Annotated in this window: 54 protein-coding genes and 1 tRNA gene (2 of these 55 running past the window's edge); 19 read left to right on the top strand and 36 right to left on the bottom strand. The window is 61.8% G+C overall.

All coding sequences use genetic code 11. The annotated features are described in order from the left end of the window. The 13 genes from MU551_RS09200 to MU551_RS09140 form a co-directional block, all read right to left on the bottom strand. A protein-coding gene (locus MU551_RS09200; protein ID WP_247042893.1) for an alpha/beta hydrolase crosses the window boundary here: on the bottom strand, positions 1 to 670 show its 5' portion. Its footprint begins 629 nt before the window's first position; 670 of the gene's 1299 nt are visible here — the first part of the coding sequence; the start codon lies at positions 668 to 670; its stop codon lies off the left edge, out of view. A gap of 5 nt (positions 671 to 675) precedes the next feature. Further along, positions 676 to 1107: a DUF2550 domain-containing protein gene (locus tag MU551_RS09195; protein WP_247042891.1), complete on the bottom strand. Its 432-nt coding sequence runs from the start codon at positions 1105 to 1107 to the stop codon at positions 676 to 678. 10 nt (positions 1108 to 1117) lie between these two features. Continuing rightward, on the bottom strand, positions 1118 to 1402 hold the full coding sequence (locus tag MU551_RS09190) for a F0F1 ATP synthase subunit epsilon (protein ID WP_247042889.1): 285 nt from the start codon (positions 1400 to 1402) through the stop codon (positions 1118 to 1120). Between the two features lies 1 nt (position 1403). Continuing rightward, a complete protein-coding gene (gene atpD, locus MU551_RS09185; RefSeq protein ID WP_247042887.1) occupies positions 1404 to 2858 on the bottom strand; it encodes a F0F1 ATP synthase subunit beta in 1455 nt (484 codons plus the stop codon). Positions 2859 to 2936: 78 nt separating this feature from the next. Next, complete coding sequence (locus MU551_RS09180; RefSeq protein ID WP_247042885.1) at positions 2937 to 3830, bottom strand: F0F1 ATP synthase subunit gamma; 894 nt, start codon at positions 3828 to 3830, stop codon at positions 2937 to 2939. 76 nt (positions 3831 to 3906) lie between these two features. Further along, positions 3907 to 5544 (bottom strand): F0F1 ATP synthase subunit alpha, encoded by a 1638-nt coding sequence (gene atpA, locus MU551_RS09175; protein ID WP_247043166.1) that lies wholly within the window; start codon positions 5542 to 5544, stop codon positions 3907 to 3909. Between the two features lie 86 nt (positions 5545 to 5630). After that, on the bottom strand, positions 5631 to 6458 hold the full coding sequence (locus tag MU551_RS09170; protein ID WP_247042883.1) for a F0F1 ATP synthase subunit delta: 828 nt from the start codon (positions 6456 to 6458) through the stop codon (positions 5631 to 5633). Then, on the bottom strand, positions 6458 to 7015 hold the full coding sequence (locus MU551_RS09165) for a F0F1 ATP synthase subunit B (RefSeq protein ID WP_247042882.1): 558 nt from the start codon (positions 7013 to 7015) through the stop codon (positions 6458 to 6460). The genes MU551_RS09170 and MU551_RS09165 overlap by 1 nt, the downstream gene beginning before the upstream one ends. A 52-nt stretch (positions 7016 to 7067) precedes the next feature. Continuing rightward, the gene (atpE, locus tag MU551_RS09160; protein WP_011692451.1) at positions 7068 to 7286 is read right to left on the bottom strand and encodes an ATP synthase F0 subunit C; all 219 of its coding nucleotides are present in this window, start codon (positions 7284 to 7286) and stop codon (positions 7068 to 7070) included. A 79-nt stretch (positions 7287 to 7365) separates the two neighbouring features. Next, the gene (gene atpB / locus MU551_RS09155) at positions 7366 to 8166 is read right to left on the bottom strand and encodes a F0F1 ATP synthase subunit A (protein ID WP_247042874.1); all 801 of its coding nucleotides are present in this window, start codon (positions 8164 to 8166) and stop codon (positions 7366 to 7368) included. An 81-nt stretch (positions 8167 to 8247) separates the two neighbouring features. Further along, positions 8248 to 8586, bottom strand: coding sequence for a hypothetical protein (locus tag MU551_RS09150; protein ID WP_247042871.1), 339 nt, complete (start codon positions 8584 to 8586; stop codon positions 8248 to 8250). Further along, entirely contained in the window at positions 8579 to 9064 is a 486-nt protein-coding gene (locus tag MU551_RS09145; RefSeq protein ID WP_247042869.1) for a Cg1360 family ATP-synthase-associated protein, read from the bottom strand. The genes MU551_RS09150 and MU551_RS09145 overlap by 8 nt, the downstream gene beginning before the upstream one ends. A gap of 98 nt (positions 9065 to 9162) precedes the next feature. After that, positions 9163 to 10278: an MraY family glycosyltransferase gene (locus MU551_RS09140; RefSeq protein WP_247043164.1), complete on the bottom strand. Its 1116-nt coding sequence runs from the start codon at positions 10276 to 10278 to the stop codon at positions 9163 to 9165. 289 nt (positions 10279 to 10567) lie between these two features. On the opposite strand from MU551_RS09140, the gene MU551_RS09135 reads away from it, so the two are divergent. Continuing rightward, positions 10568 to 11464 (top strand): glycosyltransferase, encoded by an 897-nt coding sequence (locus tag MU551_RS09135; protein WP_247042863.1) that lies wholly within the window; start codon positions 10568 to 10570, stop codon positions 11462 to 11464. Here MU551_RS09135 and MU551_RS09130 read toward each other — a convergent pair. From MU551_RS09130 to argS, 10 genes are all read right to left on the bottom strand, one after another. Then, positions 11461 to 12231: a WecB/TagA/CpsF family glycosyltransferase gene (locus MU551_RS09130; protein ID WP_247042861.1), complete on the bottom strand. Its 771-nt coding sequence runs from the start codon at positions 12229 to 12231 to the stop codon at positions 11461 to 11463. The genes MU551_RS09135 and MU551_RS09130 overlap by 4 nt on opposite strands. Next, on the bottom strand, positions 12228 to 13157 hold the full coding sequence (locus tag MU551_RS09125) for an L-threonylcarbamoyladenylate synthase (protein ID WP_247042859.1): 930 nt from the start codon (positions 13155 to 13157) through the stop codon (positions 12228 to 12230). The genes MU551_RS09130 and MU551_RS09125 overlap by 4 nt, the downstream gene beginning before the upstream one ends. 4 nt (positions 13158 to 13161) lie before the next feature. Then, positions 13162 to 14058: a peptide chain release factor N(5)-glutamine methyltransferase gene (prmC, locus tag MU551_RS09120; RefSeq protein WP_247042845.1), complete on the bottom strand. Its 897-nt coding sequence runs from the start codon at positions 14056 to 14058 to the stop codon at positions 13162 to 13164. Between the two features lies 1 nt (position 14059). After that, complete coding sequence (prfA, locus tag MU551_RS09115; RefSeq protein ID WP_247042842.1) at positions 14060 to 15133, bottom strand: peptide chain release factor 1; 1074 nt, start codon at positions 15131 to 15133, stop codon at positions 14060 to 14062. Positions 15134 to 15382: 249 nt separating this feature from the next. After that, on the bottom strand, positions 15383 to 17590 hold the full coding sequence (gene rho, locus MU551_RS09110) for a transcription termination factor Rho (RefSeq protein ID WP_247042841.1): 2208 nt from the start codon (positions 17588 to 17590) through the stop codon (positions 15383 to 15385). A 337-nt stretch (positions 17591 to 17927) separates the two neighbouring features. Then, entirely contained in the window at positions 17928 to 18893 is a 966-nt protein-coding gene (thrB, locus tag MU551_RS09105; protein ID WP_247042839.1) for a homoserine kinase, read from the bottom strand. A gap of 11 nt (positions 18894 to 18904) precedes the next feature. Next, a complete protein-coding gene (thrC, locus tag MU551_RS09100; RefSeq protein WP_247042837.1) occupies positions 18905 to 20011 on the bottom strand; it encodes a threonine synthase in 1107 nt (368 codons plus the stop codon). Next, entirely contained in the window at positions 20012 to 21328 is a 1317-nt protein-coding gene (locus MU551_RS09095) for a homoserine dehydrogenase (RefSeq protein ID WP_247042835.1), read from the bottom strand. It lies immediately after the preceding gene. Beyond that, complete coding sequence (gene lysA, locus MU551_RS09090; RefSeq protein ID WP_247042833.1) at positions 21321 to 22820, bottom strand: diaminopimelate decarboxylase; 1500 nt, start codon at positions 22818 to 22820, stop codon at positions 21321 to 21323. Before lysA ends, MU551_RS09095 begins: the two co-directional genes overlap by 8 nt. Before the next feature lie 5 nt (positions 22821 to 22825). Next, positions 22826 to 24475 (bottom strand): arginine--tRNA ligase, encoded by a 1650-nt coding sequence (gene argS / locus MU551_RS09085; protein ID WP_247042831.1) that lies wholly within the window; start codon positions 24473 to 24475, stop codon positions 22826 to 22828. A gap of 220 nt (positions 24476 to 24695) precedes the next feature. On the opposite strand from argS, the gene MU551_RS09080 reads away from it, so the two are divergent. From MU551_RS09080 to MU551_RS09055, 6 genes are all read left to right on the top strand, one after another. After that, entirely contained in the window at positions 24696 to 25163 is a 468-nt protein-coding gene (locus tag MU551_RS09080; protein ID WP_247042828.1) for an FMN-binding protein, read from the top strand. A 43-nt stretch (positions 25164 to 25206) separates the two neighbouring features. Then, positions 25207 to 26079, top strand: a complete 873-nt coding sequence (locus tag MU551_RS09075) for an FAD:protein FMN transferase (protein WP_247042815.1) — start codon at positions 25207 to 25209, stop codon at positions 26077 to 26079. Continuing rightward, a complete protein-coding gene (locus tag MU551_RS09070) occupies positions 26076 to 27674 on the top strand; it encodes an FAD-dependent oxidoreductase (protein WP_247042813.1) in 1599 nt (532 codons plus the stop codon). The genes MU551_RS09075 and MU551_RS09070 overlap by 4 nt, the downstream gene beginning before the upstream one ends. Positions 27675 to 27769: 95 nt before the next feature. After that, positions 27770 to 27842: transfer RNA gene (locus tag MU551_RS09065), tRNA-Arg, on the top strand. Between the two features lie 135 nt (positions 27843 to 27977). Continuing rightward, the gene (locus MU551_RS09060; RefSeq protein WP_247042811.1) at positions 27978 to 29021 is read left to right on the top strand and encodes a M4 family metallopeptidase; all 1044 of its coding nucleotides are present in this window, start codon (positions 27978 to 27980) and stop codon (positions 29019 to 29021) included. 83 nt (positions 29022 to 29104) lie between these two features. Continuing rightward, a complete protein-coding gene (locus MU551_RS09055) occupies positions 29105 to 29410 on the top strand; it encodes a protealysin inhibitor emfourin (protein WP_247042809.1) in 306 nt (101 codons plus the stop codon). A gap of 6 nt (positions 29411 to 29416) precedes the next feature. Here MU551_RS09055 and MU551_RS09050 read toward each other — a convergent pair whose 3' ends face one another. Next, a complete protein-coding gene (locus MU551_RS09050) occupies positions 29417 to 30385 on the bottom strand; it encodes a GlxA family transcriptional regulator (RefSeq protein WP_247042800.1) in 969 nt (322 codons plus the stop codon). A 92-nt stretch (positions 30386 to 30477) separates the two neighbouring features. On the opposite strand from MU551_RS09050, the gene MU551_RS09045 reads away from it, so the two are divergent. The 3 genes from MU551_RS09045 (at position 30478) to hrpA (ending at position 35930) form a co-directional block, all read left to right on the top strand. Further along, positions 30478 to 30645: a hypothetical protein gene (locus MU551_RS09045; protein ID WP_247042798.1), complete on the top strand. Its 168-nt coding sequence runs from the start codon at positions 30478 to 30480 to the stop codon at positions 30643 to 30645. Between the two features lie 223 nt (positions 30646 to 30868). Next, positions 30869 to 31867 carry a helix-turn-helix transcriptional regulator gene (locus MU551_RS09040; protein WP_247042797.1) on the top strand — a complete coding sequence of 333 codons (999 nt, stop codon included), beginning with the start codon at positions 30869 to 30871 and terminating at the stop codon, positions 31865 to 31867. Positions 31868 to 31880: 13 nt separating this feature from the next. Continuing rightward, complete coding sequence (gene hrpA, locus MU551_RS09035; protein WP_247042795.1) at positions 31881 to 35930, top strand: ATP-dependent RNA helicase HrpA; 4050 nt, start codon at positions 31881 to 31883, stop codon at positions 35928 to 35930. On the opposite strand, the gene MU551_RS09030 is transcribed toward hrpA, so the two are convergent. Genes MU551_RS09030 through MU551_RS09020 form a run of 3 tightly spaced genes read right to left on the bottom strand, consistent with a single transcriptional unit; the run spans position 35927 to position 38429 of the window. Then, the gene (locus MU551_RS09030) at positions 35927 to 36355 is read right to left on the bottom strand and encodes an HIT family protein (protein WP_247042793.1); all 429 of its coding nucleotides are present in this window, start codon (positions 36353 to 36355) and stop codon (positions 35927 to 35929) included. The two genes, hrpA and MU551_RS09030, sit on opposite strands and share 4 nt — an antisense overlap. Further along, complete coding sequence (locus tag MU551_RS09025; RefSeq protein ID WP_247042792.1) at positions 36352 to 37506, bottom strand: NAD(P)-dependent alcohol dehydrogenase; 1155 nt, start codon at positions 37504 to 37506, stop codon at positions 36352 to 36354. Before MU551_RS09025 ends, MU551_RS09030 begins: the two co-directional genes overlap by 4 nt. A 59-nt stretch (positions 37507 to 37565) precedes the next feature. Further along, a complete protein-coding gene (locus tag MU551_RS09020) occupies positions 37566 to 38429 on the bottom strand; it encodes a sulfurtransferase (protein ID WP_247042790.1) in 864 nt (287 codons plus the stop codon). Between the two features lie 81 nt (positions 38430 to 38510). Between MU551_RS09020 and MU551_RS09015 the strand changes: the two genes are divergently transcribed. Next, a complete protein-coding gene (locus tag MU551_RS09015) occupies positions 38511 to 39593 on the top strand; it encodes a PLP-dependent cysteine synthase family protein (protein ID WP_247042787.1) in 1083 nt (360 codons plus the stop codon). Between the two features lie 36 nt (positions 39594 to 39629). Here MU551_RS09015 and MU551_RS09010 read toward each other — a convergent pair whose 3' ends face one another. After that, the gene (locus tag MU551_RS09010; protein ID WP_247042785.1) at positions 39630 to 40286 is read right to left on the bottom strand and encodes an MBL fold metallo-hydrolase; all 657 of its coding nucleotides are present in this window, start codon (positions 40284 to 40286) and stop codon (positions 39630 to 39632) included. Positions 40287 to 40383: 97 nt separating this feature from the next. Between MU551_RS09010 and MU551_RS09005 the strand changes: the two genes are divergently transcribed. Next, positions 40384 to 40833 carry a Fur family transcriptional regulator gene (locus tag MU551_RS09005; protein ID WP_247042782.1) on the top strand — a complete coding sequence of 150 codons (450 nt, stop codon included), beginning with the start codon at positions 40384 to 40386 and terminating at the stop codon, positions 40831 to 40833. On the opposite strand, the gene MU551_RS09000 is transcribed toward MU551_RS09005, so the two are convergent. From MU551_RS09000 to MU551_RS08975, 6 genes are all read right to left on the bottom strand, one after another. Next, positions 40830 to 41732, bottom strand: a complete 903-nt coding sequence (locus MU551_RS09000) for a metal ABC transporter permease (protein ID WP_247042780.1) — start codon at positions 41730 to 41732, stop codon at positions 40830 to 40832. The genes MU551_RS09005 and MU551_RS09000 overlap by 4 nt on opposite strands. Then, complete coding sequence (locus tag MU551_RS08995; protein ID WP_247042778.1) at positions 41733 to 42533, bottom strand: metal ABC transporter ATP-binding protein; 801 nt, start codon at positions 42531 to 42533, stop codon at positions 41733 to 41735. It abuts the gene before it with no gap. Between the two features lie 178 nt (positions 42534 to 42711). Further along, positions 42712 to 43701 (bottom strand): metal ABC transporter solute-binding protein, Zn/Mn family, encoded by a 990-nt coding sequence (locus MU551_RS08990; protein WP_247042776.1) that lies wholly within the window; start codon positions 43699 to 43701, stop codon positions 42712 to 42714. A gap of 111 nt (positions 43702 to 43812) precedes the next feature. After that, entirely contained in the window at positions 43813 to 44883 is a 1071-nt protein-coding gene (locus tag MU551_RS08985; RefSeq protein ID WP_247042774.1) for a hemolysin family protein, read from the bottom strand. Further along, a complete protein-coding gene (locus tag MU551_RS08980; protein WP_247042767.1) occupies positions 44880 to 46217 on the bottom strand; it encodes a hemolysin family protein in 1338 nt (445 codons plus the stop codon). Before MU551_RS08980 ends, MU551_RS08985 begins: the two co-directional genes overlap by 4 nt. 345 nt (positions 46218 to 46562) lie before the next feature. Then, positions 46563 to 48014, bottom strand: a complete 1452-nt coding sequence (locus tag MU551_RS08975; protein WP_247042759.1) for a GuaB1 family IMP dehydrogenase-related protein — start codon at positions 48012 to 48014, stop codon at positions 46563 to 46565. 269 nt (positions 48015 to 48283) lie between these two features. Here MU551_RS08975 and MU551_RS08970 point away from each other — a divergent pair, with 269 nt between their 5' ends. The 5 genes from MU551_RS08970 (at position 48284) to MU551_RS23605 (ending at position 54569) form a co-directional block, all read left to right on the top strand. Next, complete coding sequence (locus MU551_RS08970; protein WP_247042757.1) at positions 48284 to 52117, top strand: multifunctional oxoglutarate decarboxylase/oxoglutarate dehydrogenase thiamine pyrophosphate-binding subunit/dihydrolipoyllysine-residue succinyltransferase subunit; 3834 nt, start codon at positions 48284 to 48286, stop codon at positions 52115 to 52117. 167 nt (positions 52118 to 52284) lie between these two features. After that, positions 52285 to 52884, top strand: coding sequence for a GDSL-type esterase/lipase family protein (locus MU551_RS08965; RefSeq protein ID WP_247042754.1), 600 nt, complete (start codon positions 52285 to 52287; stop codon positions 52882 to 52884). A 76-nt stretch (positions 52885 to 52960) separates the two neighbouring features. Continuing rightward, complete coding sequence (locus MU551_RS08960) at positions 52961 to 53788, top strand: DUF4097 family beta strand repeat-containing protein (RefSeq protein ID WP_247042752.1); 828 nt, start codon at positions 52961 to 52963, stop codon at positions 53786 to 53788. Beyond that, positions 53788 to 54402 carry a PadR family transcriptional regulator gene (locus MU551_RS08955; RefSeq protein ID WP_247042750.1) on the top strand — a complete coding sequence of 205 codons (615 nt, stop codon included), beginning with the start codon at positions 53788 to 53790 and terminating at the stop codon, positions 54400 to 54402. Before MU551_RS08960 ends, MU551_RS08955 begins: the two co-directional genes overlap by 1 nt. Positions 54403 to 54494: 92 nt before the next feature. Further along, positions 54495 to 54569: a 50S ribosomal protein bL37 gene (locus MU551_RS23605; protein WP_369299106.1), complete on the top strand. Its 75-nt coding sequence runs from the start codon at positions 54495 to 54497 to the stop codon at positions 54567 to 54569. Between the two features lie 87 nt (positions 54570 to 54656). Here MU551_RS23605 and rsrA read toward each other — a convergent pair whose 3' ends face one another. Both rsrA and MU551_RS08945 read right to left on the bottom strand, forming a co-directional pair. Next, complete coding sequence (rsrA, locus tag MU551_RS08950) at positions 54657 to 54917, bottom strand: mycothiol system anti-sigma-R factor (RefSeq protein WP_247042748.1); 261 nt, start codon at positions 54915 to 54917, stop codon at positions 54657 to 54659. Next, on the bottom strand, positions 54914 to 55708 hold the full coding sequence (locus tag MU551_RS08945) for a sigma-70 family RNA polymerase sigma factor (RefSeq protein ID WP_247042746.1): 795 nt from the start codon (positions 55706 to 55708) through the stop codon (positions 54914 to 54916). The genes rsrA and MU551_RS08945 overlap by 4 nt, the downstream gene beginning before the upstream one ends. Positions 55709 to 56040: 332 nt before the next feature. Between MU551_RS08945 and MU551_RS08940 the strand changes: the two genes are divergently transcribed. Both MU551_RS08940 and aroA read left to right on the top strand, forming a co-directional pair. Further along, positions 56041 to 56589, top strand: coding sequence for a DoxX family protein (locus tag MU551_RS08940; RefSeq protein WP_247042744.1), 549 nt, complete (start codon positions 56041 to 56043; stop codon positions 56587 to 56589). A gap of 6 nt (positions 56590 to 56595) precedes the next feature. Beyond that, a protein-coding gene (gene aroA, locus MU551_RS08935) for a 3-phosphoshikimate 1-carboxyvinyltransferase (protein ID WP_247042742.1) crosses the window boundary here: on the top strand, positions 56596 to 57671 show its 5' portion. It continues 349 nt past the right edge of the window; 1076 of the gene's 1425 nt are visible here — the first part of the coding sequence; its start codon is at positions 56596 to 56598; the stop codon falls past the right edge of the window.

Genomic DNA, 57671 nt, shown 5'->3' with positions numbered 1-57671 from the left:
TAAGCCAATCAGCCGGACCTCCGGGCTGACCGGCGAACATGACCAGCACAGGTAAAGCAGGACGCCGGGGGTCAAGGTAGGCAGGGGGCAGATAGATGTAGGCATCACGGGCCGAAAATCCTGAAGCTGGAGCCGGAATGTGGGCACTCCTCAGCACCCCGCCGTCGGCAGGTTCTCCTTGGGGACTCCACGTGGCCAGATCCCGGAGTGGAGGATCGCCGTCGCGGGCCATCAGAGCCGGCTCCAAGGGAGCGATTCTGGCTACAGCCGTGCCCAAAAGGTCACTGACCGTACGGTTCAGCCCGAAATACGCGTTGATCTGCACCGTTGTCAGCAGGACCACAGCCAACATGGACAGAGTCGAGAGAGTCCGTACCCGCCAGGCGGAGCGCGGAAGCCGTGCCAGGCACAGGAAAAAGGCAGTAACCGCGGGCACCGACCACGCCAGCACCTCAGCGGGCAGGGATTCCGGAAAGACGGAAACAACGTACAGGAGCAACCAGTGAACAGACACAACAGCACCGGCTGCAGCGGCAATGCTGATCAGGACCTTCAGGGGCCAGCGGGGCTCCCGACGCCAGAGGAGGTAGCCCAGGCCTGCGATCCCGGCAAGCCAGGCCAGCCAGACGACGGGTCCGGACGTGATATGGACATCGGCGAGGAAGTCCACGGCGGCTAACGCCAGGTACCTACACCGATAACCGGTCCGGCTTCAAGCCAGGACGACAATCCGGTATAGGCATCAAACTTCATGGCCAGCAGGACTTCCTGGCCTTCATAGCGCAGTTCAACAATGACTGAATCGGGGAGCACCTTGATCAGCTCAGCCTCAGTGGGCTTGCGTCGGCCAAGCAGCTCAAGCGAACTGCGGCGGAAAGTGTGCTTGGGGCGGACGCTGAGGGACACGAGGCGGAACCACTCGAGATCATTGTCCTGATAACGGCAAACCCCCATCTGCCAGCTGTTTCCAGCCGTGCAAATGGAGGCGTCCACGGTGCCCAGGGCGCGCCGCAGATTATGGCGGCGCACCCCGAAAAGGCACAGTGTGAAAATCAGCAACAAAAAGACAGTTGCCAAGGCGATGAACGGATAACCAAGAGCGTCCATCAAGGTATTGCTAGCGGATCCCCGCAGTAGCCGCGTCACCCAGTTGGGCGTTGTCAGCAACAATAACCACTCTGTTGTTGTCGACCGAGAAGAATCCTCCGTCAACAACTACAGCGATGCGGTCACCGGAAACAGGCTGGATCGCCAGTTCACCTTCGGCCAGAATCGCCAGCAGGGGCGAGTGGCCGGGCAGGATTCCGATTTCACCATCGCTGGTGCGGGCCTTGACCATCTTGGCCGCTCCGGACCACACGAAGTGGTCCGCTGCGACAATCTCAACCTCAAGCTCAGCCATATTACTTGGTCTGTTCCTGGATCTTGGCCCACTGGCGCTCGACGTCATCCAGGCCGCCGACGTTGAAGAACGCCTGCTCTGCGATGTGGTCCAGCTCGCCGTCGCAGATAGCGGTGAAGCCCTCAATGGTGTCCTTGATGGAAACCGTTGAGCCTTCGACGCCGGTGAACTGCTTGGCAGTGTAGGTGTTCTGGGAGAGGAACTGCTGGATGCGGCGTGCACGCGACACAACGATCTTGTCCTCTTCAGACAGTTCGTCAACGCCGAGGATGGCGATGATGTCCTGGAGTTCCTTGTTCTTCTGCAGGATCTGCTTCACACGGACAGCCGTGTTGTAGTGATCCTTGCCGATGTACTGGGCGTCCAGGATTCGCGACGTCGACGTCAGCGGGTCCACGGCGGGGTACAGACCACGGGAAGCAATTTCACGGGAAAGTTCCGTGGTTGCGTCGAGGTGTGCGAACGTCGTGGCCGGTGCCGGGTCGGTGTAGTCATCTGCGGGAACGTAGATGGCCTGCATCGAGGTGATGGAGTGGCCCTTGGTGGACGTGATGCGCTCCTGGAGGAGGCCCATCTCGTCTGCCAGGTTGGGCTGGTAGCCCACAGCCGACGGCATGCGGCCGAGAAGGGTGGAAACCTCGGAGCCTGCCTGGGTGAAGCGGAAGATGTTGTCAATGAAGAGCAGCACGTCCTGCTTCTGGACATCGCGGAAGTACTCCGCCATGGTCAGGGCAGACAGGGCAACGCGCAGGCGCGTTCCCGGCGGCTCGTCCATCTGGCCGAATACAAGGGCGGTGTCCTTCAGGACGCCTGCCTCTTCCATTTCAACCCAGAGGTCGTTTCCTTCACGCGTACGCTCGCCGACGCCGGCGAAAACGGAAGTACCGCCGAAGTTACGGGCAACACGGGTGATCATTTCCTGGATCAGCACGGTCTTGCCGACACCGGCGCCACCGAACAGGCCGATCTTTCCACCCTTGATGTAAGGGGTGAGAAGGTCGATGACCTTGATGCCGGTTTCCAGCATTTCGGTCTGGCCTTCAAGCGAGGCGAAAGAAGGAGCCTTGCGGTGGATCGGCCAGCGTTCCGTGGTCTCCAATTCGGACTCAGCAATGTCCAGGGGCTGGCCCAGGACGTTGAAGATGTGTCCCTTGACGCCGTCGCCGACGGGAACTGAAATCGGAGCGCCGCTGTCAATCACAGACGTACCGCGGACGAGTCCGTCGGTCGCCTGCAGGGCGATGGCGCGAACGAGGTTATCGCCAAGGTGCTGGGAGGTCTCGAACGTGATGGGGCGGGTCTCACCGTTGAGGGTAATCTCGGCGGTGAGGGCGTTGTAAATCGAGGGGATTGCGTCAGCCGGGAATTCGACGTCGACAACCGGGCCAATAACACGTGCAATACGGCCGGTGGCACCGGACGTTGCGGCTACGTGTTCGGTAGCAGTGGCAGTCATCTCTCTCACTTCACTCAGTAGATGGCGTGGTTAAGTTTATTTGTTGTGCAGGTACAGCTGGAACAGAGGGTGTGGCGGCTAGGACGCGTTGAGCGCGTCGGCACCGGCCACAATCTCTGAAAGCTCCTGCGTAATCTCAGCCTGGCGGGCAGTGTTGCGCAGACGCGTGTACTTCTTGATGAGGTCTGTAGCGTTGTCGCCGGCAGACTTCATTGCCCGCTGGCGGGCAGCAAGCTCCGAGGCAGCAGCCTGCAACATCGCCGCGAAGAGACGCGATTCGATGTAGCGCGGCAGCAGAGCGTCAAGTACCCGCTCGGTTTCCGGCTCAAACTCGTAGAGCGGCAGGAGCTCCGATTCGGACGCGGCCTGCTCTTCTACAACTTCGAGCGGAAGCAGACGTACGACGGTGGGTTCCTGCGTCACCATGGACTTGAAGCGGGTGTAGACAACGTGGATTTCGTCCACGCCTCCCTCTTCGTAGTCCGTGGCGAAGTCCGCAAGCAGTGCCACGCCAACTTCTTGTGCTGTTTCGAACTCAGGCGCATCAGTGCCGCCGGTCCAAACGCGGGCATATTCGCGGTTCCGGAACTCGAAGTACGCCTGTGCCTTACGGCCTACGAGGTACGTCTTGACTTCCTTGCCTTCGGCGTGAAGCAGTTCGTTAAGCCCCTCCGCCTGCTTGAGCACACTCGCCGAGTATGAACCTGCCAGGCCGCGGTCCGAGGTAATTACCAGGACTGCTGCGCGGCGGATCTGCTCCGGCTCGGTGGTCAACGGGTGGTCGATTTCGCTCTGGCTTGCGACAGCAGAAACAGCGCGGGTGATCGCGTTCGCGTAAGGCAGTGAAGCTGCTACGCGTGCGCGGGCCTTGCCGATGCGCGAGGTAGCGATCAGTTCCATCGCCTTGAAGATCTTGCGCATCGACGTCGTCGAGCTGATCTTCTGGCGGTAGACCCGGATCTGGGCTCCCATACTTATCCTTTCCTAAGATCCCGATGGCCGGGACTGCCGGAACCCCGAGGGGTCCCGGCAGTCCCTGCCAGCGAAACTAGCGCTTCTGCCTGACGATTTTTTCCTGGTCGACCTGAGCCTCATCGATTGCCGAGTGCTCCTCGTGGCCGGCGCCGACCAAGTGGTTGTCGCCCTCCCCGAAGAAGCCCTGCTTGAAGTCCACGATTGCGGTCTTCAGTGCGGCAGCGGTGTCGTCGTCAAGGACGTTGGTCTGTGCAAGCGTGGTCAGGATGGAGGACCGGTGCTTGAGGTGCTCCAGGAAGCCTGACTCAAAGCGGCTGATGTCTTCCACGGGAACGTCGTCGAGGTAGCCGTTGGTGCCTGCCCAAATGGAGACAACCTGGTCCTCTACCGGGAACGGCGCGTACTGGCCCTGCTTGAGCAGCTCCATGAGGCGTGCACCACGGGTCAACTGCTGGCGAGAGGCAGCGTCGAGGTCCGAGGCGAACATGGCGAAGGCCTGCATGTCGCGGTACTGGGCCAGGTCCAGCTTCAAGGTACCGGAGACCTTCTTCATGGACTTGACCTGCGCGGCACCGCCAACGCGGGACACAGAAACACCCACGTCAACAGCAGGACGCTGGTTGGCGTTGAAGAGATCCGACTGGAGGAAGATCTGACCGTCAGTAATGGAAATTACGTTGGTCGGAATGTAAGCCGAGACGTCGTTTGCCTTCGTCTCGATCAGGGGCAGCCCGGTCATGGAGCCTGCACCGAGCTCATCAGAGAGCTTGGCACAACGCTCCAGAAGGCGGGAGTGCAAGTAGAAAACGTCGCCCGGGTAAGCTTCGCGTCCCGGCGGACGGCGGAGCAGCAGCGAAACTGCACGGTAAGCCTCAGCCTGCTTGGACAGGTCATCAAACACGATGAGGACGTGCTTGCCGCCGTACATCCAGTGCTGGCCAATAGCAGAACCTGCATACGGTGCCAGGTACTTGAAGCCTGCGGGGTCCGAAGCCGGGGAAGCCACGATGGTGGTGTATTCCAGCGCGCCATTGTCCTCGAGGGTCTGGCGGATGGCGGCAATCGTCGATGCCTTCTGGCCGATGGCGACGTAGATGCAGCGAACCTGCTTGGTCACATCTCCGGAAGCCCAGTTGGCCTTCTGGTTGATGATCGTGTCAATGGCGATTGCCGACTTACCAGTCTGGCGGTCACCAATGATCAGCTGGCGCTGGCCACGGCCGATCGGAATCATGGCGTCGATTGCCTTCAGGCCGGTCTGCATGGGTTCGTGCACAGACTTGCGCTGCGTAACGCCCGGAGCCTGGAGTTCCAGGGCACGGGTGGTCTCGGCCTTGATTTCGCCGAGGTCGTCGATGGGCACGCCCAGCGGGTCAACAACACGGCCGAGGAAGGCGTCGCCAACGGGGACAGACAGAACCTGACCCGTACGGTGAACTTCCTGGCCTTCTTCAATCCCGGTGAAGTCACCGAGGACAATGACACCGATCTCGCGGACGTCGAGGTTCTGGGCGAGGCCCAGAGTGCCGTCTTCGAAGCGAAGCAGCTCGTTCGCCATGACCGAGGGAAGGCCCTCAACACGGGCGATGCCGTCACTTGCGGTGGTCACGCGGCCGACCTCTACGCGCTCTGCGTTTCCGGGTTCGTAGGACGCCGCGAACTCGTTCAGCGCATTACGGACGTCGTCGGCGTTGATGGTCAATTCGGCCATCTGCAGTCCCTGCTCTCCTGTTTTCGTGATCATCGTTGCTCACGATGACCGGGGTTTCTATCAGTAAGGTTTGTGCTTTGTCCGGTTTAGCCGGCGAGCTGACGGTGCAACTGGCCCAAACGGGTGACAACAGAAGCGTCAACAACTTCGTCGCCCACCTGGATCCGGATACCGCCAATGAGGGTCGGGTCAACACTGATGTTGACCTTGAGCTCGCGCCCGTAGAGGGCGTTGAGCCCCGCCTGCAGCCTGCCGGCCTGCGTCTCCGTCAGCGGACGGGTAACGCTCACCGTTGCGATCCAACGCTGCTGGCGCTTGGCTGCCAACTCCGCAAACCGTGCCACAAGCCGGGTGGGCTTGATGCCGCGAGGCTGGGATACAGCCTGGCCGATCAGGACCTTTGCTTCTTCGCCTGCTCCAGGAACAAGCTTTTCGGCCAAAGTTACCTTCGCTGCAGCGCTTGCTTGCGGCTCGGACAGAGCACGCTGTACCTCGTGGTTGGAGGCAACGGCCTGGTTGAAGGAGAAAAGATCATTCTCCAGCTCTTCCAGCCCGGTGATCCCTGAGGCAGAGACGGCCGACTTGTTTTCAGCGACGGCGATAACCACCGAAGCGGCAAGGGTCTCGAGTGCATCGCCAATATCGCGTGCCGACGCCCAGCGTGAGCTGACCAGTCCGCTCACGATTTCGACAGCATCAGCGGATACTTTTCCGCTGAAAAGCTGCCGGACCAGCGCCGCCTTTTCTTCGCCGTTGCGGGAGGGGTCAGTAAGCGCACGCCGCAAGCCAGCCGACGTGTCTACCGTTCCCAAAATGCCGAAGAGTTCTTTAGCCAACTGCAGCGAAGCCGTAGGAAGCTTGGCTTCCAACGCCGCCAGCGCCTTGGTCAGCGATTCGCTCGATACACCTGCCATTACTTAGCTGCACCTGCGTTCTGGCTCTCCAGTTCTGCCAGGAAGCGGTCAACCACGCGGGCGGCCCGCTGGTCGTCATCGAGGGCTTCGCCCACAATGCGTCCGGCGAGAGTTGTGGCCAGCGTGCCAACCTCCGAACGCAGGGCGACAACAGCCGCCTGGCGTTCTGATTCGATCTGCGTGTGAGCCTGAGCGGTGATGCGCGCAGACTCGGCAGCGGCCTTTTCCTTCAGATCCGCAAGGATCTGGGCACCTTCTGCGCGGGCTTCTTCGCGGATGCGGTTAGCTTCGGCACGGGCGTCGGTGAGCTGCTGCTTGTACTCTTCGAGTGCGGCAGAGGCTTCAGCCTGGGCCTTTTCAGCCTTGGCAATGCCGCCTTCGATCGCCTCGGCGCGCTCTGCAAACGTCTTCTCGAACATCGGGACAACAAACTTGACCACGATGAACATGAGGAGTGCAAAGCCAACGAGAACGACGAACATTTCCCACAGGTTGGGCACCAGCGGGTTGGCTGCCTCGCCGCCTTCAGTGGCGGCTGAGATGATCAGCTGATTCATATTTCACCCGTCCTTATCTTCTCGGTTCTGAATTGTCGCTTCGTTCTGAGGACTAGCTCAGGACGAAGGCGAAGACCAGGCCGAGGATGGCGAGGGCTTCAGTCAGCGCGAGGCCGAGGAATGCGATCGGCTGGAGAACGCGCTGGGCTTCCGGCTGACGTGCCACACCGTTGATGTAAGCGGCGAACACGAGACCAACACCGATACCACCGCCGATTGCGGAGAGACCGTAGCCGATGAGGTTGAGGGAGCCGTTGATGGAGCCTTCCATTTTTCTTCCTTTCAAGATGCCACCCGTGTGGCAGGTTGTTTGGGTTGCTTCATCCCCGCGAGGGGAAGTTTGTGGGTGCCTAGTGGCTGTCGGCGTGCAGTGCGCCTTCGATGTAAATCGCGGTCAGCAGCGTAAAGACGTAAGCCTGCAGCACCATGATCAAGGCCTCGAGCATGTACATGGCGATCGCACCTGCCAGCACAAGCACCGACGTGCCCTGGAGCAGGATGTTTTCCTGCGACACGAGGAATTCGATGCCATAGCCGGCAATCATCACGATGAGGTGGCCGGCGAGCATGGTGGCAAAAAGACGGAGGCTGTGCGTCACCGGTCGAACCACGAAGTTGGAGATGATCTCGATCGGGACGACGATGGGCAGGATGTAGAACGGAACACCTGACGGAACGGTTGCCAGCTTGAAGTACTTGACACCGTTCTTCTTGATGCCGATGGCAATCCAGGTGATGTAAACAATGCCTGCGAGGACGTAAGCGCCGCCGACGTGGGAGAACGTGGGCAACTGGAACAGCGGGATTGCGCCGTAGATGTTGTTCACGAGGATGAAGAAGAAGAGGCTGAACAACAGCGGCACGTACTTCATGAAGTCTTTGCCGCCAATGATGTCCTTGGCGATACTGTTGCGGACGAAGCCGTAGGCCATTTCGCCAGCGAACTGAAGCTTGCCTGGAACCAACTGCTGCTTGCGGGCCGCAAGCACAAAGAAGGTGGCAATGATGACTACAGACAACAGAACCAGCAGCATCTGCTTGGAGAATCCGTCTGCCGCACCCCACGGCAGGATTGCCGGCAGATGCATTTCGTTAATTCCAGGAGGAGTGAACTCTCCTGAATCTTGGGCCGGGAGCGCAAGCGCGATCAACGCGTTTCCTCTCTGCAGTGTCCGTCATTGGGCGTTGGTAGGGGTCCGGCGAAGTTCGTATCCGCGTCCCCCGTTGTGAAATTATTTGGCATTACTGTTCCCATCATCGGACGGGCCGCTGGAAGCATTGCTCTCACCAGTAGTTTTTCGTGAACTGGTAAGGCCATGCATATGGGAAAGATAGAACCCTCCCGCGGCTCCAAGCAGAGCGCCAGCGAGCACAATCCAGCGGGTTCCCCACAGATTATCCAGACCCCACCCTATCAAACTCCAGACGATGATTCCGCCAATTATGTAGCTGAAGACGGCAATTCCAGCGTTGTATCCGCCGTCGCGACCGTCGGCTGATACACCGGGAGCACCGGTGCCTCTGCGGGGCGTTGCGGGACGAAGTTTGCGTCCTGATTTGCGACTAGTCATCACTGCCGCCTTTGATGGATGAGGGGTCATTATAGATTTGCAGGCGCGCTTTACTGAAGCCACGGATTTCTGCGGCTTGCCAGATCACCACAGCCACGACAGCACCGATCAGGAACCAGCGTTCGTGCAGCCATTCGGGCTCGCCGACTACAAAAAGGACGACCGCGAAGCCGACCACTTTGACGAAATATGTGGCTACGAAAAGGCCGACAGCTCCCGAAGGATTTGACTGGCCAACAAAATGGCCAATCAGAAGGCTGATTGCAAAAAAGACCATGACCAGCGCTCCACCGAAACTGCTCGAGAGCAGTGCGTTGGAGCCGTTGAAAGCGAGTGCGATCAGACTTGTGATGAGGACGGCCGCAGCAGCTGCGGCAGAACTCAGCACTAACAAGCGAAGCCACAAAGACCTTGCGGGGCCGGAGACGCCAACGGCGGCTTTGCCGGACGAACGTCCGTGCTCGGCGTTGGAGGTCATCAGATCCCAATCGTCGGTGCCTGCTGATGGCGTGATGGAGTGGCAGCTTTGGCTGCCCTCAAATTCTACACGAGATAGAAATTATTACTGAACCGCTGTCACACAGACGCCCCGTTGCCGCGCCGGCTCAAATATGGCCATGCCGTGACGAGAGCCATTCCCAGCGTGAGGAACAGGTCAACCGCAAGGACAATCTGCCACGGGAACACTGCGAAGGCCAGTCCCCCAAAGGCAAGAATGCAGGTCCATACGTACATCAGCAGGACTGTCGTGCGGTGAGCGTAGCCAATGTCCATCAGCCTGTGGTGCAGATGGCCACGGTCCGCAGACCACGGAGAACGGCCGTTCGCCGTGCGTCTCACCACCGCCAGGCCGAGGTCCAGCAGCGGCAGGAAGAGCACCGCGAACGGAAGCAGGATGGGAATGATGGTGGGGATACCGTTGGCCCGGTCATACAGCCCGGAGGTGATCTGGCCTGTTGCCACGATGCCCGCCGATGCCATCAGGAGTCCGATCAACATCGCCCCGGAGTCTCCCATGAAGATTTTGGACGGGAACCAGTTGTGGGGCAGGAACCCGATGCAGCTTCCTACAAGCACCGCAGTGAGAAGCGTAGCCAGGTCGGAGTTGTCAGTCTGCGGATTGTTTCTGTGAACCCAATAGGCCGTCAGGAAGAAGGCTGCCCCGCCGATGATAGCCACTCCGGCAGCCAGGCCGTCCAACCCGTCGATGAAGTTGAAGGCATTCATGGTGGTCACGATCAATCCGGCCGTCAGGATAATGCTGACAAGTTCGGAGCCGATGTGGATGGGCTGTTCGGAGATAAACGGAATGACCGTCATGCGGACACCCCACACTGCCACGACCAGTGCCGCGGCGCTTTGGCCAATGAGCTTGATCCACCAGCGCAGGTCCAGGAGGTCATCGGCCACTCCCACGAAGACGATGACTATTGCTCCGGCGATGACTCCCCAAGGGGCGTCATTGTTCCGGAAGATGTCCTTGACGAAGGTGGACTGACTGGCCACGATCAGGGCAACCAGGCAGCCAGCAAAGATGCCCACACCGCCAAGCCTGGAAACCTGATGCGAGTGCATGTCCCGGCTCCTGATGGGCATGAACAGCTCAAGGCGATTGCCTACGAACCGCGCCCCCCACGTGGCCGAGTACGAAACTATGGCAGCGGTAAGCCCCATAAGCAGGTACATGATCACGAGGCGGCTCCAGGCTGCAGTGCCAATGCGGCCGCAGGCGATGACGAATCCACGGCCCGAGGGCGCGCCACAGCGGGGCATCCTGGGATTCGCGGGCTCAATGGATGTATGTCTGATTCTTGATTAATGGAAGTTCTCCGTTGCCATGCCTGCGCAGGCGGTGCGTCATGCCACTTAGGGCTGTAATACAGTGGACTCTATTCAAGATACTAATGCCAACGGCTGCATGGCTCGCGTCACACGGCCGAGTGACGCCCTAAGCGCCACGCCGTGACGAAAGGAAACCGCGATGCCCTCGTCGGTTGCAGTAGCCGCAGTAACGTTTGACCGGCCCGGGGAACTCGCAGTACTTCTGAACGCAATCAACAGCCAGACAGCACCGGTCGAGAGCATCTGCCTAGTAGACAGCGGCACCATACCGGCCAGGGATGTGGCTGAGTCCCATAAGAACGTTGACTACATCCGATCAGAGGCTAACCTCGGCGGCGCCGGCGGATTTTCTCTCGCCGTGCTCAAGGCGATGGCCAGCGGTGCCCGCTGGATCTGGATGATGGACGACGACGCCGAGCCGGGGGACCCTGAATGCCTCGCAACCCTGATTCAGGAGGCGGAGTCGCGTGACCTCGAAGCGGTGGTCCCGTTGGTGCTGGCTCCGGGAGAGCCTGATTGGCTCTCCTTTTTCTTCCGTCTCGACGGCAAGGTAACCCACAGCCGCGCTGAAGTTGAAAAGATCGGCTTTCTCCCGAATAACGGACACTTTTTCAACGGTGCCTTGATCCGGTCGGATGTGTTCTTCAAGGTCGGGCTGCCCGATATAAGACTGTTCATCCGGGGCGACGAGGTGGATTTCACCATCAGGCTGCGCAAGGCCGGGATCCGTTTCGGCACCGTGACCACAGCAAGCATCACCCACCCGCATGCCCTCTCCGAGACACAACATGTCTTTGGCCCTCGCTGGCACGTCATCGTTCCCGAGGGCGCCTTCAAGCGCTACTACTACTACCGGAACCGCGGCTACCTCATCAGGCGATACTTCAGGGTGAAATCCCTCGTGGCCGACGTCGGAGGCTATCTGGGCTATTTCCTGAGCAGGGGTGACCTTCGGGGTCTGAGGGACTGGTTCCGTGCCTTCTCCCTTGGCCTCCGGGGCAAAGGCTTCGCCCGCCTGGAGGATCAGAACTTCTAGCGGCGGAGGCTCAGCCGCCTGCGGACAAGAAGCGCCAGCAGTACCCAGGGTTCGCCGAACACCCGGTAAGCCACGCGGCGCGGGTGGAGCATGAGCCGCCACGCCCACTCCAGGCCCATCCGGCCAAGCCATCGCGGCGCGAGCTTCTGGATACCGGCCAATTGTTCAATGGCTCCGCCCACGGTGCAGTACACCGCCGGAGGCAAGGACTCCAAAGTGCGTTGCAGTACCGCCTCCTGCAGCGGCATCCCCAATCCGACCAGAACCAGTTGCGGCCGGAACGTCTGGAGCCAGGCGACGGCGTCGTCCTCCTTCGCAGGGTTCCACGCCTCCCCCGGCATGCCGGCTACATCTGCACCGGGAACCAGTGCCTTGAGCCGCGCTACTGCACCATCGTTGGCCTGCTGCCCTGCCCCCAGGACCGCAATCCGTTCAAGCCCGGGAACAGTCCCCAGTGCAGGTATCCAGTCAGTGGACCCCAGACGGTAGGACATGAGGGACGCTTCGGATTCCGGACGCTCTTTCCGGCCCTTGCCCCACAGCCAAAGGAGCGGAGCACCGTCCAGAAGCACCACGTCGCTGCGCTCGTAGAGCTCTCGGAACCAGGAGTCAGAAAGCGTCAGAGTGACGCTGTGCAGATTGTGCCCGACGACGGTCCGGGTTGTTCCGTCGTCGATGAAGGCGGCCAGGACGTCAATCAGTTCGCCGACGGTCAGCGGCGTAGCGTCAACGCCAAGCACCGGGATCTGTTCGCGGACAAGGTTCATCGCTCGTCGCGTCCACTTGTGGGCGCGCTCCCCTGCTTCTCTGCCGGGTCAGTCTCTCTTTGCTGCGCCTCAACGTCAGGGGTATCTGCTGCTCCAGGCTCGGTCTCAGGGGCGGCTTCCTCCGGACTCACAGGCTCGGGAGCCTCCGCTGCTACAACGTCGGCTTCAGGGGAGGCTTCCTCCGGGCTCGCAGCCTCGGGAGCCTCTGCTGCAGGCAACTCCGCCTCAGGTGCCTCTGCCTCAGGAACATTCTGTTCCGGCGCTTCCTCCCCCAGCCCCAGGACTCCGGGCACAACCTCGCGCAACCGCTCCAAACTGACTGCCCCATCCCGGACGACCCGCAATGGAAGGGAGGTTGCATCAACAATGGTGGATGGCACCGCGTCGGATGCGCCCTCGGGACGAAGGCCGTCCTCGAGGTAGACCTCTACGGACTCTGCCAACTGCTCCCGGGCCTCTCCCGCTGTGCGGGCCGCTGGCTGGCCAGTCCTGTTCGCCGAAGAAACCGCTAACGGCCCGGTGAGGTTCAGCAGATCCCTGGCAAGTTCGTCCGCCGGTATCCTCAGCGCCACGGTGCCTTGGGTTTCGCCGAGATCCCAGTCAAGTGAGGGCTGGGCGTGGAGGATCAAAGTCAGTCCTCCGGGCCAGAACGCCTCGGCAAGCTTCCGCGCCTCGGCTGGAACATCAGTTGCCAGGCCGTCCAGGGCATTGAGCCGTGGAATAAGGACAGGCGGAGGCATCTGCCGGCCGCGGCCCTTGGATACGAGGAGCATGGTCACAGCCTGCGGAGAAAAGGCATCGGCCGCGATCCCGTAGACGGTGTCGGTGGGCAGCACCACGCATTTGTTTTCCCGGATCGCACGCTGGGCATGCTGCAGTCCTTCGTAGCGCTCAGTGGAAGCGGTGCAGTTGTAGGTTGTGGTCACGGCCCTATTCTTTCATCAGCGGCGGAGTGGATTCCGCCAGGACGGCGCTTGTGGCCCTTTCCTTACCGTTGAGGTCACGGTGGGACGTGATTTCTGACCACAGTCCCGTCCTTTTAAGCATGGTGGCGATCCAGCCGGATTGGACTTCCGCATGCTCCATGACAAAGTAGCCGCCGGGAACCAGAAGCCTCGCGGCAGAGGCGGCGGCCGCCGTCGGAAGTTCCATGCCGTCGACTCCCCCGCCGTACAGAGCCTCCGGCGGATCATGAAGGGCCACTTCGGGTTCGTTCGGGATGGCTTCCGACGGGATGTACGGCGGGTTGGAGACGACGACGTCGAATGTCCCGCTGCGCTCCGGCAGCGCATCCCGCAGGTCTCCCCTGACGAGTTCAACGCCAAGTGGGGCAAGATTCTTCTGGGCCCAGGCGTGCGCGAACTCGCTGAACTCGACGGCTACAACTTCAGCACCCGGAACTTCGTGGGCAATTGATCCGGCAATTGCACCGGAACCTGTTCCCAGATCGACGACCCTGGGCCGGGCCATCCCCTCAAGGCGGTCGATCACCAGCTGAACCACAGATTCCGTTTCAGGTCGGGGGACAAAGACGCCCGGCCCGACGGCGAGCTGCAGGTAGCGGAAATGTGCAACGCCGGTGATGTGCTGGAGCGGAACACGCTGCGCGCGCTCGGCTACCAGCTCGGCGTATCCTTCCGGGGCCCGGGAATCGCTGAGGAGCAGGGCACGAAGCCGTCCCAACCCCACATTAAGCAGGTGCTCAGCCAGCAATTCGGCGTCAACCCGGGGGCTGGGTACACCGGCGGCGGCAAGAATGGCCGTGGCCTTACGAACGGCTTCCGCGAGGGACAACTCCGGGCCGATCGGCCCCGGGACCTCACTCAAGTTATTCCCCGATAGCGTCGAGGCGTGCCTGTTCGTCCATCTCAATGGCCGACTGGATGACCGGCTCCAAATCGCCGTTCATCACCTGATCCAGGTTGTACGCCTTGTACCCGGTGCGGTGATCTGCAATGCGGTTCTCGGGATAGTTATAGGTACGGATGCGCTCGGAGCGGTCCATGGTGCGGATCTGGGACTTACGCTGGGCAGAGTTTTCCGCATCGATCTGTTCCTGCTGATGGGCCAGGATCCGGGCACGGAGTACCCGCATGCCTGCTTCACGGTTCTGCAGCTGCGATTTCTCATTCTGCATGGCCACCACGATCCCTGTTGGCAGGTGGGTGAGGCGAACGGCGGAGTCGGTGGTGTTAACAGACTGTCCGCCCGGACCTGAGGACCGGTAGACGTCGATCTTGAGGTCGTTGGGGCTGATCTCAAGCTCTTCGGGCTCGTCAACTTCAGGCAACACCAACACCCCTGCGGCGGAGGTGTGGATACGGCCTTGGGATTCGGTCACGGGAACACGCTGGACCCGGTGGACGCCGCCTTCGAACTTGAGCCTGGCGTACACCCCTTCGGCAGGATCATTGGAGTTGCCCTTGACCGCCATCTGGACGTCCTTGTAACCGCCCAAATCGGATTCAGTTGCCGAGATAAGCTCTGTCTTCCAGCCACGGGATTCGGCGTAGCGCACGTACATACGGAGCAGGTCACCGGCGAACAGGGCAGCCTCGTCGCCACCTTCACCGCCCTTGACCTCCAGGATGACGTTGCGGGCATCGTCCGGATCCCTGGGTATGAGCAGCCGCCGCAGGTTTGCGGCCGCTGACTCCAGGGCTTCCTCAAGCTGCGGTACTTCTGCCGCGAACTCGGGGTCCTCCGCAGCCATTTCCTTCGCAGCGGCCAGATCATCCTGGATGGAATGCCAACGCTGATAAGCCTCAACAATGCCGTTCAACTGGGCAGACCGCCGCCCCAGCTTCCGTGCCAGCCGCGGGTCAGCATAAACAGCAGGATCCCCCAGCTGCGCCTGAATAGCATCATGCTCATCCAACAGGCCCTGTACGGACTCAAACATTCTCAAAACCTCTTTCGACGCCGTGTGTACAAGTCTAGTGATGCTCACAGCGGTAAGTGACGGGTGGGACCGCCGTCGGGTATTTTTGCCGGCCAGGGAGTGGCATCGGGCCTGTCGGAGCGTTGTGGCTGACGTACGCAGTACTTCAGCCACAACGCGAAGGGGCGGGGCCGGTAAAATATCCGGCGGCCCCCGAACGACAAAGGGGCGGGGCCGGCAAAATATGCGACGGCCCCACCCCCAGCTCAACTACTTGTCGTTATCCGACTTTGCGCCAAGCGTCGTCTTCTGAACCTGCATGAGGAACTCGACGTTGCTTTGAGTTTCCCGGATCTTGTTGGTCAGCAGTTCAAGGCTCTGCTGGGTCTCGAGTCCGGAGAGGACGCGGCGCAGCTTCCACATGATCTTGACTTCCTCGGGGGAAAGCAGGTTCTCTTCACGACGGGTACCGGACGCATTGACGTCCACCGCCGGGAAGATGCGCTTGTCAGCCAGCTGGCGGGACAGGCGGAGCTCCATGTTGCCGGTGCCCTTGAACTCTTCGAAGATGACCTCGTCCATCTTGGATCCGGTCTCCACGAGGGCCGTTGCCAGGATAGTCAACGAGCCGCCGTTTTCGATGTTGCGGGCGGCGCCAAAGAAGCGCTTCGGCGGGTAGAGCGCGGCGGAATCCACGCCACCGGACAGGATGCGGCCGGAGGCCGGTGCTGCCAGGTTGTAAGCGCGGCCGAGGCGTGTCATGGAATCGAGGAGCACCACAACGTCCATGCCCATTTCAACCAGGCGCTTGGCTCGCTCGATGGACAGCTCGGCCACAGTGGTGTGGTCGTCGGCGGGTCGGTCGAAGGTGGAGGCAATAACCTCACCCTTGACGGTGCGCTGCATGTCGGTGACTTCTTCAGGACGTTCGTCAACAAGCACCATCATGAGGTGAACCTCAGGATTGTTGGTGGTGATGGCGTTGGCGATCGACTGGAGGATGAGCGTCTTACCGGCCTTGGGCGGCGAGACAATGAGACCGCGCTGGCCCTTGCCGATGGGAGCGACCAAGTCGATGACACGGGGGCCGATCTTCTTGGGGTCCGTCTCCAGGCGCAGACGCTCGGACGGGTAGAGCGGAACCAGCTTGGCGAACTCGACGCGATCCCTGAGCTCTTCCGGGGTCTTGCCGTTGACGGACGTGACGCGCACCAGTGCGTTGAACTTCTGACGGGCAGTCTGCTGGCTGCGATCCTCGCCGTCACGCGGGGCGCGGATGGCTCCGACCACTGCGTCGCCTTTGCGCAGGCTGTACTTCTTGACCTGGGCGAGAGACACGTAGACGTCGTTGGGGCCCGGGAGGTAGCCCGAGGTGCGGATGAACGCGTAGTTCTCCAGTACGTCCAGGATGCCGGCTACGGGCAGCAGGACATCGTCCTCGGTGACCTCGACGTCGTCGACGTCCGGTCCCTGGCTGCGACCGCGACGGCGTTCGTTACGGTCGCGGAAGCGGTCGTTGCGGGAGTTGTTGTCCCGGCTGTCCCTGCTGTCGCGGCTGTCCCTGTTGTCGGATCGGTCGTTTCGGTCGCGACGGTTGCGGCGGTTCCTGCGGCTGCCGCCGTCGGAATCATCGTTGTCGCGGTTGTCATCGCGGCGGGTGTCAGGACGTGTGTCCTGACGGTTGTTTTCGCGGGTGCCTGCAGAATCGCCTGTGTCGCGGGCGCCACGGCCACGGGTGTTTTCGCGACGGTCGTTGCGCTGGGCGCCTTCGCCGGATTCGCCCTGCTCAGCAGTGCGCTGTTCAGTTCCGCGCTGCTCAGGTGCACGCTGTTCAGTTCCGCGCTGCTCAGGTGCACGCTGTTCAGTTGCACGATCCTCGACCGCAGGCTGCTCAGACGGAGCTTCCAGGCTTTCAGAAGGTTGAGCCGTAGCCGCTGCTTCTCCGCGGCGGCGATTGCGGGTGCGCGGCTGACGACGTTCGCTGGCACCATCCACGGAGGGCGCTTCTACGGTTGCGGCCTGCCTGGCTGCAGCCGGAACCTCAACAGGTGCCGCCTCCGGTGCCGGGGCTTCCGCACCCGGTGCGCTGACCACACCGTCGCTTCCGGCGCGACGGCTGCGGCCGCGTCCACGTGCTTTCGTGGTGTCCGCGGCAGGGCTTTCCTGAGCTGGTGCTGCGGGTGCTTCGGTTGCGGCAACGGGGGCCGGGGCAGAGGAAGCTACGGAGTTGTCCCGCGCTTTCTCGGCCGAACGGGCCGGAGCCTTGCTCGCCGAAGAACCTGCACGGTGGGCGGAAATGGCCGTAACCAGATCCCCCTTGCGCATGCGGGATCCGCCGGAGATGCCCAATTGACTGGCGAGAGCCTGCAATTGGGCGAGCTTGAGGCCTGCAAGGCCACTGCTCTTGGGTGCGGCCGTTGATGCAGCAGCAGAAGATGATGTATCCACAGCTGGCGACAGCTCAGTGGTTTCGGTCACGAAGGATCCTTCCCCCTCGACGGCGTCCAGACTGGGAGCTGGACGCGATGATTGATCTGGGCTGCAGTTCAGATCTGCAGCCGGGATTTCGGCCTTGCCGGATGGATTTCGGCCAGCAGGGCCGGATACTGATTCACCTGGAGTGTTCCGGATATGCGGAACGAAGGACTGGTCAGGGGTGCAGAGATGTTCTGCAGATTCCTGCTACAGACCAAAGCAGGTGGCACCGGAAAATATAGCGCAGTAGAAGATCGGAGCAGCAGATGCGAGACAGGCAACATGGCCAACATCGGGTGTCCCTGACTGCCTGCTTACCGCCTGCTTACTGCCTGCGGAATTACCGCCGGTGCAAGTCCACTTTAGCACCTTCGACGTCCACAGCCAGCTTCATCACGCGCCAGGCGACATCCGGCGTGTTCTCTGACGTGTAGCGTCTGATGAATTCCAGGCTGGCTTCGGCTTCGGCTTCGCCGTTGGCCAGGACCAGAACCGTGGGGCCCGCGCCGGAAACAACCGCGGCATGGCCTGCTGCCCGGAGGGCACCAAGCAATCCCGCACTGGGACGCATTGCCTCCGCCCGATAGCTCTGGTGCAGGTAGTCTTCAGTCCCTGCCAGCAGGAACTCCGGCTTCTGTGTTAATGCGTGGATCAACAACGCTGCCCGCCCCGAGTTCATAGCTGCCGCGTGGTGACCGATCGAGGCAGGAAGCAAAGCCCGCGCCGCCTCGGTTGAGAGTTCATAGTCGGGCACGGCGACGATCGGTACAACCTGCGGTGACACCTCGGCGCAGGTGCTGCTGTACTGGTCACTGTCCTGCCATGACAACGCCAGTCCGCCGAACAAGGCGGGAGCGACGTTGTCGGGATGGCCTTCCATCTCGCTGGTGACCTGAAGAATCCACGCGCGGTCGCGTTGGGAAGGAGCAGGTACGAGCGCGTTGGCCGCAACAACAGCTGCAACCACGGCGCAGGCCGATGAGCCAAGCCCGCGGCCGTGGGGATTGACGTTATTGGCAATGATCCTCAGGCCCGCATGACGGAACCCCAGGCGCGCGAGCGCTGCAGTGATGGCCTTGACCACGAGGTGGCTCGCATCGCGGGGAAGGGTTTCAGCACCCTCACCCGCGAGTTCGAAGAGAAGTTCTCCGGTGTCCAGAGTCTCCACCGTGAGAGTGTCGTACAAGGACAGAGCCAAACCCAGGCTGTCGTAGCCGGGTCCCAGGTTAGCGCTGGTGGCAGGAACCCGGACAGTGACCTGCTGTCCCGCAGCGATGGCGGGCGATTCCGCGTCAGCCCTAAGCATCGTTTCCAACGCTACTTTTCTTCCAGTCCCAGTTCAGAAGCAACAGTCACGACGTCGTTGGAAACCTTGACGGGCTGCACTTCGCTGCCGTCCTCGGTCCTGAGCGCCCACTGGGGATCCTTCAGGCCATGACCGGTAACGGTGATGACTATGGTCTTGCCGGTGGGAACCTGGCCCGCGGCGTGCTTCTTGATCAGACCTGCAACTCCGGCTGCTGAGCCCGGTTCCACAAAGACGCCTTCACGGGCCGACAGCCAGCGGTGCGCGTCCAGGATTTCCTCATCGGTAACAGCCTCAATCACGCCGCCGGACTCATCACGGGCAGCAACGGCAGTATCCCAGGAGGCCGGGTTGCCGATCCGGATGGCAGTGGCAATGGTGTCCGGTTCGGTAATCGGATGGCCGGCCACAAACGGTGCAGCACCAGCGGCCTGGAAACCCCACATCACGGGTGTTTTTGTCGAGACAGCCGGAAGCGTGCCTGCGGTCAAGGATTCGAACGGTGCCGAGTACTCCTTGTAACCCTTCCAGTACGCGCTGATGTTGCCGGCATTCCCCACAGGAAGTACATGGAAGTCCGGGGCATCCCCGAGGGCGTCAACGATTTCAAAAGCACCGGTCTTTTGGCCTTCGATCCTGGCAGGGTTGACCGAGTTCACCAGGAAAACCGGGTAAGAGTCACCCAGCTTGCGGGCGATGTCCAGGCAGTCATCGAAGTTCCCGTCCACCTGCAGCAGCGTCGCGCCATGGGCGATGGCCTGGCTCAACTTACCCATCGAGATCTTGCCTTCAGGCACCAGCACCGCGCACTTCAATCCTGCCGCCGTTGCGTACGCCGCCGCGGAAGCAGAGGTGTTGCCAGTGGAAGCACAAACCACTGCCTTGGCCCCTGCCGCAACAGCTGCCGTCATAGCCATGGTCATGCCGCGGTCCTTGAAGGAACCGGTCGGGTTCATGCCCTCCACCTTCAGATAGACGGTGGAACCAGTGAGCTCGGACAGCTGCCGTGCGTGGACCAGCGGAGTGCCGCCCTCACCAAGGGAGATCACCTTCGTGGCTTCCGTAACAGGCAAACGATCAGCGTATTCGCGGACTACTCCACGCCATTGGTGAGCCACTTAGACTCCTTCTACCCGCAGTACGGATGTAACGGAATTGATGACGTCAAGGCCCTTCACGGCCTCAACGGTTGCTGCCAGTGCAGCTTCGCTTGCGCGGTGCGTGACTATCCTCAGTTCAGCCGTTTCCACATTGGATTCGGCGTCGCGGTGGATGGTCTGTCGCATGATCTCGATGGAAACGCCATGGTCTGCGAAGAGACGGGCGATTTTTGCCAGGACGCCCGGCTGGTCTGCAACGTCCAGGCCGATGTAGTAGCTGGTTAGCGCGGCGTCGATGGGCAGCGCGGGCACGTGGCCGGTAGTGGTCTCCGTGCGTCCTGGCCCGCCTAGCACCAGGCGGCGGGCTGCCGAAATAAGGTCTCCCAGAATTGCCGACGCTGTGGGGGTTCCGCCTGCTCCCTGGCCGTAGAACATCAGCTCGCCGGCATTTTCGGCTTCGATGAACACTGCGTTGAAGGCACCACGGACGGCTGCCAGCGGGTGCTCACGCGGGAGGAGCGTGGGGTGAACCCTGACGGAGACACCTTCTCCGCCATCGGCGTCGGTCAGTTTCTCCGCAATGGCCAGAAGTTTGATGACGAATCCCGCGTCCTTCGCAGCGGCGATGTCCGCGGCGCTGACGTTGCTGATTCCTTCACAGTGCACGTTCTCGAGGGCAAACCGCGTGTGGAAGGCCAATGAGGCAAGGATTGCGGCCTTCGCGGCGGCGTCATGTCCTTCAACGTCTGCAGTGGGATCAGCTTCGGCATAGCCGAGCCTCTGGGCCTCTGCCAGGGCATCGGCGAACTGGGCACCCGTGGAGTCCATCTGGTCAAGGATGAAGTTGGTGGTGCCGTTGACAATGCCGAGCACGCGCGTGATCCGGTCTCCGGAGAGGCTGTCCCGGATAGGGCGGAGAATGGGGATTGCCCCAGCCACAGCTGCTTCGTAAGACAGCTGCACGCCGGCCTTGTCCGCCTCTTCATAAAGCGTGGGACCATCCTGGGCCAGAAGGGCCTTGTTTCCCGTCACCACACAGGCGCCGTTCTGGATGGCTGTGAGGATCAGAGACCTGGCAGGTTCGATGCCGCCCATGAGCTCGATGACCAGATCTGCATCTTTGACGAGAGTATCGGCATCCGTAGTGAAGAGCTCCTGCGGAAGCTCGACGTCGCGCTTTGCATTGACGTTGCGCACCGCGATGCCGGAGAGTTCCAGACGCGCGCCGGTACGGGCGGCAAGGGCGTCGGCGTCCTCAATGAGAATCCGCGCTACCTGGGCCCCAACGTTGCCACAGCCCAGCAGGGCTACCTTCAGGGTTCGCACTTCAGTCATTCGCCACTCCCATGTCACGGTTTAACAGGTCTTCTTCGGTTTCCCCGCGGACAATGAGCCGGGTGGATCCGTCGCGCACAGCGACAACGCCCGGCCGGGCCAGATAGTTGTAGTTGCTTGACAGGGCCCAGCAGTAGGCGCCGGTACCCGGTACAGCGAGAAGATCACCGGCTGCCACGTCCTCGGGCAGATATACATCTCTAACAACTATGTCGCCGCTCTCGCAATGTTTGCCCACCACTCGGGACAACTGCGGAGCCGCTGCGGAAGCCCGGGAGGCGAGGATTGCCGAATAATCAGCGTCGTAGAGCACAGGACGGGCGTTGTCGCTCATGCCGCCGTCCACTGACACATAGCGGCGGGGGTGCGTAACGTTTGCGGTTCCTGAATCGGCAGAATCACCGGAAACAGTGGGGCTGTCTACGCGGACTGTCTTCAATGTCCCCACCTCATAGAGGGTGAACGTGGACGGGCCGACGATCGCGCGGCCCGGCTCGATAGAGATTCGCGGAGCCTGGATGTTCAGTTCGGCACATTTTGACCGCACGACGGCGGCCATTGCCTGCGCGATCTCAGCGGGCGGGCGGGGACTGTCCACAGGAGTGTAGGCAATGCCATAGCCTCCGCCCAGATCCAGTTCCGGCAAGACAATCGAATACTTGGCCTGCATTGCAGCAAGGAAGTCCAGAAGCTTAGCCGCCGCCAGGGCGAACCCGTCGGCTTCGAAGATCTGCGAGCCGATGTGGCAGTGGACACCGAGAAGCTCAATGCTGGCGTAGCTGGTGGCAGCGGCCACGGCTTCCTCCGCAGCAGACAAACCTGCCTCGTCAGTGGAATCGCCCGCCATTGAAAGGCCGAACTTCTGATCCTCATGGGCGGTGGCGATGAACTCATGGGTGTGGGCGTGCACTCCAGGAGTCAGCCTAAGCATTACCTTGGCCACCCCGGAGCGGTCGGAGGCGATCTTGGCTACGCGCTCCAGCTCGGCGAGACTGTCCACCACAATGCGGCCAACCTTCATGTCCAGTGCGCGGTTGATTTCGGCATCGGACTTGTTGTTGCCATGGAGTCCAAGATGCGGGCCTTCAATCCCGGCTTTGGCAGCGACCGCAAGTTCTCCGCCTGAACACGTGTCCAGCCGCAGGCCCTCGTCAGCAACCCAGCTGGCCACTGCGCTGCAGAGGAAAGACTTGCCGGCATAGTAGACGTCCACTCCCCCGCAGATATCAGCGAAGGCGTCGTCGAAGGCGTCCTTGAATGCACGGGCGCGTGAGCGGAAATCAGTTTCACTCATCACAAAAAGGGGCGTACCGAACTCTTCCCGCAGGCGGCTGACGGGGATGCCGTTAATTGCCAACTCGCCGTCGTCGTTCCGTTCCACATCCCCGGCCCACATCGGCGAGTGCAACACGTTCAGGTCAGCAGGCAACTGCAGCCACTCAGGCGCCAGTGGCGAGGCCTGATGCGTATTCACTGTTTTGGTGGTGTTCATCTGTCTCACATCCGTTCCGGCGCCGAAACGCCCAGCAGATCAAGTCCGTTGGCCAGCACCTGGCTTGTGGCGTCGTTGAGCCACAGCCTGGTGCGGTTGAGGTCGGTGATGGGTTCATCCCCCAGTGGCGCCACCCTGCAGGCGTCATACCAGCGGTGGTACGCGCCGGCGATCACTTCGAGGTGGCGCGCAATCCGGTGCGGCTCACGAAGTTCCGCAGCCTTGGCAACAATCGAGGGATAGCTGCCGAGATAGGACAGGAGCTCGTTCTCAGTGGCATGCTCCAGCAGCGAAGCGTCAAAGGCGCTGCGGTCAACCCCGGCCGCGACGGCGTTACGGGCGGTACCGCGTGAACGGGCGTGAGCGTACTGGACGTAGAAGACGGGGTTCTCGTTGCTGTGCTTCTTCAGCAGCTCAGGATCGAGCGTCAGCGGGGAATCTGCCGGGAACCGGGCCAGGGAGTACCTGACGGCGTCTTTGCCCAGCCAATCGATGAGGTCCTTGAGCTCGATGATGTTGCCTGCACGCTTGGAGAGCTTCGCTCCATTGACGGAGACAAGCTGGCCGATCAGGACCTCGATGTTGACCTCAGGATCATCACCGGCACACGCCGCAATGGCCTTGAGGCGGTTGATGTAGCCATGGTGATCGGCGCCGAGGAGATAAATTTTCTGGTCGTAGCCACGGTCCTTCTTGGACAAGTAGTACGCGGCGTCCGCGGCAAAATAGGTGGGCTCTCCGTTGGCGCGGATCATGACCCGGTCCTTGTCGTCGCCGAAGTCGGTGGTGCGCAGCCAGACTGCCCCGCCGTCGTCGAACACATGGCCCTGTTCGCGAAGGCGGGCAACGGCACTTTCAATCGCACCGCCGTCGTGCAGGTCCTTTTCCGAGAAATAGGTATCGAACACCACACCGAAATCCGCCAACGTGTGCTTAATGTCCTCAAGCTGCGCCTCATAGGCAGCGGCCCGGATGACGGGCAGCGCGGCAACATCAGTAAGTTCACGGATTCCCGGATGGCGGGTCAACACATGGCGGCCGAGGTCGGCAATGTACTGTCCGGGGTAGCCGCCTTCCGGTACGTCCCTGCCATGCAGACGGGCCAGCACCGACTCTGCGAAGACGTTCATCTGGGAACCGGCGTCATTGATGTAGTACTCGGCCGTGACTTTTGCGCCGGAGGCACGGAGGACCCTGGCGATCGCGTCACCAAGGGCAGCCCACCGCGTGTGCCCAATATGCAAGGGACCAGTGGGATTGGCGGAGACAAACTCCATGTTCACCACGTGGCCCGCGAGCGCGGAATTGGTTCCGTAGCCGGGACCGGCCTCCACAATAGCCTTCGCCAGTGCGCCTGCAGTCGCAGCGTCCACCGTGATATTCAGGAACCCCGGTCCGGCAATGTCCACCGAAGAGACACCGTCAATGGTCTTAAGCCTGGTGCTCAGCACAGCGGCAAACTCACGGGGATTCATGCCTGCCTGCTTGGACAGTTGCAAGGCGATATTGGTGGCCCAATCGCCGTGGTCACGGTTCTTTGGACGCTCCACACGGACCTCGTCAGGCACAGCCGAAGCCTCGAGGGCGACATCGCCGGCCGCGACGGCGTCTTTCAGGCAGGCGGATATGGCGAGGGAGAGTTCTTCGGGAGTCACGCATCTAGCCTACCGGTGCCCTGCAATCCAGCGGAATTTGCGTTGCGGCAGCAGTCGTCGTGAGCCGCAGTGCCGGATGCTGTTGGGGCTGCTCTTCGGGTTTCTTTTTGAAAGGATTAGCGTTCACAGGAAATTCACAGCGTAAGAAAATGGTGAACCATTACGCTGATTCTGACGTTGTCACATCCGTAACAGTCCCCGAACGAGAATCGAGCCCTGTATGAAAACCGCCCGCAAAAGTCTGTTCGTTGGTGTCGCCGGCCTCTCCCTGGTAGGAACCGTGGCCGGATGTGCGCCGTCAGCCACCTCCCCGACAACCAGCACCCCCGCAGCCACAAGCGCCACCACCTCCGCAGCCCCCTCGAGCTCGCTGGCAACCTCCGGGACAGCCGCCGGTTACAAAGACGGTACCTACAGCGCCGACGGTAACTATGTGTCCCCCAACGGCACCGAGACGGTGGGCGTCGAGCTGACGTTGGCGGGCGGGACGGTATCCGATGTAAAAATCACCGAGCATCCGACCAACCCCAACACCAAGAAATTCCAGGGTGAGTTCGCCGGCGGAATCCAGGCGCAGGTCGTGGGAAAGAAGCTCGATGAACTCAGCGTCTCCAAGGTGGCCGGTTCATCCCTGACCAGCGGCGGGTTCAACGAGGCCGTGGAAAAGATCAAGTCCCAGGCCAAGTAGGCATTATCACCTGCAGTACTTCCGCATTTATTAAGGAGAGCACGTGCCCCATCCGGGTTGGGCGGCATTCACTTTTGACGGGATAGGCACCCGCTGGGAGATCTGCACCCCCGTTCAGCTGACGGACGTGCAGCAAAACAGGTTGCTGGCCGTCGTGGAGGACTACGACTCCGCCTGGTCCCGTTTCCGCCCGGACTCCCTGGTGGCTTCTGCCGCCAGGGAGTCCGGCAGGTTCGAGATGCCTGAGAACGCTGCTGAGCTGGGCCGGCTCTACCAGGACCTCTACCGGATCAGCGGTGGCGCGATGACACCACTGATCGGGGGGAGCCTGGAGCACCTTGGTTACGACGCCGGATACTCCTTGCGTCCAAAGGGGTCACCAGTAGCGCCGCCACGCTGGGAGGACGTTCTGCAATGGGACGGTTCCATCCTGTCCACGTCGGCTCCTGTCGTGCTGGACGTTGGCGCGGCCGGCAAGGGACAACTCGTAGACCTGCTGTCCACGGAGCTCTTGGCTCAGGGGTTCACCGAATACTTCCTCGATGCCAGCGGTGATCTGTTCAACTCTGGTCCCAACCCTGTGTCCATAGGACTCGAACACCCCTACGATCCGGAACGTGCCATCGGGACGATCAATCTGGGCGCGGGCGCACTGTGCGCGTCGGCCTCCAACAGACGGACCTGGGGCGACGGGCTGCACCACGTCCTGGACGGCCTGACGGGAGTTCCGGTGCAGACCACAGTGGCCACCTGGACGGTGGCTTCCAGCGCCATGGTGGCTGATGCGCTGGCCACCGCGTTGTTCCTGGTTCCCGGGGACCGTCTCGAGGAGAACTTCGATTTCTCCTGGCTTACGGTCTTCTCCGACGGAAGCGCAGAATACTCAGCAGACTTCGAAGGAGTACTTTTCTCATGAGTTCCATCAGTTTGCTGAACCCAATCGGTATGCGCCTGGACACTGCCCTCAACCGCCTCACGATGTACCGCCTTGTGCTGTGGGTTCTGGGGATTCTTGTGGCCTACAGCCTTTTGTTGAATGTCCTGGGATGGCTGACCTTCGGCATACCTGAAATGTTGGCGCACTTGGCGCTGTGCCTCGGGCTGACCTATGGATCCAACCGCGGCCTGGCCGCCCTCTTCCGGGTACAGCCGCACTCCGAATCGTCCCTGATCACCGGGCTCCTGCTGTACTTCCTGTTCTGGCCCTCGTTCAAAACGCTCGACATGGCGGGCGTGGCACTTGCCTGTGTCCTGGCGTCCGCCTCCAAATATGCACTTGCCTGGCGAGGCCGCCATATCTTCAACCCTGCCGCGGCAGGCGCCTTCATCACAGGACTGACCGGCCTCAATATCGCCACCTGGTGGGCGGCCACCCCGTCGATGCTCCTGCTCCTGGTTCCGGGCATCCTGCTGGTGCTATACCGGACCAGGAAGATGCTTATGGGCGTTGTGTTTGTTGTCGTCTCCACCTCCATCGTGGCAGTTGAACTATTGCGTGCAGCGATGTCCGCCGGAGCGGCCTTGTGGCAGCCTCTTGCCCAGCGGCCCATATTGTTTTTTGTCGGTTTTATGCTCACCGAACCACTCACGTTGCCGCCGCGGCGGTGGCAGCAGTTGGGGCTTGCCGCCGTCGTGGGCGTCGTCTTTGCCTTGCCCTACAACCTGGGGTTTGTGGCGAATTCCCCGGAGCTGGCACTGCTGTTGGGCAACCTGGTCGCCTTCTTCGCGGGTCAGCGCGGCGGCATCCGGCTCCACTTCCAGGGCTCGCGCCCTCTCACGCCCACGACGACGGAATTCACCTTCCGTCCGGAACGCTCCGTGAAGTTCACCCCCGGTCAATACATGGAACTGAATCTCCCGCACACCGGCTCCGACGGGAAGGGCCGGCGTCGCGTCTTCAGCGTCACAAGCTCCCCTGACGATCAGGATGTTTCCTTCGGCGTCGGTACCGCTGAACCCCTCTCCGCTGCCAAGCGCGCGCTCCAGTCGTTGGAGCCCGGGGACACTGTGACCGCCACGGCTGTGGGTGGGGACTTTGTCATGCCCCGTGAGCCCTCCGTTCCCGTACTGCTGATCGCCGCAGGGATCGGTATCACTCCGTTCCTGGCACACCTTAATGCCGGTGCCGCCCGCGAACGTGATGTGGTGCTGCTGTACCTCGCCAAGAACGGCGCCGAACTCGCCTACGCGGATGAGCTTGAAAAGTCAGGGGCGCGCGTCATCGTGCGGCTCTCAGACGGATCCGCTCCGCCACGGTCGTTCCACAATGCCCTGGCTGGGCAGGTGCCGGACGGTGGCTCACGGTTGGAGGGTTCCGTGCAGGCAGTAGCAGGCGCCGGCCCCGGCCGTTCCGCGCGGCTTGACGGCCCCGCCCTGGAAGAGCTTGTGCCGGACATTTCAGAGCGTGAGGTTTACATCTCCGGCTCGCCGGCCAGCGTCCGATCCCTGCGTTCCGCGGCACGGCGGGCAGGGGCTAAAAGGGTACATACCGATTCCTTTGCCGGCTATTGAGGGACGCCGGCTGTTGGAGCGGCCGGTTTTCCCTTCAGGGCTACGTTCCTGCTAAGCTCTAGGACGTCCCGCCGGTAAGGCTGGATCCCTGAAATGCCCTCGTAGCTCAGGGGATAGAGCGTCTGCCTCCGGAGCAGAAGGTCGTAGGTTCGAATCCTATCGAGGGCACACCCGAAAGCCCGTCAGTTCAACGAATTGGCGGGCTTTTGCTGTGCCACCGCAAAAAAGTCGCTGCCCCCTCGTAGGCTGATTTCAAAGAGACAGCGGGTCAAGAGGCGCGGGTCTAGAGGCAAGGGGTATTCCATGTACTGTTCGATCATTCCGCCGTACATCCTCAAGCGGGTGGCGGCCCAGGACGCGCCACAATTTTCGGCGGCGGCCAGGGCGGCCAAGGAAGCGCTGCTTCACGTCAAAAGCGTCCAGGCTGCGCGGGCACAGCCCTCCCCCGCCGTTCCTCCCAGTGTTCGGCAAGTGAAACCCGGCCCACCGCAAAGGACCGTTTGCGATGCCCAGGAAGCGGAAATACTGCCCGGCAAAGTAGTGCGGAAGGAAGGCGAACCGGCCACCGGTGATCCGGCCGCGGACGAGGCCTACGACGGACTCGGCCATACCCACCGGCTCTACGCGGACGTGTTCGGGCGCAATTCCATAGACGCGCAGGGCCTCCCGCTTGACGCGACGGTGCACTTCGGAAAGCTGTACGACAACGCCTTCTGGGACGGATCTCAAATGGTTTTCGGCGACGGGGACGGGGAGATCTTTCAGCGGTTCACTCTTTCCCTCAGTGTTATCGGCCACGAGTTGACCCACGGAGTCACACAGCATTCAGCCGGCCTTGCCTACCGCAACCAGGCCGGGGCAATCAATGAATCCCTCTCTGACGTTTTTGGCGCCCTTGTGGAGCAGTTTGTCCGGCAGCAAACCGTCACGGAAGCCAGCTGGCTCATCGGAGAAGGCCTTTTTACGCCCCAGGTTGAAGGTTCTGCCCTGCGCTCAATGAAAGCTCCTGGAACGGCATACGACGATGACGTGCTGGGCAAAGATCCGCAGCCGGACTCGATGGATTCCTATGTGCGGACCAGCGCCGACAACGGCGGAGTACATATCAACTCCGGCATACCCAACCGGGCTTTCTACCTTGTGGCTTCAAGATTGGGCGGTTATGCATGGGACTCGCCTGGCCGCATCTGGTACGACACCCTCACGAGCGGCTCGCTTAAGGCCGACACCACTTTCAGGGCCTTCGCCAAGGTAACTCTGGCCTCGGCAGAGGAACTGTTCGGAGCAGCTTCTCCGGAGCATGACGCCGTGAAGTTGGCATGGGAAACTGTCAAAGTAAAGCTATAAGATACGCCGCCTGCATGAGTGAATTCCTCTGAAGGAAGCCCACAAAAGCGGTCCGGCAGTACCGGGAGCACAGGAACCAGGCCATGAAAATCACTGTCCAGCGCAGCGGCGGCATTGCTGCGCTGACCCGTGAGTGGAGCGTGAAAGCTGTGACCCCTGCGGACAAAAGCCGCTGGGAGCCCCTTATTGAGGCGTGTCCTTGGGATGCAGTACCTGGACGCGACGCCAACGGCGGCGGCAACCAGCCTGACCGCTTCATGTACTCCATACGCGCCGGTCAGCATCGCGCGACGCTTCCGGAGCGGGCTGTCACCGGGCCATGGCGCATTCTCGTAGACAATACCCGGGCTGCCGCTGAGGCTTCCCGCAACAAGGACGGGCGGCGCTGAAGCGGACTATACGGCGGAGGCCAGCTGTCCCCTGAAGGTCCGCCTGTACAGCTGGGGGCTCGTGTCGAGAACCTTGGCGAAATGGTGACGGAGCAGCACGGAATGGCCGAACCCTGCTTCACGGGCAATCTCGTCGATGTTCAAGTCAGTGGATTCGAGCAATTCCTGTGCTCTCAGCACGCGCTGCGAGTTCAGCCATGCCGCTGGAGTGGTTCCCGTTTCAGAGCGGAAGCGGCGGGCGAACGTCCGGGGCGACATGTGCAGGCGGTTCGCCAACTCATTGACAGTATGTTCCTCGTCCAGATGCATCACCATCCACCGCAGCAGCTCCTCCATTGGGGCCGATCCGCAGGTGGGCATAGGACGCTCAATGAACTGGGCCTGGCCGCCGTCACGATGTGGGGGAACCACCATGTCCCGGGCGATCGAGGCAGCCACGCCTGCTCCAAGCTCTACCCGGACCAGGTGCAGGCTCGCATCGATTCCGGCGGCAGTACCGGCACTTGTCACGAGGTTCCCGTCCTGGACGTACAGCACATTTTCATCGACGATCACCTGCGGGAACTTTGCGGCAAGCTCATTGGAATAGTGCCAGTGGGTGGTACAGCGGCGCCCGTCCAGCAGCCCCGCCCTGGCCAGCGCGAAGGCCCCTGAACAGATGGACATCACCCAAGCTCCACGGGCATGGGCCGCGCGCAAGGCATCCAGGACGTCTTCGTGCACGTCTTCATCCCGGCCATAGGGAGTCATAATCACCAGATCGGCGTCGGCTGTGGCCTCCAGCCCCAGCGTGACGTTCATTGACAGGCCGCCCTTGAGCGGTATGTCTCCGGGCTCGGGGGCGCAGACACGGAAATCAAAGGCCGGCACTCCCCCTTCACGCGCCGATCTGTCAATGCCGAAGACCTCGTAGGCCGTACCGAACTCGAAGAGCGAGAAGTGCGGGACAACGATTACCGCCACTGATTTAAGCATGAATTCAGTATGGCAGAAGGTTGGCAGGAATTATAGCTTTTTGGGCATTTCTGCCACTGTTCCGGGATGCATGGCAGGAGAAGGATTGAGTCATGGAAATCATCGCTGTTGTACTCATCGTCCTTCTCCTCGTCGTACTCCCCGCCACCCTGACAAGCATCCTGGGTGACGGTCGGGGCCATACTCCCCGCGAGCAGTCCCACCCTGACTGGAAAGCAATGGACCTGCCCAGCACCAACTACACACTCCGCAATTTCTGATCGAAAGGGCTGCCGCTGTCCTGTGCCAGAGGCCCCCGGCCAAAAGAATCCAGCCAAGTGATTCCGGCCAGGAAACCATGGCCAGGCACGGCGACAGCCCTCAATCTGCAGTTTCCTACTGATCACGCGTCATTCTGATCACGCGTCCGTACACCCGAGCCTACGGCCGCTTGAGGACGGATTCAGTCCTCATCTCTTTTACAGATGCAGTACATTTGGGCTCATGATCCAGACCTCCGCCCGCCTCCTGCAGTTGCTGTCGCTGCTTCAGATCCGCAGGGAATGGACCGGGCCCGCCTTGGCCGAGCGGATGCAGGTGACGGAGAGGACCATCCGGCGCGATATCGGAAAACTCCGGACCCTCGGTTATCCGATCCACGCATCCCCGGGAATCGCAGGCGGATATCAACTCGGTGCCGGAGCCGAGCTGCCTCCCCTTCTGCTTGACGACGACGAGGCCCTGGCTGTCGCTTTGGGGCTCGGTGCCGTCGCAGCCGGCCCGGTGGCCGGGATAGGCGAGTCATCGGTCCGTGCATTGGCCAAGCTCGAGCAGGTTCTTCCCTCGCGGTTGCGACGCCGGTTCGCTGCCCTGAAAAACACCGTCACCACCCTTCCCAGCGATGCGGCCCCTGTCGATCCGCTGCAACTGACTGCGATTTCTGCAGCGATCACGGACCACCGGGAATTGAGTTTTGACTACACAAAGGCCGACGGCGGCACAGGCCGCCGTCTTGTGGAGCCCTATCGGCTGGTGGATACAGGGCGGCGCTGGTACTTCGTGGCATGGGATACGGACAGGGAGGACTGGCGCACATTCCGCGCCGACCGTATATCGTCCATGCCCACCGAGCGCAAGCGGTTTGTTCCACGGCAACTGCCCGCCAAGGACATCGCCGCCTATGTCCAGGAATCCATCACCCGATCCCCGTATAAATACGACGTCGTGGTCCGGCTCCACGCCCCGCTCCACGAGGTAGCCGCCATCGTAGGACCGCAAACGGCAAGCCTGCGCGCAGAAGGGGAAAGGACCATTCTCCGCGCAGGCTGGGACAGGCTGGACACTCCTGCTGCCCATCTCGCCACCTTAGGCATGGACTTCGAAATCCTGGCCCCACCGGAGTTCCGGGACCATGCACGCACAGTAGCGCAGCGGCTGATCCAGGCAGCAGGCGGCGGACCGCCGGCGGCAGGGGAAGACGAACGGCTCCCGGCTCAGCAGTAGACTGTTTCCAGCCATGACTTTTCATATCTCCTACCCCGCCGAGCTGCCGGTATCCGAGCGCCGCGAGGACCTGATGGCGGCCATCGCCGCAAATCAGGTAACCATCATCGCCGGCGAGACGGGCTCCGGAAAAACCACCCAGATTCCGAAGATGTGCCTGGAGTTGGGACTCGGCGAGGATGGGCTGATCGGCCATACCCAGCCGCGGCGATTGGCTGCCCGAACCGTTGCTGAGCGCATCGCCGAGGAGCTCGGCGTCGACATCGGCCAGGAGGTAGGCTTCCAGGTCCGCTTCACGGGTGAGGTGAGCAGGTCCACGAAGGTCAAGCTTATGACCGATGGCATCCTGCTGGCTGAAATCCAGCGTGACAAGCTGTTGCGCAAGTACAACGCCATCATCATCGACGAGGCCCACGAGCGCAGTCTCAACATCGACTTCATCCTGGGCTACCTCAAGAGGATCCTCCCGCAGCGGCCGGATCTGAAGATCATCATCACTTCTGCCACGATTGATCCTGAGCGCTTCGCGAAGCACTTTGGCACAGATGAGGCGCCCTCCCCCATCATCGAGGTATCCGGACGGACCTTTCCGGTCGAAATCCGCTACCGGCCGTTGTCCCAACCTCCGGGGCGGGAAGCGGAAGAAAACGCCTCGGATGACGCACTCGAGGAAGACCGTGATCCGTTGGACGCCGTCTGCGATGCCGTTGATGAACTGGCTACAGAAGCGCCCGGCGACATTCTGATCTTCTTCTCCGGCGAACGCGAGATCCGTGATGCGGCCGAGGCCCTCAACGCCAGGATCCAAACGAACAGGCGGCTGCCTGGAACTGAGGTTCTCCCGCTGTTCGCACGGCTGAGCCTGCAGGAGCAGCACAAGGTCTTCCATCCCGGCAGTAAGCGGCGAATAGTCCTCGCCACCAACGTGGCAGAAACTTCCCTGACGGTGCCCGGTATCAAATACGTCATAGACACCGGAACGGCCCGTATTTCCCGATACTCGCACCGGACCAAAGTCCAGCGCCTGCCAATCGAGCGCGTCTCCCAGGCGTCCGCGAACCAGCGTTCCGGCCGCTGCGGCCGTGTCTCCGACGGCATCGCCATACGGCTGTACTCCGAGGAAGACTTCGAATCCAGGCCGCTGTTCACTGACCCGGAAATCCTGCGCACCAACCTCGCCGCGGTTATCCTCCAGATGACCGCCATGGGGGTGGCCCGCGGACCCAAGGATGTCGAGAGCTTCCCGTTCGTGGAACCGCCTGACTCGCGTGCCATCAACGACGGCGTCACCCTCCTCCGCGAGCTCGGCGCCCTCAACCCTGTCGTGAACACCGGCCCTGCCGTCAACAACGGAAAAGGCCGTGATGGGGACGGCGATGCCGGCCGTGGCGGCCGTGCTCGGACGGGTGGCGGGCTGACCGCCGTCGGGCAGAAACTGGCGCAACTTCCAGTGGATCCGCGGCTGGGACGCATGATCGTCGAGGCAGGCAAGCGGGGTTGCGTCCGTGAGGTCATGATCCTCGCTGCGGCCCTCACCATCCAGGATCCCCGCGAGCGCCCCACCGACAAGCAGCAGCTGGCGGCGGAGAAGCATGCCCGCTTCCGGGACGAAAACTCCGATTTCACGGGCTTCCTGAACTTGTGGAACTACCTTCAGGAAAAGCAGCAGGAACTTTCTTCCACCCAGTTCCGCCGGCTCTGCCGGACGGAGTTCATCAACTATCTCCGCGTCCGGGAATGGCAGGATCTGTTTGCCCAGCTCCGCCAGCTCGCAAGGCCGTTGGGAATCAGCCTCGACAACAAGCGGCTGGCCGATCCCGTCGGCAACCATGAGGGCATCCACATCAGCCTGCTGTCCGGGTTGCTCAGCCACATCGGTATCCTGGACGAACGCAAGCGCGAATACGCGGGCGCCCGCGGCAGCCGCTTCGCTATCTTCCCCGGATCGGCCCTGTTCAAGAAGTCACCTACCTTCGTGATGGCCGCCGAACTGGTTGAGACAAGCCGCCTTTGGGCAAGGGTCGCTGCCAAATTCGATCCGCTGTGGGCCGAACAGGTGGCCCCGGATCTGGTTAAGCGAAGCTACAGCGAGCCGCACTGGTCCAAGAAGATGGGCGCAGTGATGGCCCATGAAAAGGTGACCCTGTACGGCGTTCCCATCATTCCCAGCCGGCGGATCAACTACGGCAGGGTGGATCCCGAGCTGTCGAGGGAGCTGTTTATCCGCCATGCCCTGGTCGAGGGAGACTGGCAGACCCACCACAAGTTCTTCCACCGCAACAGGGCGCTGCTCCAGGAAGTCGAGGAACTGGAGGCGCGGATGCGTCGCCGGGACATCCTGGTCGACGACGAGACACTGTTTGAGTTCTACGACGCCCGGATCGGCAAGGAGGTGGTGTCTGAGCGCCACTTCGATAAATGGTGGAAGGACGCCAGGCAGCAGGACCCCCATCTGTTGGACTTCGACCAATCGCTGCTCATCAGCGAGGACGCCGATGCGCTGGATGAATCCGCATACCCGAAGACATTGCAGCACAAAGGCTTTGAGCTTCCGCTCAGTTACGAATTCCACCCCGTGGCACCGGGTTCCCCACCCAATCCCTCAGACGGCGTTACGGCCGAAGTTCCGGTCCTTTTCCTCAACCAGCTCGACGACGGCCCCTTCCGCTGGCTCATTCCCGGCCAGCGTGTTGAACTCGTGACGGCGCTGATCAAGTCCCTGCCAAAAAACATCCGTAAGAATTTCGTTCCTGCACCAGATGTCGCCCGGCAGGCCGTCGCCGCACTGGAGCGCGACTTCGACCCCGCCACGGATGAGCTTGAGCCCTCGCTGGAGCTGGCTCTGCGGCGGGTCAGGGGCCAGGTCATTCCGCCGGGTTCGTGGAATTGGGACGTCGTTCCATCCCATCTTCGGGTGAGCTTCCGGGTGGTGGATTCGCAGGGCAAGGTGCTTGACGAGGGAAAGGACCTCAAGGTCCTGCAGGAGCGTCTCGCCCCCGCAACACGGCGGGCCATTGCCGAATCCCTGGGCGCGACGCCCCGTACTACGGCTCCCCGCTCCACTAATGCGGCGTCGAGTGGCCCCGCGCCCGGTGGATCTCCCAACGGCAAGAATGCGTCCAGCCAAGGCCTCACAGGTCAGGGTGTCTCAGGCCACGATGCCGGCCGCAGGGATGGAAGCGCGCAGGGCATTGCCGAGCAGTCTGGCCTCACTGACTGGACTATCGGGACCCTGCCGCGGGAGGTGAAGGGCACCGTCAACGGTCACACTGTTACCGGCTACCCTGCACTGGTTGACGAGGGAACATCCGTCGCGCTGAAGGTGTTCCAGACTGAATCCGAGCAAAGGGAAGCCATGCGCGGCGGCGTTATTCGTCTCCTCGCCTTGAAAGTCCCCTCCCCCGACCGCTACGTCCTGGAGCACTTGAGCAACACGGAAAAACTGACGTTCAGCCAAAATCCGCACGGTTCGGTGTCAGCACTCATCGCGGACTGCGCGCTCGCTGCCATTGACAAGCTGACGTCGGCGGAGTTGCCGTGGGACGAAGCAACCTTCAAGGCCCTTTACGAGCAGGTGCGGGCCGAGCTGATCGACACTGTCTTCAGCGTCACCGCCATTGTGGAGCGTATCCTGTCCAGCACCGCTCGTATCAGGAAGCAGCTGAAAGGCACCACCAGCCTGGCGTTAATCAGTTCGCTCAACGATGTCAGGAGCCAGCTTGAGCAACTGGTTTACCCGGGTTTTGTGGCAAAAACGGGCTACGCCCAGCTCAGCCAGCTGCCGCGGTACCTGGCCGCCATTGAGAAGCGCCTGGAGAAGCTTCCGGGTAACGTCCAGCGCGATGCGTTGAATATGGGCGCGATCCAAGGACTCGAAGATGACTACGACGACGCCGTCTCGGCTTTGCTGCCGGGCCGACGCGCCGGGGAGGAACTCACCCATGTGCGCTGGATGATCGAAGAGCTGCGCGTCAGCCTCTTCGCCGTCGAACTGGGAACGGCCTATTCAGTCTCTGAGAAAAGGATCCGCGCCGTGCTGAACAAGGCACTGGCTCCGGCCTAGGATTCGGGAACATTCCCGGAGTGGCCGGCGGCCCGCAGACCCTCACGAAGTTTTTCGGCGTTCGCGTCCAATTGGGCAGGATCAGGGTTCTGGTCCACCGACCCGAAATCATAGTCCGCCATCGAGTTCGAAGGCCACACGTGCACATGCATGTGGTGGACTTCGTAGCCTGCGATCAGCAGCCCCGCCCGGGCCGATCCGAAGACATCCACTTGGGCGGCGCCGATTTTCCGTGCCACCTCCATGGTGCGGGAAAGAACTTCCGGCCGCGCATCGGTCCAACGGTCCACCTCCTCCACGGGGACCACCAGGGTGTGGCCGTCGGCGAGCGGGCCCATAGTCAGGAAGGCAACCACGTCCTCGTCACGCCAGACAAACCGCCCGGGAATCTCGCCGTTGATAATTTTGGTGAAGATGCTGCTCATGCTTCTGCCTTTGCTGCGGGAGCCGGAAGGGTCTTGTTATCCAGGACGAAGCGGTACTTGACGTCGCCGGCCACCATCCGGTCATATGCTTCGTTGAGTTGTTCGGCTGAAACGATTTCGACATCGGACACAACGCCGTGCTCTGAACAAAAGTCCAGCATTTCCTGGGTCTCGGCAATGCCGCCGATGTAGGAACCGGAGTAGGCGATGCGGCGGCGGATCAGGTGCCAGGGATTGACCGGCGGCATGGGATCAGAGGGAAGGCCCAGCTGGAACAGTGCGCCTTCAAGACGCAGGGTCCGGAAGTACGGTCCCAGGTCGTGAGGTGCGGCAACCGTATCGATGATGACGTCAATGCTGCCGGCGGCCTCTTTCATCGCCACGGCGTCCCGGGACAGAATGACCTCGTCTGCCCCCAACTCCTTGGCCGGCGCAACCTTGGCGTCGGAAGTGGTGAAGACCTTTACTTGGGCACCCATGGCTTTGGCGAGCTTGACGGCCATGTGCCCGAGTCCGCCGAGGCCCACTACGCCCACGACGTCGCCCTCCTCGACATCGAAATGCCGGAGCGGTGAGTAGGTGGTTATGCCAGCGCAGAGAAGAGGCGCGACGGCGGCAGGGTCAAGATTCTCCGGCACTCTCAGCACATAGCGTCGGTCTACCACCACCGAGGATGAGTATCCGCCCTGGGTGATTCCGTCTGGGTTCCGTGGATCGATGGCGCCGTAGGTACCAACCGGACCCTTCTCACAGTATTGCTCGAATCCGTCGAGGCAGCTCTCACACTCGCGGCAGGAATCCACTATGCACCCGACGCCCACCAGGTCCCCGACGGAGAAGTCGTCGACGGCGGGCCCCACCCCGCTGACACGTCCCACGATCTCGTGGCCTGGAACCAGCGGATATTTCGGTGCACTCCACTCTCCCCTTGTGGCATGCACATCCGAATGGCACAGCCCGCAGAACTCGATGGCAATTTCAACGTCGTCTTCCTTGGGTGCGCGCCGGGAGAGCGTCAGCGGGACAAGTCCTCCGTCGCTAGAGCGGGCACCATAGCCGGCGGCTAGCCTGGACCCTGCCGGGGAAGCGGAAAGATCAATGGATGGCAACGGCTTGGCAAGAGGCGGCGGGGAGGGGCGTCCTGGGGTCATAGTGTGACGCTACTCCCGCCACCGGCACAATTTCCAATCACCGGGCGACAGTAAGGTCATCAAACAGCCGGGCTTTCATCCGTTTCACCGGGCTCGGGGCCGGTCGCCACCTTGTTGTCGGGATTGTTGGACCATTCAGAAAAAGACCCGGGAAACAATGCGGCGGTGATCCCGGCAATCTCCAGCGCCGCTACCTCATGTGCAGCCGTAACTCCTGAACCGCAGTAGACCGCAACAGGTGACCCTGGGCCCACGCCAAGGCCGGCAAAGCGGTCCTTTAGCCGGGCAGCGGACAGGAAGCGCCCGTCGCCGTCCAGATTCCCCATGGCTGGTGCGCTCACCGCACCGGGAATGTGCCCTGCCCGTGGATCAACCGGTTCAATCTCGCCCCGGTACCGCTCCCCCGCACGGGCGTCCAATAGGACCCCCGACTGGTGCCAGCGGGAAGCCTCAGCGGCGTCAATGACCGGCAAGGCCCCGTCCGCCAACGTGACATCGCCGGGTAGAGATTGCTTGTCTCCCCCTTCGAGGGGGAATCCGGCCCCCTTCCACGCCGCCAGGCCGCCGTCGAGCAGGAATACGTTCGGAAAGCCGGCATACCTGAGCAACCACCAGAGCCTGGCCGCAGCCATGTTCCCGCTGTCGTCATAGGCCACCACAACGTCGTTGTTCCGGATACCCCAATTGCGCGCGGACTCCTGCAGCCGGGTCAATGCAGGTAAAGGGTGGCGTCCCCGCTTGGGGTCAGCGGGAGCGGCCAGTTCGGTGGGCAGATCCACATACAGCGCACCGGGGATGTGCTCCTTGAGGTAGTGTTCGTGGCCGTGCGGATCACCCAGGGCCCACCGCACATCCAGCAGAACAAGGGGGTCCCCGGAAGTCATCCGCTCCTTAAGCCAGGACACGTCCACCAGCGTGTTCATCGAATCTCCTTCGTTCAGAATCCCGTATCCGTCACCCACTCTAACCGCAGCAGCACATCGCGGCCCCGGTAGGCTGGAGCGGTGAAACAACCGCACAGCCTGGACCGAACGTGGGCAGATGAAGCCGTCCGACGGATCAACGCCGAGAACAACCGATCCGCCGACACCCACCTGTATTCGGTGCCCCTGCCGGAGCACTGGGGCGTCCAGTTGTACCTCAAGGACGAATCCACTCACCGGTCCGGGAGCCTCAAGCACCGGTTGGCACGGTCCCTCTTCCTGTTCGGCCTCGTCAATGGCTGGATCAAGGAAGAGACCACCATCGTCGAAGCCTCAAGCGGCAGCACTGCAGTCTCGGAGGCATACTTCGCCCAATTGCTGGGACTTCCCTTCGTCGCAGTGATGGCACGGACCACAAGCCCCGAGAAGATAGCCCTCATTGAACAGTTTGGCGGGTCCTGCCTCCTCGTCGACCACGCCTCCGAAGTCTATGCAACCGCCACCGAAGTGGCCCACACTGCCAAAGGCCACTACATGGATCAGTTCACGTATGCCGAACGTGCGACGGACTGGCGTGGTAACAACAACATTGCCGAGTCCATATTCGGACAGCTGGCGCTCGAGGAGCATCCCATCCCTGCCTGGATTGTGGTGGGTGCAGGAACCGGTGGAACCAGCGCCACTATCGGCAGGTATCTCCGCTATCACTGTCACGACACCCGACTGGCCGTTGTGGATCCCGAGAACTCAGCGTTTTACCCGGCCTGGCGGGACAGCTCAGGAGAGAACGCGACGGGCCTCCCCTCACGGATCGAAGGGATCGGGCGGCCCCGAATGGAACCGAGCTTCGTTCCCGGCGTCATCGATCACATGATCCAGGTGCCGGACGCCGCTTCCGTTGCCGCCATGCGCCACTTGCACTGGCTCGCAGGGCTGCACGCCGGCCCATCTACAGGCACCAATCTCTGGGGCGTATGGCAGCTCATCGCAGCCATGATCCAGGAAGGCCGCACCGGCAGTGTTGTGTCATTGATGTGCGACGGCGGTGACCGCTACGCGGGCAGCTACTACAACCCGGAGTGGTTGGCTGGGCAAGGACTTGACCCGGCTGCCCACGAAGCCACTCTCAGGAAATTCTTCGATTCCGGAGTTTGGAGCGGCTGACCGGATCCACTTTTCCGACGCGGGCCACCGGAAGGGCTACACCTCAACAGACTCGCCGCTTGCCAAATGAACGTATTCGGTGCCGTATTTGGCTCCAATTCGCTTCACGTGGCCCTCCACCAACCCGAGGCCCGTTTCGTTCAACAGGGCATCATGGACGGGAAAGGCTTTGGGAGCCCGGACGCCCACCACAAAATCCACTACCTCCCCGGTTTTGCTCCACGGCGCGTGAATCGGAACGAGCAGTGTCCCCACGCTGACTCCATCCGGGATGACGAACGAATCGCCGGGATGGTAGACGTTGGAATCGATGAGGTAACCCACGTTTGCCACAATGGGGATCTGCGGATGGATGAGCGCATGCTGCCCACCAAAGGTCCTCACGTCAAAACCCGCTGCACGGAAATCGGTGCCCGGTTCGGAAGTGTGAATCCGTGAGCCCGCTGCCGGGACCTCCTCGCGCAGCCTCGCCGCCACGCCAGCAGGCGCGTGCAGTTGCAGCGCATCATTGTCGCTGAGGGCAGCTGCCACCACCGGGACGTCAACGTGGTCCGGGTGCTCGTGGGTGATAAGCACGGCATGAGCGCCCGCCAAGGCCTGCTGCGATTCAGAGTAGGTTCCGGGGTCAAGAACCAAGGCCAGTCCATCCTTTTCGAGGCGGACACAGGCGTGGGAGTATTTGGTCAGCTTCATCGGGCCAGCCTAGGTATTTGGTAACGCCCTGTCCACGAACCCACGGCTGGTAATCTTGAACTTTGCCACCATCCCTTGAGGGAAGCGAGTCCAACCCATGCCACAGGGCGCCACAGCTGGAAAAGAACAGCGAGTGACCAAGCAGCGCCTCGCGGTCAGCGCCGCTCTGGATCAGCTCACAGACTTCGTCAGCACGCAGGAGCTCTACCGGATCCTGCAGAACCAGGGAACCTCGGTTTCACTGGCCACGGCCTACCGCATCCTGCAGTCACTCGCTGACGAGGGGCTGGTGGATGTGTTGCGCAGCGGTGACGGGGAAGCCGTGTACCGGCGGTGCGCTGTCACCGAGCACCACCATCATTTGCTCTGCCGGAACTGCGGCAAGGCTGTGGAGATCGAGGCGCCGGCCGTTGAGACGTGGGCCGCGCGGACGGCGAAAGAACACGGGTTCACTGAGGTGGCCCACACCTTGGAAATCTACGGTCTGTGCCCTGACTGCTCCGCCGCGAAGGCGAAAGCCAACGCGCAGAAGGGCTCCGCAAACTAGGCCTGGAGCGAAGCTCCACGTACCGGGTTCGATTGCACACGGCGCCCAACCAGTCCCCGCCGGGCCCGTACTCCGCCGATGATCCGGCAGGCCACATAAATCAGGAACGACAACGTGGTCACATACGGGCTGATGGGAATCCTCCCGCCGAGGGCCAGCAGGATGCCACCGACCGTAGCCGTGACGGCGAACGCCACGCTGAGCATGACAACCATCCGCGGCGACGACGTCACGCGGAGGGCTGCGGCAGCAGGCGTAATGAGGAGGGCCAGTACCAGCAGCGCCCCCACTACCTGGATGGACAGGGCAACGCTGATTCCCAGCAGGACCATAAAGGCGATTGCGAGTCCGCGTACAGGGACACCGCGCGCTTCAGCGAGTTCCGGATCCACACTCGCAAACGTCAGCGGCCGCCAGATCAGCACCAGGGCCACCATCACGACGGCGGCCGTGCCTGCGAGCGCCTGCAGCTGCACCGTGTCGACGGAGACAATCTGGCCCGTCAGCAGGCCGAATTTGTTGGCGGCCCTGCCTTCGTAGAGTGCGAGGAACAGAATTCCAAGGCCAAGCCCGAAGGGCATGATGACGCCAATAATGGAGTTCTTGTCCCGCGCCCTTACCCCCATCAGTCCCAGCAGCAATGCGGCCGCTACTGACCCGATCAGGGATCCAAAAACGATGTCGGCGCCAATCAACAAGGCGAAGGCAGCGCCGGCGAAGGACAACTCCGAAATACCGTGAACGGCGAAAGCCAGATCCCTCTTCATCACGAAGGTTCCCACCAGGCCGCCAAGCAGTCCGAGGACCGCACCGGCCCAAATGGAGTTCTGCACCAGCGCGAGCAGTTCACCGTAGTTGTCGAAGTTGAAGACCGAACGGAGAAATTCCTGGAAATCCACTCAGACACCCTCTCCGGCCATCGAATGCTCGTCGTGGTGGTGGGTGGTGGCATCGGGAAGCCCCACCACCACGATCCTGCCATTCAGGTGCATGACTTCCACGTGGCTGTCGTAGAGCTCTGAAAGCACTTCGGTAGTCATTACTTCATGCGGAGTGCCCACCCTGAACTGTCCGCCAGCCAGGTAAAGGACCCTGTCCACGTAATCGATGATGGGATTGATTTCGTGGGTGACAAACACCACGGCGCTCTCCTGCTCGTGGCACTGGTCATTGATCAGTGAGCTCACTGCCTGCTGGTGATGCAGGTCCAGCGAAAGCAGCGGTTCATCGCAGAGCAGCACCTTGGGCTCAGTGGCGAGCGCCTGGGCCACCCTCAGGCGCTGTTGCTCCCCGCCTGACAGTTGTCCGACCGGCACATTGGCGTAGTCGGACGCCCCAACTTGATCCAGCAGCTGATCAATCCGGCGGTTAACCTTTGCTGCGCCCAGACGCACTCCCCACCGGTCACCGTCAACGCCGAGCCCCACAAGGTCACGTGCCCGAAGTGGGGTGTCCGGCGCGAAGGACTTCTGTTGCGGGATGTATCCGATCATCCGGCTCCCGCGTTCCACAGGATTGCCCGCCAAGGTGGCTGTCCCGGAGTGAAGCTGCTGCAGTCCAAGCAGCACCTTGAGGAAGCTGGTCTTTCCACTCCCGTTGGGACCCAGGACAGCAAAGAACTCGCCTGGCTTGATGTCGAGGTCGAGGTTCTCCCACAGCGTCCTTTTTCCAAAGGCAAGGGAGGCGCCGCGCAGACTCACTACCGGTTTCAACGTGTCTGTTCCTCAATTCAGGGTGAGTCTGGGTCCGCCATGGACGAAAGCCTGTCATTGGCCAGATGGGCACTCAACGGGCACTGCACGCGGTGACTCTGTCCTGATTATCTTAGGACGTATTGACGACGGTGATGGCCGGACGGCGGTCCGGACGTACCGGAGCTTACTTGTTGACCGCCTTGGAAACGTTTTCGACGTTATCGGTCATCCACTCCAGGTACGACTTGCCGTCGGGCAACGTCTCGCTGAAATCAACCACAGGTACCCCGGCGCCCTCGGCAGCCTTCTTCAGCACCTCGGTCTGCGGTCCCTCAGTCTGCAGGTTGTAGGCAAGCAGCTTGACCTCACCGGAAGATACCAGTTTGGTGGCTTCCTGAAGGACGGACGCCGGAACGTCAGTACCTTCTTCAATCGCGGCGCTGTACTCTTCCGGTGTTTTGTTCACCAGTCCGGCTTCTTCCAGCAGGTAACCGGGAACAGGCTCGGTGATAGCTACGGGCTCCCCGCCTGCGCTGGCTTTGACGGTTCCCAGTTTTTCCTGCAGCCCGGAGAGCTCCTTCTTGAACGACGCGGCGTTCGCCTCGAAAGTGGCTGCCGACGCGGAATCGATGGTTGAAAGCTTCGCAGCTACGGCGTCCGCCAGCTTGGACATGGCGTCAAAGCTGTACCAGACGTGCTCGTTGAACTCCCCGTGCTCGTGTTCGTGCTCATCAGCGGACTCAGTCGCCGTTCCCGCCGGGCTTTCGGAAGCCGGTGCGGCCTCTTCCTCCGGTGCCAGGCCTGAGACATCCACCGCAGTGATGATGTTGTCCTCGGCGATCTTGCTGTCCTCGGCGAGTTTATGGATGAAATCGTCGTAGCCGCCACCGTTCTGGACAACCACCTGCGCCTTCGAGATGACCAGCTTGTCCTGCGTGGTGGCCTCGTAGGAATGAGGGTCCTGGCTGGTGCGCGTGATGATGGACGTGACATGGACTTTGTCGCCGCCGATGTCGCTGACGATATCCCCGTACACGTTGGTTGAAGCAACTACCTCGATGGTCCCGTTAGCGGACGGGGAGGGAGCGCTCGACGGCGCCCCGGCGCACCCGGTCAGCAGGAGACCAAGTCCAGCAGCGGCTGCCAGGGAGGGACGAAGGACGAAATGACGCAAGGTAGGCCTCGGATCTTGTCGATGAGTCAGGAGGATTAGCAACCCGGAAAGTCTAGCGCTAAATGGGAATGATTCCTATTTAGGGTGGGCTGGCCAGCCGAGCCGGAGGAACTACCCGCCCTCCGACTGTCCCAGCCGCCGGATCCCGGTTGCCTGGGTCGCGTCCCTGATCTCCCCCACAAGCTGTTCGATCACGTCCTCCAGGAACAGCACCCCCTGGGTCTGCGCGTCAGGTCCGATCACCCGGGCCAGATGCGAGCCCGTCCGTTGCATGACCGACATTGCCTTCTCAATCTCATCGTCCGCAGAAAGGTTGGCCAAAGATCTGATGCGGCCTTCCGCTATCGGATACCGGTACCCTGCTTCGGGAATCGACAGAACGTCTTTGATGTGGAGATAGCCGGACAGCATGCCGTCGTCATCCACCATCGGAAAGCGCGAGAAGCCCGTCCGGCTGACAGCTTTCTCGAAGTCCACCGGGGTGGCGGCGGGCTTCATCATTACCAGCTTGTCCAGGGGCACCATGATGTCGCCTGCAGTGTATTCAGAAAATTCCAAAGCTCCGGTGATGAGTCCCGCGTTGTCATCCACCAGACCATGCCGTGTGGACTCCTGCACAATCGACTGGACCTCCTCCAGTGTGAAGGAGGACGTGACCTCGTCCTTGGGCTCAATCCGGAGCAGCTTCAGGATGTGGTTTGCCGCCCAGTTCAAAGCCCAGATGACCGGATTTACCAAACGGGCAATAAACATCAGCGGCGGAGCCAGCAGAAGCGCAGCTTTGTCAGCCACCGAAACTGAAATGTTCTTCGGCACCATCTCGCCGAAGGTCACGTGGAGGAACGTAACAGCGAGCAGCGCAACGGTGAAGGCACCGACGTCGGCGACCTCCACGGGAACCCCCAGCGCGTGCAGCGGTTCGGCCAGCAGGTGGTGAATGGCAGGCTCGGCCACCAGGAGGATCAGCAGCGAACACACAGTGATCCCCAACTGGGCACAGGCAAGCATCAGGGAGACGTTTTCCATGGCACGCAGAGTGGTCTGGGCACGCCTGGACCCCTGCTCTGCCAGCGGTTCTATCTGGCTGCGGCGGGCCGACATGACTGCGAACTCAGCCGCAACGAAGAAGGCGTTGCCCAGGAGCAGCACTACCAGCCACAGAATTCCTGCCCAGTCGCTCATGCCGTCCCCCCTTGCCCTGCCACGTGTTCCCGGTCCAGGACGGGCTCGGGTTTGAAGCAGATCCTGTCGATCCGCCGGCCGTCCATCCGCGTCACGGTCAGCGTCCCGCCGTCGACGTCAACGGTGTCCCCAACGGAGGCGATACGCCCGAGTTGGCTCATGACGTAGCCGGCCACGGTTTCGTAGGCCGACTCATCCGGAACAGAGAGTCCCGGGATCTGCTCGGAGAGCTCGTCCGGGCGCAAAAGACCGGGGAAGTACCAGTCACCGGAAGCACTTTGAAGCAGCCCCGGCCTGACCTTGTCGTGTTCGTCGGAGACTTCTCCAACGATCTCTTCCACCAGGTCCTCAAGGGTGGCGATGCCGGCGGTTCCGCCGTATTCATCCAGCACCACCGCGAGCTGCATGTTTCCTTCGCGCAATTCAGCGAGCAACGCATCCAGGTGTATGGTCTCCGGGACCCGCAGGACGTCGGTCATGATGGCGCCGGCCTCGAGCTTCTTACGCCGGGTGGACGGAACGGCGATGGCCTTCTTGACGTGGACAAGGCCACGGATATCGTCCGGGGAGTCTCCGATGATGGGGAATCGCGAGTACCCCGTGCGGCGGGCCGCTTCCAGGATGTCGGTGACCGGCTGATCGGCTGCAATCGTCTCAACACGGATTCGGGGAGTCATGACATCGGCAGCCGTTCGCCCGGAAAAGTTTAGTGTCCGGGCAACGAAGTTGGCTGTCCCGGCATCCAGCGTTCCCATGTCAGCAGAACGCCGAACGAGGGATGCCAGCTCGGCGGGCGTGCGGGCTCCGGAGATTTCCTCTTTCGCCTCGAGCCCGAAAATGTTGAGGACCCTATTGGAAAACCCGTTCAGCACAATGATGGCCGGTTTGAAAATGGCTGTGAAAACCAGCTGGGGGCGGGCCAGCGCCTTACCGATCGGAAGAGAGAGGGCTATTGCCATGTTCTTGGGGACGAGCTCGCCGATCAGCATCGAGAGGAGGGTGGCAAATGCCATCGCGAGGACCAGGGACAACGACGCAACCGCGGCAGGGGCGAGCCCCAACGCCGCCAAGGGGACCTCAAGAAGGGTTCCCACCGAGGGTTCCATCACGTAGCCCGTAAGAAGGGTGGTGAGGGTGATCCCCAGCTGGCAGCTGGAAAGTTGGGTGGACAGGGACTTGAGGCATTTCAGCAGCGGGACAGCGCCGGTATCGCCGCTGTCCACGGCCCGCTGGACCGTCGCCTGGTCAAGGGCAACCAGAGAGAATTCGACGGCGACAAAAAAACCAGTGCCGAGGATAAGGAGCAAGCCTGCGACAAGAAGTAACCACTCCATTCAGCAATCAGCCTCATGACGGAGTGGGAAGCTTTGGGCCGTACCTGTCAGTGACGCTTGGCGCGACAATCGGCCCGGTACTGGCAATGACAGCGAATCGAAACGGACGAATCTGCCCGGCGGAGGATGGTCAGCGGAAGCCGAGCCTGTTTCCTGAATTCCGCCAAGACACTTGGTCAGCGGAGATCGATGGGCGCGTGAACGGGGTTTGCCGGCTCTTCGGGTGGCGTTGGCGGAGTTGTGATTCGTGCTCCGCTGACAGCCCCCAGGCCGGCACCTAGATTTACTGTCCATAAGGATTTCAGTCTACAGGAGCCCCAGCAACCCGCTCGGCGTCGCCAGCCGTCACCAGCTCTGGGATACGGGCCGCCCCTCCTCGTACCCGGCAGCTGACTGGATACCTGCCACGGCCTTTTCCCGAAAGCCCTCGAGATCGGCAGCGCCCGCGTAGCTCATTGAGCTCCTCAGGCCGGCGGTGATCAAATCCAGGAGATCCTCAACTCCGGGCCGTACCGGGTCGAGATACATTCGCGAGGTGGAAATACCTTCCTCGAAAAGCGCCTTCCGGTCCTTCTCAAAGGCGCCTTCGCGCTGGTTCCGGTTCTGGACAGCCCGTGCGGAGGCCATGCCGAAGCTCTCCTTGTAGAGCCTGCCGCTGGCGTCGGGTTGAAGGTCGCCGGGGCTCTCGTGCGTTCCCGCGAACCAGGAGCCAATCATCACCTGGCTGGCTCCCGCGGCGAGCGCCAGTGCCACATCGCGCGGGTAGCGCACACCGCCGTCGGCCCAAACCCGCCCGCCTGCAGCCCGCGCGGCAGCCGCACATTCGAGGACGGTGGAGAACTGGGGCCGTCCGACGGCGGTCATCATCCGGGTGGTGCACATGGCTCCGGGCCCCACCCCTACCTTCACGATGTCCGCCCCTGCGCCAAGCAACTCCCTGGTGGCCTCAGCGGTCACCACGTTGCCTGCCACCAAGGGCACATCGGACGCGACGCTCCGAACGGCTGCCAGGGCATCAAACATTTTCTCCTGATGGCCGTGGGCAGTATCAATGACAATCACATCGACGCCGGCACCAATCAGTTCGGCAGCCCTGCCGGCCACGTCGCCATTAATTCCGACGGCGGCAGCCACCTTGAGCCTGTCTTTACTGTCCAGGGAGGGCCGGTAAAGGGTGGACCGCAGGGAACCCTTGCGTGTCAGCGCACCGGCCAACACACCGCCGTCGTGGACTGGTGCGAAGTCTGTCCCCGCTGCCGCCATCGCCTCGAAAGCGTTTCGCAGGGCAAGCTGGCGGTCCTCGCGGAAGTCCCCTGCGTCGAGCACAACCGGCTGGACCCGCGCCACCGAAGCCAGGGAAGCGAAGCGGTCCTGCCCCTCGCAGTCAGACGCCCTGACAACTCCGGTGACGCGGCCGTCGTCGTCGACTACCACCACTGCCCCGTGAGGGCGTTTCCCCATCAGGTGCAACGCGTCGATGACAGTTGCGGACGGCGCGAGAACCACGGGAGTTTCGAAAATTGTGTGGCGGGTTTTGATCCAGGAGGTGACTTCACGCAGGACGTTGAGGGGCACATCCTGCGGCAGGACGGCCAATCCCCCGCGCCTTGCCATGGTTTCTGCCATGCGCTTCCCGGTCACCGCGGTCATGTTGGCAGCCACCAGGGGAATGGTGGAGCCTGTCCCGTCATCGGCGGCAAGGTCCACATCGAGCCTCGAGGTGACGGTGGAACGGGCCGGTACCAGGAAGACGTCGGAGTAAGTCAGGTCAGTAGAGGGCTCATTGAGAAAACGCACTGTTGCTCCTTCTAAAGGGGATCCCCAGTGCGAGTCTAGGCGAGGCGGGAAGCGCTTTGGCATCCCCGTTGGAGGGGATGTGAAGCAATCATTCCGTCACTTCATGATTTGGATCACCCTTATTGGCAGTTAACCAATAATCGTCACTAGACTGGCAGAGGTCTGGGTTCATAGGACGCAGAGACTGGTTCGATTGTTGTGCTGTGGTGTTGTGCTGCCGCACGTCGCAAACCAGAGGAAATCAAACTCATGGAAGAGGCGTATTTCAAGTGCCAGAGCAGCCTAGCCACCGTCTACCAGAGGAATTTGGCGGAAACGAGTGGCTCGTGGACGAACTGTACGAGCGTTACCAGCAGGACAAAAACGCGGTCGACGCCAAGTGGTGGCCTCTGTTTGAATCCTTTGACGCCGGTGAAGGTTCTTCCACCAACGGGACCTCCGGAGCTACTGCTCCGGCACACCCCGAAACCCGTGAACTTCCAGTTGTAGCGCCCCCTGCAGCGGCACCGGCGCCGGCTGCACCCGCTCCTGGTGCCCCCGCCCAGCCGGCAGGAACCGCCCAGCCCGCCCCCCAGCAGGCGGAAACCGCACAGGCGACACCCGCCACGAAGAAGGCTCCGGCAACAATTGCCCGCGACGGCTCCAAAAAGCCTGAGGCCACCGGCGGCCCGGCGCCGATTCCGGCCCAGCTGCCCAAGAACATCAAGGCTCCGACCGCACCGGAGGAAGACGTCGTCTCCGTCCTGCGGGGCCCGGCCAAGGCAATCGCCTCCAATATGGTCACGAGCCTTGAGGTCCCCACGGCCACCAGCGTCCGTGCCATTCCCGCGAAGCTCCTGATCGACAACCGTGTGGTTATCAACTCCAACCTGGCCCGTGCCAGGGGCGGCAAGGTCTCCTTCACCCACCTGATCGGGTACGCGGTAATCCGCGCCCTGTCCCAGTTCCCCTCGATGAACGTCTACTACGACGAGGTGGACGGCAAGCCTGTAGCGGTGCAGCCAGCGCACGTCAACTTCGGCATCGCCATCGACATGCCCAAACCGGACGGCACCCGCCTCCTTATGGTGCCGAACATCAAGAAGGCTGAGACCCTCAACTTCTCGGAGTTCTGGCAGACCTACGAAGACCTCATCAAGCGCGCCCGCGCCGGCAAGCTCACGGCCGACGACCACTCCGGGACTACGGTTTCACTGACCAACCCCGGTGGCATCGGAACGGTCCACTCGGTTCCGCGTTTGTCCAAGGGCCAGGCGGCCATCATCGGCGTCGGCGCCCTTGACTACCCCGCCGAGTTCCAGGGTGCCAGCGAGAAGATCATTGCGCACAACGCCATCAGCAAGGTACTCACGCTGACGTCCACCTATGACCACCGGGTTATCCAGGGTGCTGGCAGCGGTGAGTTCCTCAAACTGGTCCACTCCCTCCTCCTCGGCGCGCAGAACTTCTACGACGAGATCTTTGAAGCCCTGCGCATCCCCTACGAGCCGGTGCGCTGGAGCCCGGACCTGCAGATTGACCCTGCCGACCAGATCAACAAGGTCGCCAGGATCCAGCAGCTTATTCACTCCTACCGCGTCCGTGGCCACCTGATGGCAGACACGGATCCGCTGGAGTACGTGCAACGCAAGCACCCTGACCTCGATGTCCTGACCTATGGGCTGACGCTTTGGGACCTGGACCGTGAATGGCCCACTGGCGGCTTCGGCGGCAAGCCGCAGCTGAAATTCCGTGACATCCTGGGCGTACTCCGGGACGCCTACTGCCGCACCACCGGCATCGAATACATGCACATCCAGGAGCCTGCCGAGCGCAAGTGGTTCCAGGACCAGCTCGAACACCCGTACTCCAAGCCCAGCCGCGAAGAGCAGCTCCGGATTGTTTCGAAGCTGAATGCTGCCGAGGCCTTCGAGACCTTCCTGCAGACCAAGTTCGTTGGCCAGAAGCGCTTCTCGCTGGAAGGCGGCGAGTCGCTGATCCCCCTGCTCGACGCCATCATTTCCGATGCCGCTGACGACGAGCTGGACGAAGTGGCAATCGGCATGGCCCACCGTGGCCGCCTGAACGTGCTGACCAACATTGCCGGCAAGACTTATGCCCAGGTGTTCCGCGAATTCGAAGGCACCCAGGACCCGCGGTCCGTACAGGGCTCCGGCGACGTCAAGTACCACCTGGGCACCGAGGGTACGTTCACCTCCGACAACGGCAAGGAGACCAAGGTCTACCTCGCCGCCAACCCGTCGCACCTCGAAGCTGTTGACCCGGTGCTGGAAGGCATCGTCCGTGCCAAGCAGGACCGCCTGGACCAGGGCGAGATCTTCCCAGTGCTGCCCATCATGATCCACGGTGACGCTGCCTTCGCCGGCCAGGGTGTCGTGGCTGAAACCCTCAACCTGTCCCAGCTCCGTGGGTACCGCACGGGCGGAACCATCCACGTAGTGGTCAACAACCAGGTCGGCTTCACCACGGCGCCGTCCTCCTCGCGGTCTTCCACCTACTCCACAGACGTCGCCAAGATGATCCAGGCGCCGGTGTTCCACGTGAACGGTGACGATCCCGAGGCCGTGGTCCGGATCGGCCAGCTCGCATACGAGTTCCGCCAGCGGTTCCACAAGGACGTCGTGATCGACATGGTGTGCTACCGCCGCCGCGGTCACAACGAGGGTGACGACCCCTCAATGACCCAGCCGCTGATGTACAACCTGATCGAGGCCAAGCGTTCCGTGCGCAAGCTCTACACGGAGTCGCTCATCGGCCGTGGGGACATCACCGAGGAAGAAGCCGAGCAGCTGCTCCGCGACTACCAGGAACGCCTTGAACGTGTGTTCGCTGAGACCCACGCAGCGCAGACATCCCCTATCCCGATCATCACTGCGGACTCCGCCGCTGTGTCCGACATCGAGCGGCCGCAGGCCCAGCAGGCCGACTTCGGCACCAACGCCCCGGCGTCGACGGCGATTTCCCCGGAAACGCTGGCACGGATCGGCAAGGCCCACCTGGAGATTCCCGAGGGTTTCACGGTGCACGCAAAGCTCAAGCAGCTGCTTGAGAAGCGCGAACAGATGTCCCGTGAGGGCGGCATTGACTGGGGCTTCGGCGAGATCGCGGCCTTTGGCTCGCTGATCATGGAGGGCGTGCCTGTCCGCCTGGCCGGCCAGGACTCCCGTCGTGGCACCTTTGTCCAGCGTCACGCTGTCTTCCACGACCGGGCAAACGGCAACGAGTGGCTGCCGCTGGGCAACCTCTCGGACAACCAGGCCAAGCTGTGGATCTACGACTCCCTGCTGTCCGAATACGCCGCAATGGGCTTCGAATACGGCTATTCAGTTGAGCGTCCGGATGCGCTGGTGCTGTGGGAGGCTCAGTTCGGCGACTTCGTCAACGGCGCCCAGACCATCATTGACGAATTCATTTCCTCTGCTGAGCAGAAGTGGGGCCAGCGTTCATCCCTCGTGCTGATGCTGCCGCACGGCTACGAAGGCCAGGGACCGGATCACTCCTCTGCCCGCATCGAGCGCTTCCTGCAGATGTGTGCCGAAGAAAACATGATCGTCGCCAACCCCACCACGGCAGCGTCCCACTTCCACCTGTTGCGCCGCCAGGCCTACAGCAGGCCGCGCAAGCCGCTGATCATCTTCACTCCGAAGCAGCTACTTCGCTTGAAGGGTGCTGCATCGGCCGTGGAAGACTTCACCACCGGAGCCTTCCGGCCTGTCATCAGCGACCACGAAAACCTCCAGGGCGACGCCGTCGAGCGCGTGCTGCTGGTCTCGGGCCGGCTGTACTACGATCTCCTCGCCACCCGGCAGAAGACCGCAGATACGACGACGGCTATCATCCGCGTAGAGCAGCTTTATCCGTTGCCCCATGCAGAGATCGCGGCTGAGCTCGCCAAGTACCCCAACGCCGAAGTGGTGTGGGCCCAGGATGAGCCCGCCAACCAGGGTCCGTGGCCGTTCATGGGCCTGAACCTTCCTGACGCTTTGGACCGCAGGGTACGCCTGGTCTCCCGTCCCGCGTCGGCTTCCACCGCGGCGGGTTCCATGAAACGCCACACAGCGGAGCAGGACACACTCCTCAAGCAGGCTTTCGCCCGCAAGTAGGTTCGCTTGCTGCCCGGCTGGTCGTCGAAACAACCGACGCACGGCCGGGCAGTTCTGTTTAATGGACACGCCGCCCGCCGCGGCTGTGAGTCACTGGTAGTTGGCCGATAATTGTCTGTCGGACCAAGGGTAGATCCTGATGTCGTCGCCGAGGTAAAGAGGTAGTAGTGGAAGACAGGAAGCTGCGTATAGCGGCTGTTGGAGATGAGTTGCTGGCTGGCCTTGGTGACCCGAGGGCTCTTGGTTGGCTGGGCCGGGTTCTGGCCCGCACTCCTCAAGACGGCGTGGCAGTTGAGTGCTACTCCCTCCCCTGCCCCCAGGAAGGAACTGAAGGCCTTGCATCGCGGTGGTTCGCGGAAGCGGCCCGCCGGTTCAGCGAGCACCATGAGAACCGGCTCGTCATTGGCTTATCCGGCCGCGATGTGGAGTTCGGTCTTTCCACTGCCAGAAGTCGGCTCAATCTTGCCAACATCCTGGACGCCGCCACGCAAAACAACATCGAAGTCTTTGTTGTCGGACCACCGCCCTCGCTTGATCCTGGACAGAACAGGCGGTTGAGTGACCTCAATACTGCCTTCGCCGATGTAACAACCCGGCGTAAGCATCTCTACGTGGATACGTTCTCCCCCTTGCTGAACCACGAACAGTGGCGCCAGGACCTTGCTGCCAACGGAGGGACGCCCGGTCAGTCGGGTTACGGACTGATGGCTTGGCTCGTGCTGCACCGAGGCTGGTTCCAGTGGCTGGGGCTCCCCACTCCTGAATAACAGACCGTTTGCCCTTGCACTCCGGTACGTCGCGATATATCGTAATTAACACGATATATCGCGACTTGGAGGAGTCATGTCAGAGAACAGCTGGGCCGTTACCGGCCCTCAAACCATCGACGTCGACGGCGTCACCTCCCTTAAGCTGGGAATCGTCGGCGGGCGTTTCGACGTGGTTCGCCACGAGGAAGCTGTGACCCGGATCGAGATTTCCGAGGTTCATGGGGATCCTGTCGCAGTGAATCTCGTGAACGGCAGGCTGGAAGTCAGGCACCAGCTTCATGGCGCCCAAGGCTGGTTCAAGAACCTGATGGGCGCCGTCAACCACAACAGCAGCAACTCAGTGGTTATCAGTATTGCCCTGCCGGAGGGCGTTCAGGTGGAGGCCGGGACTGTCAGCGGCGACGGCCTGGTGTCAGGGACAGGAAACCAAACGCGGCTCGCGACAGTGGGCGGATCCGTTATGGCTGACGCCACGTCAGGCGAGCTGCATATCAACACTGTCAGCGGTGAGGTGATCGCACGGAACCACACGGGCGTCCTGACTGCCAAGAGCGTGTCCGGGGAAGTGACAGCATCGGGGCACTTCAGCCACATCCGTGCGAACACTGTCAGCGGAGACATGAGCTTCGACCTTAAGGGGTTCACCAGCGATTTTGGCGCTAACTCCGTCTCCGGTGACCTGACCGTCCGTCTGCCCCAGGATGTTGGCGTGGATATCATCGCCAAGTCCGCCAGCGGAGCCGTGACTATCGATGACCGGCAGTACTCCCAGCCAGCCGGGAAAGTGGAGGCCATCGCGGGACCTGATTCGCGGCTTATGCTCGTCAGAACCAATTCGGTATCAGGCAGTCTTTATATCCTGCACAGCCTGTCATCGGCAGACTCAGAAGCAGCAGTCTAGTGCCTCCGGTCTTCGCCCACGGCGCGTTGCGCCTCTACCTCCTTGCCTTGCTGGAATCCGGCCCCAAACATGGCTATGAGCTCATCAAGGCGCTAAGCGACCGATTCGGCGGTACCTATTCGCCAAGCGCCGGGACCATTTATCCGCGGCTGGCAAAGCTCGAGGAAGAGGGCCTGGTGGCGACAGAGACGCAGGGCCGTCGCACCAAATACAGCATCACAATCGCCGGGATCGGTGAGCTGAATGGCCGACGCGACAAGCTTGCCGATGTGGAGAATGACATTTCCGCCTCAGTCCGGCGTCTCGCGGACAACCTGCGTGCGGACATCCGCAACAACATGCGCGGGCTGAGGGCAGATCTTGCGGCTACTGCGGAGGCAGCCCGTTCCAGCGCCAGGTCCGGCGACCTGTTCGCGCGTGCTGAACGCCGGCCAACCGGACATGACCCCATTCTCAAAGAAGCCGAGATGATGCTCCAGTCATTCAGGGACGAACTCAGGGTGGAGCTCAGGCTTCATGCCAGCACCAATCCCATTACTCCGGTGACCTTGGAAACCGTCCGGACAGTCCTGGACCAGGCAGAGATCGCCATAAAGAATTCTTTGCAGGGGTAATGCCCTGGGGTGTCCGCCAGTTCGCGGCATGTCCCGCTTTATGGGAGACTTGAGGGCAGCTCTTTTGAGTACCGATAGTAAGGAGGCCAGCTATGAGCAAACGTGCACGTAAACGTCGTGACCGTAAGCGTGGCGGCGCGAACCACGGGAAGCGCCCCAACACCTAAGCCACGGCTTGGAACAAGCTTAAAGCTTCGGGCCCTGGAAACCACATGGTTTCCAGGGCCCGAAGCTTTTGCTGTTTTGGAGGGCCGCTAAGCGTCCACGGGACGAATCCCGTGGATACGGTCCAGGATGGCATTCTTGAGATTTTCAGGAGCCGACTCCGTGCAGGAACGCTTCACCATGTTGCGGATGACACACTCGAGGTCATACTGCTCAAGGCACTCGGGGCAGTCATCCAAGTGGTGCTTGATCTCTGCAACGTCATCACGCGTCAGGGCACCATCGAGGTACTCGTAGATGCGTTCCATGCGGGCGTCATCACAGTCGCCCAATCCTTGGCAGTCGCTCATTTCCTGTTCTCCTGTGTGTCACTTCCGGGCGCCGGGGTGGACTCACCCGCAGCTTTAAATCCCCGCTCTGCGGCGTAGTCCGCGAGCATGTCGCGCAGCATCTTCCGGCCGCGGTGAAGCCGGGACATAACTGTCCCGATGGGGGTGTTCATGATGTCTGAGATTTCCTTGTACGCGAAGCCCTCGACGTCCGCGAAGTAAACGGCCAGCCTGAACTCCTCGGGTATGGCTTGAAGAGCCCGCTTCACGTCCGAATCCGGAAGGTGGTCAAGTGCTTCAACCTCGGCCGACCGCAGGCCGGTTGAGGTGTGGGACCCAGCCCTTGCCAGTTGCCAGTCTTCGATGGTGTCCGTATTGGACTGCAGGGGTTCGCGCTGCCTCTTGCGGTAAAGGTTGATGTAGGTGTTCGTCAGAATCCGGTACAACCAGGCCTTCAGATTGGTTCCCGGCTTGTACTGATGGAACGCCGAAAAAGCCTTGGTATAGGCCTCTTGGACCAGATCCTCGGCATCGGCCGGGTTCCGGGCCATCCTCATCGCGGCGGAGTACAGCTGATCCACATACTGCATGGCGTCACGCTCAAAACGCAGCCGCCGCTCCTCAGCGGATTCGGATTCGACATCCACTTCGGTTTCGGGGGACGGCTGCCCGGCCTCGTCACCAGCGATGGCTTCAGGATCTTCAACATGGGTAATTGAAGGCCCTGCTTCTGCCGCGGCCAGGGAGGCGGGCGTGGCATCGTTTCCGGCTGCCTCATACATGGCCGTTACGGCCGGATCCAGGGTGCTCATTGCAGTCAAGTCTACTGTCACCTTCCGTTTGCCCGGGTATGCGGCAGGGGAGGTGCCAGCGCGTGCTTCCCACCCCTGCGGAGGACTCAGCAGGTTGACGTCGTCCTTTACCAAACTCAAACTTGATCTCCACTCTGTATGCGGACGTCAATAAATCTGCGGGACGTCCCTGCTTCCGGTCAGACCGCCAGACCATCAAGCCGCGCCTGGCCGGAGTGACCCGGGCCTGCATTTCACAACGACAGGTGGCAGGCAAATATTCCACAAAAGTGCAAGACTAGAACCGGTTCCCCCGCGGAGATTGCGCGGCTCGTCCATCCAGGAGGAAATTCATGTCCTTTGTCCGTTTTCTCGCCCGGCCCATGCTGGCATCCAGTTTTGTCCTTGCTGGCGTGGATAAGCTCAAGAACGCGGACGATACTGCCGCACAGTTGTCTCCCCTGCTACGGCGCGCTTCTGAATCCCTCCCCTTCCCCGCGGACGAAAAACTCCTGGCCCGACTCATCGGCGGTACCCAGATCGGAGCAGGGCTCTGCTTCGCCCTCGGAAAGTCGGCACGGATGGCGGCCGGCGTCCTGGCTGTCATTTCTGCCTTGAACGCCTTCGTGGAATGGCGCAGTGCCGACATCAGTACCAAGGAAGGCCGCCAGACACGCCGCAATCAGTTGCTGAAGAACATGACGTTGACCGGAGGGGTCCTCTTGGCTTCAGTGGACACCGCGGGCAAGCCGAGCCTGGCGTGGCGTGCCGAACATCTGGCCGCAGATGCGCGGAAAAGCGCAGGACATCTGGCCGCAGACGTCAAGAAAAGCACAGGCAAGCAGCTGAAGCGTGCAGACAAAACCGTCCGCAAGGCCGTTGACCATGCAGTGGGGGCATAAAGCCGTATGACTGGAACCACCTCAGCCACGCACGCAGCACCCCTTTCGGCTGAGCCCGGCCAGCACTGGCCGGCGCCCTACGCAGCCCGTCCTGTTAACGCCACTGTGGCGGTTCCAGGATCAAAATCCCTGACCAACAGGTACCTTGTCCTGGCGGCGCTTGCGGATGGGCCTTCACGGCTCCGCGCCCCTCTCCACTCTCGCGATTCCGCGTTGATGATCCAGGCGCTGCGCCAACTGGGAGCGACGATTACCGAGGTCCCCGGCGACAGCGTGTTCGGACCCGACCTTGAGGTGTCGCCCATCACCGGATCCGACGCTGCCGTGGAAGCGTCGATAGATTGCGGCCTGGCGGGTACAGTGATGCGTTTTGTTCCTCCGCTCGCAGCGCTGCGCAACGGCGGCACACTCTTCGACGGCGATCCGCACGCACGGTTGCGTCCCATGGGCACAATCATCACGGCTCTTACCTCACTCGGAGTGACAGTCAGCGGAGAAGCAGAGGGCCCGACGTCGTCCCTGCCGTTTAAGGTTGAAGGAACCGGTCAGGTTCGCGGCGGGCACCTGGTCATTGATGCCAGCGCCTCATCGCAGTTTGTATCTGCCCTGCTGCTGGTGGGAGCGCGCTTTACCGAAGGCCTGCACCTGGAACACGTCGGCCCGCCTGTCCCCAGCCTTGACCACATCAATATGACGGTGGCGGCACTTCGCGGCGTTGGCGTCTCCGTAGACGATTCCCGACCCCATCACTGGGTGGTCTCCCCCGGCCCCATCAGTGCCTTCGACCAGCGGATCGAACAGGACCTGTCCAACGCCGGGCCTTTCCTCGCGGCCGCCGTCGCCACGGGTGGAACGGTACGGATTCCCAACTGGCCTGAAGGCACCACGCAGGTTGGCGATATGTGGCGCAGCATCCTCCCGGCATTCGGGGCGACTGTCAGTCTCGAGGACGGAACCTTGACCGTCACCGGCGGGACGGAGATCAACGGCGTCGAATTCAGCGACACGAGCGAACTTGCCCCGACAGTTGCAGCGCTGTGCGCACTTGCGACGGGTCCGTCCAGGCTCAGCGGCATCGCTCA

Origin of the sequence: Arthrobacter rhizosphaerae (genome assembly GCF_023062595.1) — a bacterium.
Lineage (GTDB): Bacteria > Actinomycetota > Actinomycetes > Actinomycetales > Micrococcaceae > Arthrobacter > Arthrobacter rhizosphaerae.
The sequence above is the reverse complement of the archived record's forward strand: the minus strand, read 5'-3'. Positions and strand labels throughout refer to the sequence as shown.

What these genes read in the sequence shown, in the direction of transcription:
- MU551_RS09195 (WP_247042891.1), bottom strand. Translation starts at nt 1,107, where the DNA reads ATGGACGCTCTTGGTTATCCGTTCATCGCCTTGGCAACTGTCTTTTTG.
- MU551_RS09190 (WP_247042889.1), bottom strand. Translation starts at nt 1,402, where the DNA reads ATGGCTGAGCTTGAGGTTGAGATTGTCGCAGCGGACCACTTCGTGTGG.
- atpD (WP_247042887.1), bottom strand. Translation starts at nt 2,858, where the DNA reads ATGACTGCCACTGCTACCGAACACGTAGCCGCAACGTCCGGTGCCACC.
- MU551_RS09180 (WP_247042885.1), bottom strand. Translation starts at nt 3,830, where the DNA reads ATGGGAGCCCAGATCCGGGTCTACCGCCAGAAGATCAGCTCGACGACG.
- atpA (WP_247043166.1), bottom strand. Translation starts at nt 5,544, where the DNA reads ATGGCCGAATTGACCATCAACGCCGACGACGTCCGTAATGCGCTGAAC.
- MU551_RS09170 (WP_247042883.1), bottom strand. Translation starts at nt 6,458, where the DNA reads ATGGCAGGTGTATCGAGCGAATCGCTGACCAAGGCGCTGGCGGCGTTG.
- MU551_RS09165 (WP_247042882.1), bottom strand. Translation starts at nt 7,015, where the DNA reads ATGAATCAGCTGATCATCTCAGCCGCCACTGAAGGCGGCGAGGCAGCC.
- atpE (WP_011692451.1), bottom strand. Translation starts at nt 7,286, where the DNA reads ATGGAAGGCTCCATCAACGGCTCCCTCAACCTCATCGGCTACGGTCTC.
- MU551_RS09150 (WP_247042871.1), bottom strand. Translation starts at nt 8,586, where the DNA reads ATGACTAGTCGCAAATCAGGACGCAAACTTCGTCCCGCAACGCCCCGC.
- MU551_RS09145 (WP_247042869.1), bottom strand. Translation starts at nt 9,064, where the DNA reads ATGACCTCCAACGCCGAGCACGGACGTTCGTCCGGCAAAGCCGCCGTT.
- MU551_RS09135 (WP_247042863.1), top strand. Translation starts at nt 10,568, where the DNA reads ATGCCCTCGTCGGTTGCAGTAGCCGCAGTAACGTTTGACCGGCCCGGG.
- MU551_RS09130 (WP_247042861.1), bottom strand. Translation starts at nt 12,231, where the DNA reads ATGAACCTTGTCCGCGAACAGATCCCGGTGCTTGGCGTTGACGCTACG.
- prfA (WP_247042842.1), bottom strand. Translation starts at nt 15,133, where the DNA reads ATGTTTGAGTCCGTACAGGGCCTGTTGGATGAGCATGATGCTATTCAG.
- thrB (WP_247042839.1), bottom strand. Translation starts at nt 18,893, where the DNA reads ATGCTTAGGGCTGACGCGGAATCGCCCGCCATCGCTGCGGGACAGCAG.
- MU551_RS09095 (WP_247042835.1), bottom strand. Translation starts at nt 21,328, where the DNA reads ATGACTGAAGTGCGAACCCTGAAGGTAGCCCTGCTGGGCTGTGGCAAC.
- lysA (WP_247042833.1), bottom strand. Translation starts at nt 22,820, where the DNA reads ATGAACACCACCAAAACAGTGAATACGCATCAGGCCTCGCCACTGGCG.
- MU551_RS09080 (WP_247042828.1), top strand. Translation starts at nt 24,696, where the DNA reads ATGAAAACCGCCCGCAAAAGTCTGTTCGTTGGTGTCGCCGGCCTCTCC.
- MU551_RS09070 (WP_247042813.1), top strand. Translation starts at nt 26,076, where the DNA reads ATGAGTTCCATCAGTTTGCTGAACCCAATCGGTATGCGCCTGGACACT.
- MU551_RS09060 (WP_247042811.1), top strand. Translation starts at nt 27,978, where the DNA reads ATGTACTGTTCGATCATTCCGCCGTACATCCTCAAGCGGGTGGCGGCC.
- MU551_RS09055 (WP_247042809.1), top strand. Translation starts at nt 29,105, where the DNA reads ATGAAAATCACTGTCCAGCGCAGCGGCGGCATTGCTGCGCTGACCCGT.
- MU551_RS09050 (WP_247042800.1), bottom strand. Translation starts at nt 30,385, where the DNA reads ATGCTTAAATCAGTGGCGGTAATCGTTGTCCCGCACTTCTCGCTCTTC.
- MU551_RS09045 (WP_247042798.1), top strand. Translation starts at nt 30,478, where the DNA reads ATGGAAATCATCGCTGTTGTACTCATCGTCCTTCTCCTCGTCGTACTC.
- MU551_RS09040 (WP_247042797.1), top strand. Translation starts at nt 30,869, where the DNA reads ATGATCCAGACCTCCGCCCGCCTCCTGCAGTTGCTGTCGCTGCTTCAG.
- hrpA (WP_247042795.1), top strand. Translation starts at nt 31,881, where the DNA reads ATGACTTTTCATATCTCCTACCCCGCCGAGCTGCCGGTATCCGAGCGC.
- MU551_RS09030 (WP_247042793.1), bottom strand. Translation starts at nt 36,355, where the DNA reads ATGAGCAGCATCTTCACCAAAATTATCAACGGCGAGATTCCCGGGCGG.
- MU551_RS09025 (WP_247042792.1), bottom strand. Translation starts at nt 37,506, where the DNA reads ATGACCCCAGGACGCCCCTCCCCGCCGCCTCTTGCCAAGCCGTTGCCA.
- MU551_RS09020 (WP_247042790.1), bottom strand. Translation starts at nt 38,429, where the DNA reads ATGAACACGCTGGTGGACGTGTCCTGGCTTAAGGAGCGGATGACTTCC.
- MU551_RS09010 (WP_247042785.1), bottom strand. Translation starts at nt 40,286, where the DNA reads ATGAAGCTGACCAAATACTCCCACGCCTGTGTCCGCCTCGAAAAGGAT.
- MU551_RS09005 (WP_247042782.1), top strand. Translation starts at nt 40,384, where the DNA reads ATGCCACAGGGCGCCACAGCTGGAAAAGAACAGCGAGTGACCAAGCAG.
- MU551_RS08985 (WP_247042774.1), bottom strand. Translation starts at nt 44,883, where the DNA reads ATGAGCGACTGGGCAGGAATTCTGTGGCTGGTAGTGCTGCTCCTGGGC.
- MU551_RS08980 (WP_247042767.1), bottom strand. Translation starts at nt 46,217, where the DNA reads ATGGAGTGGTTACTTCTTGTCGCAGGCTTGCTCCTTATCCTCGGCACT.
- MU551_RS08960 (WP_247042752.1), top strand. Translation starts at nt 52,961, where the DNA reads ATGTCAGAGAACAGCTGGGCCGTTACCGGCCCTCAAACCATCGACGTC.
- rsrA (WP_247042748.1), bottom strand. Translation starts at nt 54,917, where the DNA reads ATGAGCGACTGCCAAGGATTGGGCGACTGTGATGACGCCCGCATGGAA.
- MU551_RS08945 (WP_247042746.1), bottom strand. Translation starts at nt 55,708, where the DNA reads ATGAGCACCCTGGATCCGGCCGTAACGGCCATGTATGAGGCAGCCGGA.
- MU551_RS08940 (WP_247042744.1), top strand. Translation starts at nt 56,041, where the DNA reads ATGTCCTTTGTCCGTTTTCTCGCCCGGCCCATGCTGGCATCCAGTTTT.